16 protein-coding genes and 2 pseudogenes (2 of these 18 only partly in view) are annotated in these 57,671 nt (G+C 48.9%); 1 reads left to right on the top strand and 17 read right to left on the bottom strand.

Features of this window, described 5'->3' with window-relative positions; genetic code table 11:
- The 12 genes from HAP68_RS08355 to HAP68_RS08300 all read right to left on the bottom strand — a co-directional run.
- A protein-coding gene (locus tag HAP68_RS08355) for a non-ribosomal peptide synthetase (protein ID WP_024085323.1) crosses the window boundary here: on the bottom strand, nucleotides 1–5,899 show its start. It extends 10,403 nt beyond the left edge of the window; the window shows 5,899 of its 16,302 coding nt (coding positions 1–5,899); it begins with the start codon at nucleotides 5,897–5,899; the stop codon falls past the left edge of the window.
- Nucleotides 5,889–16,433, bottom strand: coding sequence for a type I polyketide synthase (locus HAP68_RS08350; protein ID WP_024085322.1), 10,545 nt, complete (start codon nucleotides 16,431–16,433; stop codon nucleotides 5,889–5,891). Before HAP68_RS08350 ends, HAP68_RS08355 begins: the two co-directional genes overlap by 11 nt.
- A 17-nt stretch (nucleotides 16,434–16,450) precedes the next feature.
- Nucleotides 16,451–29,875, bottom strand: coding sequence for a type I polyketide synthase (locus HAP68_RS08345; RefSeq protein WP_024085321.1), 13,425 nt, complete (start codon nucleotides 29,873–29,875; stop codon nucleotides 16,451–16,453).
- Between the two features lies 1 nt (nucleotide 29,876).
- The gene (locus tag HAP68_RS08340) at nucleotides 29,877–44,831 is read right to left on the bottom strand and encodes a non-ribosomal peptide synthetase (RefSeq protein ID WP_024085320.1); all 14,955 of its coding nucleotides are present in this window, start codon (nucleotides 44,829–44,831) and stop codon (nucleotides 29,877–29,879) included.
- Nucleotides 44,832–44,870: 39 nt separating this feature from the next.
- Nucleotides 44,871–45,620, bottom strand: a complete 750-nt coding sequence (locus tag HAP68_RS08335; protein ID WP_003154094.1) for a polyketide synthase — start codon at nucleotides 45,618–45,620, stop codon at nucleotides 44,871–44,873.
- A 9-nt stretch (nucleotides 45,621–45,629) separates the two neighbouring features.
- Nucleotides 45,630–46,403, bottom strand: coding sequence for an enoyl-CoA hydratase/isomerase (locus tag HAP68_RS08330; protein ID WP_024085319.1), 774 nt, complete (start codon nucleotides 46,401–46,403; stop codon nucleotides 45,630–45,632).
- Nucleotides 46,400–47,662, bottom strand: a complete 1,263-nt coding sequence (locus HAP68_RS08325) for a hydroxymethylglutaryl-CoA synthase family protein (RefSeq protein WP_003154098.1) — start codon at nucleotides 47,660–47,662, stop codon at nucleotides 46,400–46,402. The genes HAP68_RS08330 and HAP68_RS08325 overlap by 4 nt, the downstream gene beginning before the upstream one ends.
- Before the next feature lie 51 nt (nucleotides 47,663–47,713).
- Complete coding sequence (locus HAP68_RS08320) at nucleotides 47,714–47,962, bottom strand: acyl carrier protein (protein ID WP_003154099.1); 249 nt, start codon at nucleotides 47,960–47,962, stop codon at nucleotides 47,714–47,716.
- A 65-nt stretch (nucleotides 47,963–48,027) separates the two neighbouring features.
- Nucleotides 48,028–50,268: an ACP S-malonyltransferase gene (fabD, locus tag HAP68_RS08315; RefSeq protein WP_024085318.1), complete on the bottom strand. Its 2,241-nt coding sequence runs from the start codon at nucleotides 50,266–50,268 to the stop codon at nucleotides 48,028–48,030.
- A gap of 1 nt (nucleotide 50,269) precedes the next feature.
- Nucleotides 50,270–51,244: an acyltransferase domain-containing protein gene (locus HAP68_RS08310; protein WP_003154101.1), complete on the bottom strand. Its 975-nt coding sequence runs from the start codon at nucleotides 51,242–51,244 to the stop codon at nucleotides 50,270–50,272.
- Between the two features lie 136 nt (nucleotides 51,245–51,380).
- Nucleotides 51,381–52,250: an ACP S-malonyltransferase gene (fabD, locus tag HAP68_RS08305; protein WP_024085317.1), complete on the bottom strand. Its 870-nt coding sequence runs from the start codon at nucleotides 52,248–52,250 to the stop codon at nucleotides 51,381–51,383.
- Between the two features lie 314 nt (nucleotides 52,251–52,564).
- Nucleotides 52,565–53,242, bottom strand: coding sequence for an MBL fold metallo-hydrolase (locus tag HAP68_RS08300; protein ID WP_024085316.1), 678 nt, complete (start codon nucleotides 53,240–53,242; stop codon nucleotides 52,565–52,567).
- A gap of 633 nt (nucleotides 53,243–53,875) precedes the next feature.
- On the opposite strand from HAP68_RS08300, the gene HAP68_RS08295 reads away from it, so the two are divergent.
- On the top strand, nucleotides 53,876–54,085 hold the full coding sequence (locus HAP68_RS08295; protein ID WP_024085315.1) for a hypothetical protein: 210 nt from the start codon (nucleotides 53,876–53,878) through the stop codon (nucleotides 54,083–54,085).
- A gap of 286 nt (nucleotides 54,086–54,371) precedes the next feature.
- Here the strand turns inward: HAP68_RS08295 and HAP68_RS19705 are convergent.
- The 5 genes and pseudogenes from HAP68_RS19705 to mutL all read right to left on the bottom strand — a co-directional run.
- Nucleotides 54,372–54,557, bottom strand: a pseudogene (locus HAP68_RS19705) (hypothetical protein); the annotation flags it as partial.
- A gap of 127 nt (nucleotides 54,558–54,684) precedes the next feature.
- Nucleotides 54,685–55,018 (bottom strand): annotated as a pseudogene (locus HAP68_RS08290) (HNH endonuclease); the annotation flags it as partial.
- Between the two features lie 151 nt (nucleotides 55,019–55,169).
- The gene (locus tag HAP68_RS08285) at nucleotides 55,170–55,592 is read right to left on the bottom strand and encodes a hypothetical protein (protein WP_041482363.1); all 423 of its coding nucleotides are present in this window, start codon (nucleotides 55,590–55,592) and stop codon (nucleotides 55,170–55,172) included.
- Between the two features lie 191 nt (nucleotides 55,593–55,783).
- Nucleotides 55,784–56,428 carry a BA5345 family protein gene (locus HAP68_RS08280; RefSeq protein ID WP_024085313.1) on the bottom strand — a complete coding sequence of 215 codons (645 nt, stop codon included), beginning with the start codon at nucleotides 56,426–56,428 and terminating at the stop codon, nucleotides 55,784–55,786.
- A gap of 566 nt (nucleotides 56,429–56,994) precedes the next feature.
- A protein-coding gene (gene mutL / locus HAP68_RS08275) for a DNA mismatch repair endonuclease MutL (RefSeq protein WP_003154106.1) crosses the window boundary here: on the bottom strand, nucleotides 56,995–57,671 show its final stretch. Its footprint extends 1,201 nt past the window's final position; only the last 677 of its 1,878 coding nucleotides appear in the window; its start codon lies off the right edge, out of view — the gene reads right to left on this strand; its stop codon occupies nucleotides 56,995–56,997.

The raw sequence follows: 57,671 nt of genomic DNA, 5'->3' as shown, positions 1-57,671 counted from the left end.
CTTTTTGGATAGGATCGCCGGCTTTATTGTTCGCACTGAATGTGACGTGCACCCACATATCATCAGCGCACGGATTCAGAACGTCCAGCTCCTCTAAAGCAAACGGCAATGCGGCTTTGAATGGTTCCCCGCTTTCTGCCAGCAGCGCTCTCGTCACGTTTTGCAAATATTCGGCGGCCTGAAGCGCACCGTCCATCATACTCGGATGAAGGATATAATCAGCTTTCGTATGGGAGACGGATTCAGGAAGCTTCAATTTAGCAAGCAGCCGGTCTTCGCCTTTGTATACAAGCTGGACACCTTTGTAGCCAGGCCCGTAATCAGCTCCGATCATTCCTTTGTAAAACGCTTGAGATTCGATTGTTCCCTGCGTGCACCGGCGCTTCAGCTGCTCAATATCCGCCGCTTCCTCCGGTTCCTTCCGGATGATTTCAGCGATGCCCTGATTATAAAGAGGAGCTTCTTCACCGATAGAATCGTTACCGCCGTACATTCTGTATTGAATCTGTCCGTCCTCTTCTTCATAAAGTCCGATATGGACACGGACAGCGTCCTGATCGACTATCACCGGGCGGACCCATACGATATTCTTTAAGCGCAGGCCGAGAGAATCCTCTGTTGCCCCGCCGATGCTTTTCTCCGCTGCGGCCCGTGCCATCTCAAGGGTGACGGCAGCCGGCACGATCGCCATTCCTTTAATGATATGCTCGGCAATAAAATACTCTTTTCCCGTAAATTCCGAACTGAACCGCTGCTCCTGCAAGACGGATGTATTCTGATGTACCAGCGGATGCAAAAACTTCGCATCTGTTTGCTTCACAGTTTCTTCCGGCCAGAAGCGCTCCTCTGCGAACGGGTAGGTCGGCGCACTGATTCTTCGCGGCGCGGAATCCTGATACAATAAGCCCCAATCAACACGCGCTCCTTCAATCCAGAGCGCCGCAAGTGCTTTCAGCTTTTCATCACGTGTCTGACATGCCGCAAGCTCTTCCATCTCCTGAGCCGACACTTCTCTGCTTCTCACTTTTTCGCCCCGTAAGATGTTTTGGTCATTGCCGTTGATGAAATCCTGCAGCTGACGCTTCAGATCGTGACGATCATGACTGATAAAAACGGCTCTCTCTTCCATCGCTTCACGTCCGGTCTGATACGTAAATGCCAGATCATGCAAGGAAACATCGTTTTCGGCTTCATCCAGAAAGCCGGATAAACAAGTTGCATAGGCAGTAAGACGCTGCTTATTTCTCGCTGACAGCGGAACGATATAAGGCGGCTGTCCGTCATTTGATCCGCTGATCGTTTTGTTTTCATACTGTTCAAAAATGGCGTGTGCGTTTGTTCCTCCGAGTCCGAATGAACTTAACGCTGCCCGGTGCGGCGTCTCTCTCTCCGGAAGCAGTTTTCTCTTATCCGCCACATAAAACGGCGAACCGCTGAATTTGATATTCGGGTTCGGTGACGTGTAATTAATGGTAGGCGCCAGCTCCCGATGATATAAACTCATGGCGACTTTGATGCACCCGGCCAGACCTGCTGCTGTATCCAAATGTCCGATATTCGTTTTTACGGAGCCGATTCCGCAATACTGCTCCCGGTCCGTGTAACGTTTATACACTTGCTGCAGCGCGGACATTTCAATCGGATCACCCAATGTCGTTCCTGTGCCGTGCGCTTCGATATAGGAAATCGTCTCCGGGTGAATATTCGTGCTGTCTAAAACATGCTGGATGACGTCAGTCTGACCTTTTACACTCGGTGCGTAAAAACCGACTTTATCCGCTCCGTCATTGTTCAGACCGATGCCTCTGAGCATGGCGTATATGTGATCTCCGTCCTGAACGGCTTGCGACGCCTTTTTCAGAAGAATGACGGCAGCTCCTTCTCCGCCCGCCATACCGTCGGCTGAAGCGTCAAATGCCTTGACATGCCCGTCGCTTGAAAAATTCAATCCGTTTTGGTGCACATAGCCGATGCTTGTCGCTGCATGCAGCGTTGCTCCGCCGACGAGCGCGTATTCCGATTCTCCGCTCGTGATGCTTTTATAGGCTGAATAAAGACCGACTAATGATGATGAGCAATTGGAATGAACGAAATAGCTTGGCCCTTTTAATCCGAGCTTATGGGAAACCATCGTCGGAATCGTGCCGCTCTGCGCTAACACCCATGACACATAGCCGTCGGGAGATTCATGGCCTTCTGTCGTTTTTTCCGGTAAAAGCGACCGATACGAATTATTGCTTGCCGACATATATACGCTTGTCTTCGGAATCTCTTTGGATACATATCCCGCGTCCTCGACGGCTTTCCAAGAATGTAGCAGCAGAAGCCGAAGCTGAGGATCCATAAATTCTGCGTCTTTCGGAGAAATGTGAAAGAACTCAGGGTCAAAGAGATCTTTTCCTTCTATCGTCGATAATGCCGGCACATAGTCGGGATTTTCGATCAAATCTTCAGGTACGCCGGCTTCCCGAAGTTCTTCTTCCGAGTAGAACCGGACGCTTTCCTTTCCTTCTCTTAACTGCTTCCAAAACTCATGATGATTTTTCGCGCCGGGGAACTGGCAGGAAATCCCCACTATCGCCACACTGTCGTCAAAGTAAGACGGCACCCCGTTTTGCGGTGTTTGTTCTCTTTCTCTCTCATCTTGACCGGATGCCTCTGATTCAGCCGCCTGTTTAGTTTCAACAATAAATCGGCTGATCGCCTGAATGGTAGAGTGTTCGAATAAATCCGTGACGGTAAAATCGCATTCCAGCTCCTGTTTAATGCGTTCTGCCGCCGCAACAGCCAAAAGCGAGTCGCCTCCCACATCGAAAAAGCCGTCTTCGGTTTTGATGCCCGCCGTATTCAGCAGGTCTTCCCATATTGCGGTCACTTTCGCTTCCGCTTCTGATAACGGCAGTCTGCCCGTCTTTTCAGACCGGTGAACAATTACCTTGCGCTGTTTTAGGTCTTTGCGGTTCACTTTTCCGCTCGGTGTTAACGGCAGCGCATCCAGACGGATAAAATGGGCAGGCGCCATATAATCCGGCAGACTCGATAAAAGATGGTTGCGGAGCGCTTTTTCATCTGCCGTATGACCGGAGCGGGCCGTATAATAAGCAATCAGCTTTTTATGTCCGTTCTTTTCCTGAACAACAACCGCCTGATCAAGAATGTCCGGATGTTCGTTCAATTTCGTTTCAATCGCTCCCAATTCGATGCGGAAGCCGCGAATTTTCACCTGACTGTCAATCCGGCCGGCATATTCTATATTTCCGTCAGGCAGCCATCTGGCCAAATCACCTGTCTTGTAAAGCTTTTCTCCTTCACTAAACGGATTATCAATAAATGATGCCGCCGTCAGCTCAGGCTGATTGTAATAGCCTCTGGCCAGACCGGCGCCGGCCACGCAAAGCTCGCCGGCCACACCGTCAGGGACGGGGCTGAGCTTTTCATCGACGATATAAAGCCGTGTATTTTGAATCGGTTTCCCGATCGGCGTATTCCTGCTTGTGATTTCCTTTTGGCTGCAGCTGTAGTAAGCGGCATAAATAGATGTTTCCGTCGGGCCGTATATATTTTCAATTCTGGCATGTTTGAAGATGGAAACGGCCTTTTTGACTAAATCTTTCGGAAATGCCTCACCGGCCACCATCACATATTTCACAGGGCCGTCTTCTGTAAATGCCGTATGCCGCTTTACCGTTTCCAGAAATACATTAAACACGGCAGGAGCAAAATTCAGATGCGTGACCTGGTGGGTTTGGATGTATTCCATGCAAAGCTGCGGGTTTTTTTCTGCACCAGGCGGCAAAATGACAAGCCGTCCGTTTCCGATAAACCAGCCGAATAATTCAGAAATCGAAACGTCAAATACGTAATTCGTTTTTAACAAATAGGCATCCTCTTGTGCGACCGGATACTCAGCTTCCAAAAACTGCAGCGTATTCATGATGGCCCTGTGCTCAACCATGACGCCTTTCGGTTTTCCCGTGCTTCCGGACGTATATAGAATATAAGCGAGATGATGCGGTTTTGAACGCGGCGTCAGTTTTGCCCCGCTGACAGAACGTCCGCTGTTTTCAATTTCCACCGTGCTCACACCGCCGACGGCCAACTGTTCAATCATGCCGCGCGTATTTGCTTGCGTTAATACGATTGAAACGCCGCTGTCAGTCAACACGTGCGCCATCCGTTCGTTTGGAAAAGCCGGGTCCAGCGGCACATACGCGCCTCCCGCTTTTAAAATGGCGAGGATGCCGATGACCATCTCAAAAGAACGCTCCGTACAAATGCCGACCGGGCATTCCGGTGTGACGCCCTTTTCTTGCAGGTACACGGCGAGCGCCGTGCTTCGTTCATCTAATTCACGATATGTAAGACTGCTTTCACCGAATGTGACGGCTTCTCTGTCAGGGTGGCGTCCGGCTTTTTCCGCAAACACTTCATGAATGCAGCGCTCATTCGGCTGATGGGATGAACGGCTTGCTTCACGTTTTTGATTGAGCAGGCCGGAACAGGCTTCAAAAGTGATCTCCGGATCAGAAAGCACCTTTTTTGCCAGTTTCATATAATGCTCCGCCATCCGTTCGATGAAAGAAGGGCTGTAGACATCCGGGTTGTACAGAAATTGCAGGACGGTTCCCGTTTCTTTTTTATAGACTTCAAGCGCAAGCTCAAATTCGCCTTCCTGATGAATGTCTTCTATCATTTCAATGCCGAGTGATTGATATAGTTCCGCCAGCTTTTCCGCTCCTTCTGTCCGGAAGAAGTTTTGATAGAAAAACGCGGTTTGAAAAACAGGCGAAACCGCAGGCGAGCGTTCCGTCTTCAATTCTTTGACAAGCGCGGGAAACGGATACGCGGCATGGTCCAGCCCTTCTGCCAGTGTCAGCTGCAGCTCCTTCAAAAACGCCGTAAAGGATTTGGCGCCCGTCGCCCTGCTTCTGACCGCGATCATATTAATAAAGTATCCGATGACAGACTCAAATTGAGCCTCAGAGCGCCCCATCGTCGGCATGCCGACGATGACATCTTCCTGATTCGTATATTGATAGAGCAGTCCTTTGAAAATAGCGAGATACACAACGGATTCATTGACATTATGTTTTTGGGCGCACACTTTAATCTGCCGGTTCAGTTCATCAGGAAGCAAGCGCTGATACGCCTGCCCTTTGCAAGTTTGAACCGATGATCTCGGATAATCCGACGGAAGCTCAAGCACCGGCAGCGGTCCTTCCAGCTGCTTTTTCCAATAAGAGAGATGCGTTTTTCCCGCTTCGCTTTCCAGCAGCTCTTTTTCCCATTTCACAAAGTCATGATAATCTGCGGCCTGCTGAACCATGACAGGTTCTTTGCCTTCACTTGCTTTTACATAAGCGTCCAGCAGCGCCGACATAAACGTCATAAGAGAGACGCCGTCAAAAATGATATGGTGAATGGTGATTAACACAATCGGCTCCCGCTTCGCCCGCCGGAATACATGAACACGCAGGAGCGGCCCGGTTTCAAGCGCGAACGGTTCTTTTGCTTTTTCTTTAATAAACGAAAGAGCGTCACGCCCGCTTAATTCAGAAAGATCCATTTCTTCAATCGGAAAATGCCGATCCGTATCTTCTATCTGATACGGAAGGCCGTTTTCCTCTTTTATCACACTGGTCAAAATAGGGTGCTGGCGCTGCACGGACAAAAGGGCGTTTTTGAATGTCTCGATATCCAGCTTTTGAAAACGAAAGCATAACGGAATGTTATATGCGCTCATCTCCGGAAACATTTTCTGAAGCATCCACAAACCTTTCTGGCCTTCAGAAAGCGGACGTTTTGCAGTTGTCCGCTTGAAAGCCTGAAGCTTTTGTTCTACTTCAGCGATGGTGAGCGTTCCTGATCTGTAGGCATCGAGAAGTTCTTTATGATTCATAGGTCTTACTCCCTTCTATGATGTCTTGCACTCTTTTAAAATCTAATGTCCCCTCAGAGACCTGTTTCATCATGGCGATGATCTCCTGATCCGTGTACTCCTTGTTATCCGGAGCGGCGGCTTTTGTTTCAGTTTCTTCCGTTCGGTAAAACGTTTCGATCGTTTCTTTGTGTTCTGTCAGGTAATAGCTGATGACGTCTCCGAGCGTGGCATAGCTGTAAAATAACGCCGGAGTGACTTCAATGCCGTAATGACTCGACAAAAGAGCGGCAAATTTGGCTAAATAGATGGAATCAAATCCGAATTCCGCCCAGTTTTTATGCAGGACGAGTTTATCTTTAGATATTTTCAGCAGACTGTGTATCAGCTCTTTCAAATCCGCTTCGAGCCGTTTTTCCGTGCTTTCTTCCGGGATGCGGCGGCTCACGGTTTCCAAAAGCGCATCCGGTTTTGATGAATCGTCCCGCCGTATGCCTAAAAATCGTTCGGCGCGGCTTCTTTTGCCGGCAATGACAAGGCACTGGGTGTTGTCTTGAGAAATGATGCGCTCAAACAGCTCAATGCCTTCATTAGTTTCTAACAGGCGCTGGCCGCTTGATTGCAGGTACATGCCCGTCGTCTCTTCACCGCCGACGGCCATTCCGCCGTTTTTCCAGACCGGCCAGTTTATGACAAAAGCGTTTCCGCTTTCGGATTGTTCGTTTTTATAGCGGGCATACGCCATTTGGAACCTGTTCGCGACCGCGTAATCACAGCAGCCGAAATCTCCTAAAACAGCCGATGTGGATGAAAAGTAGCAGATGAAATCAGGCGTTTCGTTTTTCAGCCACTCGTCAAGAAGCAGGCTCCCGTTTATTTTCGGTTCAAGCGTACTGCGGAAATTCCCGATTTCATTTTCAAAGACGGATGTTCTGCTTTCGATGCCCGCCGCATGAATGACGCCGTGAATAGCTCCGAATCGTTCTTTCGCGCGCTTGATGCAGTCGCCCATTCCGATCGGATCACAAACATCGGCTTCGGCGTAAAGAACACCCGCGCCGAGATTTTCCAGGTCTTTCATTTTTTCTTTCTTTTCTTCATTGATCGGCGACCGCCCCGTGAGAATGACATTTGCCTGGTAGTTCCGGGCGAGATGGCGGGCAAATAAGTAGCCGAGCCCTCCTAATCCGCCTGTAATGAGATATGTTCCGCCGGTTCTGATCCTGCCGTTTTCTTTCGTTAGTCCGGTTGGTTCGGTGTGATAGACATATCGTTTTCTCTCTTCCAAGAAAACGGTATGGTCTGTTTCAGCTTTCAGCTCGTCCCAAATGGTTCTCATCCAGTCCGTTATGGCCGCGCCGGCTTTTCTGAAGTGGCCGGTAACACTTGTTTTCGGAAGAACAATGCCGAGCGAACGCTCAAAGCCGATCCATGATTCCAAGTAGCACCTTTCCAGACCGGATGCATATTCCCCCGCCAATAACAGCCTTTCCGGCTGCAGACCGGTCTCAGCCATTGCTTTGAGAATATGGACAATACATGAATAATCTTCGATGCAGGTTTTATCTTCAAGCGCCCATAAATACAAAATGGCAGAAGCTTCACCGTACTCTTTTTGAATATCCGCAAAAGCGTTCACATATGATTGCGGATCTTCCCGCACCACTTGGCAGCAGCCGGCGGACAAGGTCTCATACCGGTCTCCCTGAGCGATAAAAATAACGTCAATGTCACTGTCATACGATTTGATCACAGAGACGGCTTCCTGCTGCTTCTTCTGATCAGTTAAGAAAGAAATCACCGTTTTGACTTGCTTTTCTCCGGCAGCCGGCAGAGCCTGTTCTTTAAGAACTTCTCTAAAAGCCATTACTTCAAACTGTTCTGCCGGATCACTTTCATCAGCCGGCGCCTTAACGGGCGCGGCCTTGCTTTGTACAGGCTGCTGATGCCAGAAGCGTTCTTTCGCAAACGGATAAGCAGGCAGGCTGATGCGGGCCGGAGGACGTTCTCCGTATAATTTCGCCCAATTGATGTCCAATCCTTTTACCCAAAGCTCAAGCAGCTTAGAATATTTTCTTTTGCTGAGCCAAGCGTCTATGATGGTTTCCATGTCATCATCGGCCGCAAATACGGCAAGCATCCGTTTGTTTTCTTCCGTGCCGTCACGGTGCAGTCCGGCGCTGTTTTGTCCGGCGATAAATCCGTTCAGTTTTTCCTCAAGTTCATGAAGTGAATGGACGATAAAGCCGAGACGCTCTTCCATCGGCACCCGGCCAGTCTGGAGAGTAAAGGCTATGCTCATAAGGTCGCTGCCGCTGTATCTTTTTTCACGGATAGCGTCTCTGAGCTGTTTTGCTTTTTCAGTGAGCCGTTCGCTGTTTTTCGCGGACAGGACGATGATGGCGGGCTGATCTGCCGGCGTCTCATCAGGCACTTTGTCTGGCGTATATTCTTCTATAATGAGGTGGGCGTTTGCTCCTCCCGCGCCGAAGCTGCTTAACCCCGCCCTTCTCGGAAGCTCTTTGCCGCCGATGACGGGACGTTTCCACTCACCGAGCTCCTGCTGAACGGCAAACGGCGTATACGCGAAATCAATATTTGGGTTCAGCTGTTCCGCGTGCAGGGACGGCGCAATTTGGCGGTCTTTGAGCTGGAATAATATTTTTGTCAGACCCGCAATGCCCGCTGCGCTTTCGCAATGGCCGATATTTGATTTTGCTGAGCCGATGGCGCAAAACTGTTTGTCTGTTGTATCCTCATCAAATGCTTTCGTTAATCCGGCGATTTCAATCGGATCCCCTAATGCGGTCCCCGTGCCGTGGGCTTCAATATAACTGACGGTGCGCGCCGGGACGTTTGCCCTTTCGAAAGCTTCTTTTATTAAGGCGGCCTGCGCATTCGGATTCGGAACGGTGTATCCGTTCGTTTTGCCTCCGCTGTTAATGGCGCTTCCTTTAATCACACCGTAAATGTGATCGTTGTCGGCAATCGCTTGCTCCAACGGCTTTAATACGACCGCGCCCACCCCTTCTCCGTCTACAAAACCGTCCGCGCGGTCTCCGAACGATTTGCACGTGTCGCTTGCGGAAAGCATGTTCATGACTGACAGATTCATATAATGGATCGGGTCGGTCACTATGTTTACGCCCCCGGCAATCGCGCATTCGCTTGAACCGCTGTATATGCTCTCAAGCGCCAGATGAATGGCCGTCAAAGAAGAGGAGCAGGCTGTATCAACGGCAATGCTCGGCCCTTGGAAATCAAAAAGGTAAGATACCCTGTTGGCAATGGACCAGTAGCCGTAGCCTGTCGGGTAGTTTTTGTTCATCGCACCGGCAAAAACACCGATTTTTCTGCTTTGGCACAGGTTGTCAGGCGTATAGCCGGCATCCTCGATACTCGCATACGCCGTTTCTAAAAATAATCGCTCCTGCGGGTCCATTCGCTCCGCTTCCAAAGGAGAAATCTGAAAGAACAGCGGATCAAACTTGTCCATATCCTCAATGAAGCCGCCCCATTTCGTATAAATAGAGCCTTCTTTACCTTTCTCTTCATCATAGTAATCCTGCCAGTTCCAGCGTTCCCGCGGAATTTCTTCTATGCAGTTTTTTCCTTTTTTAATATTGGCCCAAAGCTGAGCCGCTGTTTTTGCCTGCGGGTAGCGTCCTGAAACACCGATGATGGCCACGTCGCGAACCGAACTTTGCCGGACGGTCTCTCTGGCTGCCCGCTTTTCCCTCCGCCGCCAGTCAGTGCGAAGCGGCTTGGCCGGCTGTACAGCCTGCGGTTCTGGTGATGCCTTCCGTTCTTCCTGAACAGGCGTTTGTCCCGTCAGTTTGATCATCGCGTCTTTTTTCGTTTTGATTAAGTGAGCGACGAGCGCTTCGATCGTCTGATATTCAAAAAATAAAGTGCTGCTGACTTGGTCCAATACATTTCGTAACGCGTTTGTCAGCTGTACGACGACGATAGAATCAATTCCGTATTTTTCAAGCGGCGCTTTCGGATCAATTTGAGCCGGCGGAATTTTTAACGTTTCTCCGATTAACGTTTTCAAGTACTCGGTGCTTTTTTCTGTTAAAGACGTGTCGCCTTTTTGCACCGTTGTTTGCGGCGCTTTAAATTCCGGCGCTTGTGCTGCTTTTGGCGGAGCGGTCCGTTTTCCGGCCCCTGCTTTAAGCGTTTTTTGGCGGACAACGCCGTTGCTTTTTGCCGCTATAATCTGATGGCTTAATTCATGTGCCGCTTCTGCCGGGAAGAAGACAGAATGCCAGCCTTCACTTTCTAACACGCGCTTCCAGCTTTCCGGATACAAGCCCGGGCACCCCGGAATACGAAGGGCAGAATCTTCATGCAGCCACCAGCCTTCAAGCAGTCCGAAAGTAATATGCGGGAACAGGCTGTTTCCCGCCATTTCATTTAAGAGCAGCAAACCGTTGTCTTTTAAGACGGCTTTAGCGTTTCTCAGCGTCTGGCGGATGTCTTTCGTCGCGTGGAGCACATTGGCGGCAACGACGATGTCGTATGCGCCCGGCTCTATGTCCTGGCCGGCAAGCGGCGCTTCTGCGTTAAAAAGCTTATACGTCAGATAAGGATTCCGTTTGCCGTATTCCGTCTCCGCATGCACGAGAAAAGCTTTCGATACATCGGTGTAACAGTATTCTTTTATATGGTTTTGATACGGCCTAAGCTTTTCAAATATGCCTGCGCTTGTGCCGCCTGTGCCCGCTCCGATTTCCAGTATGCGGATCTCGGCTTTTGAATGTTTGCTGATGTTTTCTTTCACATAAGCCGTTAATGTATCTGACAGGGCGCTGTTAAAGTAATCCGCGACTTGATTGTGCTTATAAATTCCTTCAACAAGTTCCATTGAAGAGTGCGGGAACATGATGTCAGTCGCCGGCACGTCTTCGCGCAGAATGTCCGGCAGTGCTTTAAGCATCGTCTCGGCTAAAACAGTCATCGCTTTTGTATCGGCGTTATTGAGCCATTCCTCTTTTTCCTGCTCCCATTTTTGCCATAGCGAGGCGGTTGTGTCTTCGGCACGGGCCGACAGTTTATATGAATCCGCATTCCCTTCCAGATAACCATGTTCCAGAAGGAAAGCGATCGTTTGATTGAGCCATTTTTTAAAATATTCGTGTTCGGGCTCATACGCTTTAAGGCTTTGCGGCGTCAGCAAGTCTGCTTCTTTAAGCTGGGCGATCAAAAGCCGATACAGAAAATCATCGAGCTTTTGATGTTCAGCCTCTTTTACAAGACGTGCGCCGGGCGGAGCGGCCTTCAGCTGTTGTGAAGAGACAAGCGGCTGAGACGGATAAACGGAAATTTTTTCTGTTTCACTCATCCCTTCGACTGCGACCGGTTTTGTCGTATGAATGAAAGCTGCTTGATCAACCGGCAGCGTCATAAGGGTTTCAAGCGCCTCCATCGCAGCGTCCGGTTCGATCAATCCCAATCCGATCTGATCCATCAGCTGAATAAAATCGCCGTCTTCAGCCGCTTCGCTGTTGCCCCAATAGCCCCAATTCATGACTTTGACCGGACAATTCCACGTCTGATCAAGTTCTTTCGCAAATGCGTCACTGAAAGCGCATCCTGCGGCATAGTGGCTTTGTTTCACGTTATGGATAAATGCCACAAGCGAGGAGAAGAAGAGCGCAAAGTCAAGCGGCTCCCGTCCAAATACCTCCGCCATGGACACACTGACATCGGCTTTTGCCCGCAGCACCGATTTGAACTCTTCTGTCTTCATATTATTTAAGCTTTGCTCAGACAGATCCATTGCCGAGTGGATGATTCCGTTCATTTTTGTGTGACGCTCTTTTATGAACTGATAAGCCCGTTCTAAGGAAGCACTGTCAGCGGCATCGGCGGAAACATATTCAGGCGCCGGGCCGAATGCGCTGAGCCGGTCGAGTTTCGCCTGTATGGAATCATTCAGTGTGCTTCTTCCGATCCAAATGATATGTGCTTTGTAGCGGCGGATCATGTATTCACTCCATGCCTCGCCAAGATATCCGGCGCCTCCGATCACGGCATAAACCCCGCCTGTTTGGTACAGCGTGCCGTTTTTCGGCATATTGTCAAGCGGTATCAGCTGCCGCTCAAACAGCTGCTGATTGCGGTACGCCCAAATTTGACCGTTTTTTCCGGCAGAAAGACTGAGCGCCTCTTTGACCGGCCAGCTGCCGTCCGTTTCCGTGTCAATCATGCGGATATTCCAATGCGGATATTCTTTCGCCATTGTTCCGGCAAGTCCGCTGACTGCGGCCTGTGACGGGTCGGCGCTGTCTTGATCGGAAAACGGCTGGGCATTTGCTGTGACGATGCACCAGTCCAAATGTTTTTCTCCGTACCCCAAGGCAAGTAATGCTTTCATCAGCTTGAACACATGAAGAACGTTTCTTTCCTGTTCCTTGAGGCTGCAAGCACTCTCAGCCTGCGGAGCAAGCCAAATGATTTGCTCCAGTTCTTTTTGTCCTTCAAGCATGTGCGTAAGAGATGTGATATCATCCGTACCTCTGATCGGATAATAGGAAGCGTTCGGCAGATGTTCTTTTATGCGCGTATGCGTTCTGTCAGTTTCACCGAAAACCGCAGTCTGCTTTTCCGCTGTTTTTGCTTTCTTCGTTTTTTCAAGTGCAACGGGCTCCCATGCCGGAATCAGCATCGTATGGCCGACAGGCGCTTCCGGGGTTTCTCCGCCCGCTGTTTGGCCTGTGTCAAGCGCCCGGACGGACGCGCCTTTCATCCGGACATAAACCGTACCGGCATCATCGCACATATCAATGTCAAATTTTCTTACGTTGTCATCTGCTTTGCTGCCTTCTGTGTACCGGATATATGACCAGATATGTTCAGGACACGGCCCGAACACTTCCACTTCCTGTATCGCAAACGGCAGAGAAAGCTCGTGGCTGTCTGCATCGTCATGTATTGAGCGGACAAGCAGACCGACGGAGGCGTGAAAAGCGGCGTCCATCATACTCGGGTGAAGCGTATACTGTTCTTTATTGTCATGTACGGCAGCCGGGAGTGAAATACGGGCCAATAATCGGTCTTCTCCGATCAGCAATTGCTGTACGCCTCTGTATGCCTCTCCGTAATCCAGACCGATCTTCTCAAAAGCACCGTAACATTCTTCCGCAGTCACGGTCCCTGAATTGCAGAAAGCTTTGACAGACTCGATATCAATCTGGGCGCTTCCCGGTTCGGTAATGACCGCTTCACCCTGGCTGTGAATAACCGGATCTTCGCCGTTTTCTGCCTCACTGTATATTTCATAGGTAATCTCACCATTATCTTCTGGGTAAAGGGCAATATGTATTTCCTTCGGTTTGTCTTCAATCATGACCGGCCGGACCCAAACAACCTGCCTGAGTGTGACGCTATGGCCTTTTTCCGTCACGGCAGCAGCCTTTTTGACCGCCTCTCTGGCCATTTCCAAATAGGCGACACCCGGCAATATTTTTTGCCCGTTGACGACATGGTCAGATAGGAAAAATTCATCTCCAGTAAAAAGAGACGTGAAGCGCTGCTGCGAAAAATCTGACGTGTTTTCTTGTAAAAGCGGATGCAGCACTGTGCCTGACGGGCTTTTCTCCTGTTTTTTCTGCTGCGGAATCCAATAGCGTTCTTTTGCAAACGGATACGTCGGAACGCTTGTTTTACGCGGTTTACCCAAAGCGTACAGCTTATTCCAATCTATTATTTTCCCTTCTGCCCATAACTCGGCAAGCCGTATCGGATCGTCCGTCTCAGGAGCGGTTTCGCTCAGTTCCGGCAGCTCGGCTTGTCCGCGCCAAAGACCGGGGATGTTTTCGTTTCCTTTTACGAAATCATTCAGCTTTTCTTTCAAGTCGCGGATGTCATTTACAAGGAAGACAGCTCTCTCTTCCATTGCTTCACGTCCTGTCTGAAGTGTATAAGCCAGTTCAGACAGCACCGTCTTTTCTGAAAGCGATCGGGCTAGTTTTTCCGCATAGGCCAGAAGCCTGTCTTTATTTCTTGCTGACAGCGGGATGAGTTTTGCTGCATTGTTCTCAGGTGCAGGCGCTTTTTGTTCAGGCTGAATGTATTCTTCTAAAATGATATGGGCGTTCGAACCTGATGCACCGAAGGAACTGAGTCCGGCCCGGCGCGGATAATGTGTGACTTTTCCGTTTTCTTCGGCTGCCGGCTGCTTCCACGGAGCAGTCTGCTGCTGTACGTAAAAAGGAGATCCCTCAAATTTCAGGTAAGGATTTAATTCCGCAGAATGCAGTGATTTGACAAGCGTTTTGTGATGAAGCTGCAGCGCCGCTTTTGTTAACCCGCTGATCCCCGCCGCTGATTCTGCGTGACCGATATTTGATTTGACCGAACCGATGGAACAAAATTGCTGATCCTGCGTCCCTTGGCTGAACGCTTTTGACAGACCTTCAATTTCAATCGGGTCTCCTAACGAAGTACCCGTGCCATGGGCTTCCACATAACTGACGGTCCGCGGGCTGATACCTGCTTTTTTCAGACAGGCCTTAATGACTTCTGCCTGTGCAGCAGGACTCGGGACGGTAATTCCGCTTACTTTCCCGACGTGGTTAACGGCGCTTCCTTTAATGACCGCGTAAATGCGGTCGCCGTCTTGTTCGGCTTTTTCCAGCGGCTTGAGCAAGACCGCACCGACTCCTTCTCCGGAAACGTAGCCGTCCCCGCCCTCGCCGAATGTGCGGCAGCGGCCGTCACTTGAGTGCATCCCTACGCTTCCGTAGCTGAGATATTTCGCCGGGTGCAGCGACAAGTTCACCCCTCCCGCAAGCGCGGCTTCACATTCGCCGCGGCGGATGCTTTCAATGGCCAGATGAACGGCGGTCAATGATGAGGAACAAACGGTATCCACCGCGATGCTCGGCCCGTGGAAGTCACAATAATAGGACACTCTGTTGGCGATCTGCGCATAATTCAGTGAAACCGGAAAAGGATCAGCTTCAGATAATTGTTCTGCGCCGATTAAGGAATAATCTTTATGCATCACCCCTGCAAATACGCCGATCGGATGCTGTTTCTCCCCTTTATTCCCCAGCGTTTCAGGCGTATACCCCGCATCTTCAATCGTTTCCCAGCATGTTTCTAAAAACAGGCGCTCCTGCGGATCCATCGTTTCCGCCTCACGCGGTGAGATTCTGAAAAACTGCGGATCGAAACAGTCGGCATCGTCAATGAAACCGCCCCATTTTGATACTGTTTTTCCAGACGGGGACGTTACGTTTTGATATGTTTTCCAATCCCATCGGGACTTCGGAACTTCAGTGATGCAATCCGTGCCTGCCTTAAGGTTTTCCCAAAACTCCGCCACACTTTTCGCTTTCGGATAGCGGCCGGCCATTCCGATAATCGCGATGTCTCCGGTGTTTTTATGATGTTCTGGCGCGTCCGGTGCTTCAGCTTCAGACCGTGATGATTCGGCTGCACGTTCCTCCGCATATTCAAATGAACCAGTCTTTTTCAGATAGGCTGCGAGTTCTTTTATATTTGTATATTCAAAGAGAAGAGTGGGCGCGAGGTCCGCACCCGTCTTTTTACTGATATCCTGTACAATCTCAAGCAAAGAAGATGAATCCAGTCCAAGCTCGTAGTAGCCTGCAAGAACGTCCAGCGTCTCCCAAGGCTGCCCAAGCTTATCAGCCAAAAGCTTCTTTAAAAACAGAATGATGTCTTTTTCATCTGCGCTTTCCGGCTCAGCTGCAGCCTGTTGATTCTGTTCGGCTGTATTCGCGTCTTCTTCGAGCCGAACCGCTTTTCCCGTAATGTTTTTAAGCTCCGCCACCTTTTGTCCGGATCGGCTGAAGTACTCGATCGTCATCGTTGTGAGTTCTTTTTCCTGACGGACGCCGGAAGCGGCGATACGCGCCGTGCACTCTGATTGAAGCCTGTCAGCGGCCGTGAACGATTCATAATATAAAGGCAGGTGAAGCCGGTTTGTTTCTGAAAGCAAACCGCTCCCCCCGATTCCGCTCGCATCCAAAAGGGCCGGATGGAATAAAAAGAAATCTTTTCCTTCTTCGCAAGAAAGCTCAGCCAGCATGCCGCCTTCTGTTTCGTACAATCGTCCGTTCGATTTCATCATGCCGGAATGAACCAAGTCATGATTCAGGCAGCGGTTATACATGTCATCAAGATTCAGAGACCTGGCTGACTGCTTCACATCGCTGAAATCAATGATTTCGTCAAATGTGACAGCGTCTCTTTTCACCATTTCAGCCGTCGCATATTGTATATTGTCTGACAGCTCGTCACCTTGCTGTTTCTGCCCTGAAAGGGAGATGAGCCACTTTCCATCTCCGCTATCAGAACATTGAATGGTCAGAATGATTGCAGCCGTTTCACTGACGGTTAAAGGCTGATAAATCGTAACGTGCTTCAATTCAAGCTCATTGTATACATAACCGTGTTCCTGAAAAACCTGATAAATCAAATCGATATAAGCAAGACCGGGCAATACCGCTTCACCAAAGACCATATGGCCCTTCATGATGGGATGATCCAGTGAGATATTGATTTTTTCCGATATCATTCCTTCCCACTCCTCTCTTATTTAAATGCTTTCCAAAACATTTTTTTCGCAGGAAGCTCTTGTTTCTCCGCTCGTACGACAGGTTCTTTTACCAGAGCCTTACGTCTTAATGACGGTACCGGCAGCGGCTTTCTTTTCAATCGGGTATCTTTTTCTTCCCAAGCTTCCAGAATGACGTGGGCGTTCGTTCCGCCGTCGGCAAAGCAGTTGATGGCTGCTGACGGTCTGGCTGCATCCCATTCGCCGGCTGTTTTATGAAAGTGAAAATCTGTCTTTGTTATATCAAAATGCGGCATCGGTTCGTCTCCTGAGAGAAACGGAACCGTTTGTTTATGCTTCAGCATTAATACGACTTTAATGAAGCTTGCAATGCCTTCTGCGCAAAGCGGATGCCCGATGTTCGGCTTGATTGACCCGATGCCGAGCGGAACATGCTGACCTGAGCGGTATACGGATTGAATCGCCTTCAGCTCAAGCAAATCAGTCACCGCGGAACCCGATCCGTTTGCTTCGATATAAGTGATGTCTTCCGGCTTTTTGCCGCTTTTGAGAAGCGCGCTTTGCATAACGTCTTTTTGCGCCTGCATATTCGGGGCTGACGGGCCTGCCGTTCTGCCGTCATTGTTCATGGCGGCAGCCTTAATGACCGCGTGTATCGTATCGCCGTCTTTTTGCGCCTGGCTTACTGTTTTTAACAGCACCATGCCGACGCCTTCACCGAGGACCACTCCGCCTGAACGCTTGTCAAATACGTGAAATGCCCGTTTCTCGTTTAACAGCCCGCGCTCTTGGAACATCCGGTGCGCCGCATCCGTGTTCAGCAGGCTGACGCCGCCAACTACCGCCGCTTTGATATCGCCGCTTCTCAGTGCCTGAACGGCCATGTTCATTCCTGTCAAAGCTGATGAACAAGCCGTATCAAGCAAGATACTCGGCCCGCGCAGATCAAAAAATTGCGAAACGTTTGCCGCTAAATAATTCTGCCCGCCCGCAACAATCGGGTTGCGGGTATTCGCAAGACTTTCAGGATCAGGCTGATGCTGGCTGCGGCCTCCGATATACACACCGGCTTCTATGCCCTTGATTTCTTCACGGGTATAGCCGGCATGGCACCAAAGTTTCAAGCTCTCTTCCAGCACCGCCAACGCCTGAGGGTCCATCGCTTTCACGTCGTTTTCCGGAATGAAAAAGAATTCGTAATCAAAGTGATCCATATTGTCAATCAATCCCGCAACATATTGATTTGCATATCCGAAACGTTCCGCCGGGACGGAGCCGATTGCGGACCTGCCGCTTCTCAGCAAGTCCCAATATTGTTCTAACGATTCCGCTCCCGGAAAACGGCAGCTCATTCCGACGACGGCAATGTCTTCAGTTACGGCAGCACGCTTTTGCTCAGTGTGAACCGTTTGTACGGCAGCCGGAACCAACATTTCCGTATCAGGTTCCTCCCTTTCTGCAAGCAGCGGCTGCCCATTGGATACAAGCCATTCGGCAAACGCGTCAATCGTCGGATGTTCATATAAAACAGACGGATCTAAGTCCTCTTTGAGCGCTTGATTCATTTGCTGTAAAAGCTGCGCTAAAATGATCGAATCAACCCCGTAATCCTGAAACGGTTCGTCTGTTTCCAGTTCATCCGGAGCGATTTTCAGCTCATCGGAAAACAATTTCACAAGCCACGCCTTCGTATCAAGAAGCAGTTCTCTGTCTGATTGTTTGTCCGCGGCTTTGCCGTTTATTACGGCTTCAGACTCTTTTTGTTTTTTCTCTTGACAGAGCAGCCTGTCGGGATGCCATTCGCTCCGATCAACGATAGCCGGCAGAACGGACGGGCGGATGTTTTCAGATAAAATGCGGTCCAGCAAGTCAAGTCCTTCCGCGTTGGACAGTCCCAGCAGCCCGGTCTGCTTCAGGTTTTCTGTGCGGACTTCACCCAATCCGGTTTCCTTCCAGTTCGGCCATTGAATGCTGACTAACGGATATTGATGCTGATGAGCCGCCGCGAAATAATCCATGTACGCATTTGCCATCGCATAATCCGACTGTCCCGCCGCGAGCGCCGGAACGACTGCAGATACTGAAGAAAATAAGACAAAAAATTGCAAAGGATCATTTGTGAAAAGGCTGCTTAATGTTTGAAGCCCGGCGACTTTCGGTTCAAGCACTTCTTGTATGTCGTCGGCAGTCTTTCTGATAAACGCCGGATTTACTGAATTAACCGATCCCGCACAGTGAATGACGCCGCCGATCGGTCCCATCGTGCGCCGGATCGTTTCAATTTCCGCTGCCGCCGTATCATGATCAGACAATTTCAGACTGATCACCGCCACTTGCACTCCTTTTGCTTCAAGCTCTTCAATCGCCCGTATCTTCTCTCTCAGCCTCGTATTAACGGCTGACCGTTTATGACGGGGAGGAATCGGCTCCCTGCCTGTCAGCACTACTTTTTTCACGCCGTGTTTTTCTGTGAAATGGCGGGCGCACAAGAGACCCAGTCCCCTCGTCCCTCCGGTAATGAAAAGCACATGGTCTTCAGGAAACGGTGCTGGCTTATGTTCTGCTCGCTTCCCGCTTGGAATCTCGCTGAACAAAGCACGGTATCTCTTTCCGTTTCGGCGGCAGACTTCCGGTTCTGTGCTGTCCGCCGAAAATTCATCTGCAATCTGTTTGGCAAGCGTCTGCTGATCCGTATCTGTATCGGCATCCATGTGTCTGGACGTCACGTTTTGATACTCATTTTGAAGCATTCTGTACAGGCCGCTTTTTGCCGCTCCTGCAAGATGAATCGTTTTCTGCTGAAATGGCTCCAAGCCTTTTGTTACATATAGCAGCGTCAGCGGCCGCGCTTGCCGGCGGCTTGTATCAATCAGAGTCTGGAGCCGGCTGATCCCTTCCAGTGAAGGGTCTTCGTCTCCGCATCCCGTCAGATCGATTACGCCATCTATGTGATTCCAATCGCTAGCTGCAGTGTCAGCGTCAGCGGCCGGGAGAATGAACGAGTCAGCGAAATGCTTCGCAGTCTCTTCGGCAAGTTCCGCTGTTCTTGCATCAGCCAGAATCATGACCGTCCTGCCGCTTTTCTCACCGGCCGAATCGATCTCACACGGAACCCATTGCTTTTCTAAAAGCACAGCCTTGCGCCGGTCTTCTGTTTCCTGCGATACGGCTTTCGGCTCAGGCAGCCAGTACGGCTCCTTCGCAAATGGGTAAGCCGGCAGACTGATTCTGCGGGGTTTTTCGCCTTGATAGAGTCTGTCCCAGTCCGTCTGAAGCCCTTTGGCCCACAATTCCGCTATTTTGGCGTATTTTTTCTTATCGAACCACGACCTGACAAGCTGCTTCAGATCATCGTCCGTTTCAAATGCTTTGATTTCTTTTTTTGCCGTTTTGATGTGGGCTTCATATATCCCTTCACCCGTATTTCCGTTTACAAAATCGGTTAAACGGCTGATCAGTTCTTCTCTCGAACCGGCTGTAACCGCAAGACGGTAATCCATCGCATCACGCCCGGTCTGAAGCGTGTATGCCATATCCGAAAGATTGATATTCTGATTGGCTTTTGCAAATTCGATCACAGACTCAGCATAGGTTTTTACCTGCGGCGCTTTTTTCGCCGACAGCACAAAAATGTTTGTCTCATCAGACTTGCGGCTTCCCCGGTCTTTCGGCTGATACTCTTCGATAACGAGATGAGCGTTTGTGCCGCTGTAGCCGAATGAGCTGACGCAGGCCCGCCGCGGTGCTCCGCCTGTTTCCCAAGGTTTAAGTTCGGTATTGACAAATAAAGGCGAGTCATCGAAATCAAAATGTTCATTCGGCGTGCTGAAATGAAGGGTCGGCACAAGCTGCTGGTGCTTCATCGACAGCAGAACCTTCTGTACGCTTGCTACACCTGCCGCCGCCGACGTATGCCCGATATTCGATTTAACCGAACCGATGGCGCAAAATTGTTTGCGGTCCGTTTTTTCCTTGAATACAGAAGATAAGGCTTCTAATTCAATCGGATCCCCCTGCTTTGTGCCGGTGCCGTGCATTTCCGCATAGGTGATGCTCTCAGGGTGGATGTTGTGCGCTTCATACACTTGACGCTCTAAATCCATTTGGCTTTTCGCGCTTGGTGCGGTAATGCCGTTGGTTTTTCCGTCTTGGTTAATTCCAGATCCGATAATGACTCCGTAAATATGGTCTTGATCGGCTTCCGCATCTTTCAGCCTCTTCAAAACGAGCGCCCCCGCGCCTTCGCCAGGCACAAATCCGTTCGCACTGTTATCAAATGCTTTACATTGGCCGTCAGGAGACAGCATTCCGGCTTCACACATGCTGATGTATGATTCAGGCGTTAAATACAAGGTGACGCCGCCGACAAGGGCCATGTCAATTTCATGATTCAACAGCGCCTGACGCGCCAAATGAGTCCCGACGAGAGATGAAGAGCATGCCGTATCGATCGGAATGGCCGGCCCTTTCAAATTGAGATAATAAGGAAGGCGGGCCGCCGCGATGCTGAAACTGTTGCCCGTCGCGCTTCCTCCTGTCTGATGTTTGTTTAACATCATTCCGTATTCATTGTTCATAATCCCCAAATAAACGCCGCAATTTTTTCCGTTTAATTCTTTTGAGCTGTAACCCGCATCTTCAAAGGCTTTAAAACCTTCCTGTAAAAATATCCGGTGCTGCGGGTCCATAAGTTCCGCTTCAGACGGAGAAATATTAAAGAACAGCGGATCAAACTCTTCAATGCCGTCAAGCATACCGATTGATCTGCAGTATACTTTGCCCTTCTTGTTTAAGGCCGGATCATAGTATTTGTTTACATCCCAGCGGGAAAGCGGGATGTCGCGAATGGCGTTTTTCGCACGGGCTAAGTTGTCCCAATATGTCTTTAGGTCCGGCGCATCCGGGTACTTGCCCGACATGCCGACGATGGCTATCGCGTCCGCTATCTCGTCTTTAGGCTCCCGTTTGGCCTGCACCGGTTCAGGTTCCTTTTGAACCGTTAATCTCTCCGGCTCGGCAGGTGTTTTCTCCTGCGGGGCGGCTTGCTGCGTAAGCGGCTTTGGACGTACGGGAACCGCCTGTTTTTTTCTGCCGCGGACGGACGGCTGCGTACGCAGAAAATCGGCAAATTGACGGATTGTCGGATAATCATACACTTTCGTTACGTTACAGTCCGTGCCGTACCGTTTATTGACGGCCTTTATCCATTCAAGAGCGGTAATCGAATCCATACCGAGGTCAATAAAGGCCTCATCAATATCCACTTCATGCCGCTCCATGTACAATACATCAGCCAGTGCTTTTGATAACTCGTCATGCACCGCTTCAATCGGTTCTTCCGGTTCGGCGGAAGCTGCCGTTTCAGACATCGCCTCCAGAATATCCGCTTCTGCTTGTATCACATGCTGCTTATGAGCGTTTAAAGGCTGCAGCAGTATGTTTGACGGTTTTTTTACGGCCTCTGTTTTCTGCGGTTCGGCTGCTTCCTCAAGGATCGGTTCTGTCCCGAGCTCTTTTTGCAAGAAGGCCGCAAACTGGCGGATTGTCGGATAATCATATACTTTCGTCACCGTAAGGGACGTGCCGTACGCTTTATTAACGGCCTTTATCCATTCAAGACCTGTGATTGAATCCATGCCGATATCAATAAATGTGTCATCTGCGTCGATATCGTCGGCATCCATATATAACACGTCCGCCAACCTTTCCGTTAATTCGGCACTTACTTTTTCAGCGGATACCGCCGGACGGGAAGCAGACTGTACGGTTCTTTTCGGTTTCGCGCCGCTCAAAGGCTGCAATGAAATGTTTGACGGTTTTTCTTTGGCAGTCTCCTCGTGAAGAGTTGGTACTTCAATGACCGGTTCCGGGACGGCCGCCGGTGCGATCGGCGCAGACTGTGTTTCGGCCGGTCTTTTGACAGCTGCATCAGCTGATGTGTCGATCCAATAACGGTCTTTTGCAAACGGGTAGGCCGGGAGACTGATTTTTTGCGGTCTGCCCATTTGATACAGTTTATCCCAATTCAGCGGAAGGCCCTTCACCCAAAGCTCTAATACCTTTGCGGCTTTGCCTTTTTCAAGCCATGCCTCAATGGTTTTTTCCATGTCCTCATCAGCCGCAAACAGCGCCATCGTGTCTTTATTCTGTTTGACTTGTCCGCGGTAGAGCCGGTCAATTGACTCCTTGCCGCCCGTAAATTCGTCAAGCTTTTCTTCAAGCTCGCGCAAATTGCTGACAATCATTCCGAGACGCTCTTCCATCGGTTCACGTCCGATTTGAAGCGTATATGCGATCCGGCTCAGATCCGCTTCCCGGTAACGCCCGCTCCGCAGCGCATCAAGAAGACGTTCCGCCCGTTTTTGAAGCCTTTGTTCATTTTTCGCGGAAAGGACGATCATCGACGGATGAGGTGCGGCAAAAGCCGTCTCCTTATCCTCATCAGCGGTATATTCTTCGATGACGATATGAGCGTTGACGCCCCCGGCTCCGAATGAGGAAAGCCCCGCGGTTCTCGGCAGTTCTTTATTTATTCCGTTTTCATTTATGACCGGTCTTTTCCACTCTTCAAGCGTCTGCTGCACTTTAAACGGCGTAGCGAGAAAATCAATATTCGGGTTAAGCGTCCGGGAATGCAGTGACGGTGCGAGTTTCTTATGTTTCATTTGCAGGAGCACCTTCGTCAGACCCGCGATGCCCGCCGCGCTTTCACAGTGCCCGATATTGGATTTTGCTGAGCCGATGGCACAAAACTGTTTATCTTGTGTTTGTTCTGAAAAGGCTTTTGTCAGACCCGTGATTTCAATCGGATCACCGAGTGAAGTCCCGGTGCCGTGGGCTTCGATGTAGCTGACCGCCCTCGGATCGGTTCCCGCGTCTTTTAACGCCTGTTTGATCACCGCGGCTTGGGCGTTCGGATTCGGTACGGAATACCCGTTTGTTTTTCCATCATGGTTTACGGCCGTTCCTTTGATCAGGCCGTAAATATGATCACCGTCCGCTTTCGCTTTAGAAAGCGGCTTAAGGAGTACCGCTCCCACTCCTTCACCGGGCACATAACCGTCCCCGCCTTCACCGAAACTTTCACATCTGCCTTTGCTTGATAAAAATCTGTTCTGGCCGAGCATCAAATATTTATTCGGATGAACGGATACATTGACGCCCCCGGCAAATGCTGTCTCGCATTCGCCGTTCCGCAAGCTTTGGCATGCCAGATGAATGGCTGTTAAAGAAGAAGAGCACATCGTATCCAGCGCCATGCTCGGACCGTTAAAACCGAATACATAGGAAGCCCTGTTCGCAATAGATGACGGATTTCCGGTCAGCGCAAGCGATTTTCCGCGCGCCTGTTCTTCGGCTCCGTAAAGCTGATATTCCTCATACATGACGCCTACGTAAACACCGACATTGGCGCCAAGCAAATCACCCGATTTTTCCGTGAGCTTTTTGCGCGTGTAACCGGCATCTTCCATCGTTTCGTAGACACATTGCAGGAATAACCGCTCCTGCGGGTCCATCAATTTTGCATCCCGGGGCGAAATAGAGAAGAATTGCGGATCAAATTTGTCCACGTCTTTCAAAAATCCTCCCCATTTTCCGTACGTCTTGCCTTCTTTATCTTTATCAGCGTCGTAATAAAGACTGTGATCCCAGCGATCGTTTGGAATTTCAGTTATGCAGTCAGTGCCTTCACTCAAGTTCTTCCAAAATTCCTGAAGATTTTCGGCCTGCGGATATCGTCCTGATATACCGATAATCGCGATATCTTCACGCTCCGTCACTGGATTTTTCCGCGTGTCTGTGCGGACTTGCGCAAAGCCTTTTTTGCCTTCATTCCGTATGGAAACGGGCTTTATTTCGGCTTTTTCAGACAGCACCGGTTTGGCTGCAGGGGTTTCTTCTGTTTTCAGCCCGGTCACTTCCAGCAGCGTGTCCCGGTGTGCTTTCATAAAATACTGCGCCAGCGATTCGATATTCTGATATTCGAAAAACAATGTTTTTGACAATGAACCGAAGCTCTTTTCCAGCCGGCCCGTCAAATGCATAATCATAATCGAATCAATTCCGTAATCTTCCATAGGCGCCTTGGCGTCAATTTTGCCGACAGGAAGTTTGGTTACTTCCGAAAGCACATGTTTCAAGAAATGCTCCGTTTTTTCTGCAAGCATGTTCTCTCCGCCTGCCGTAAGACCTGCCGGTTCTTCCGTTTCGCTGCCCTTATCCGGCTGATCATCCGCTGATTTTTTCAGAAACGCCCGGATTTTTGCGGCGTAGCCTTCCGTCACCATGATTTGGGATGTGTTTGCCGCCCACCCGCGGTACAAAGCATGGATGCCGTTTTCTGTTTTCATAGGGACCATGCCGCTTTCTTTTGTCAGCATCGCTTCCGTTTCAGCGTCAACCGTCATGCCGCCGTCTTTCCAAAGCGGCCAGCAGATTGAAAGGGTGTGTCCATAGCGTTCATTTCGGGCTTTTTTACGGTTTCTTTTTTCACTGAAGGCGTTCATAAACGCATTGGCCATCGCATAATCAGCCTGTCCCGCGCTTCCGGCGCTTCCGGCTCCGGAAGAGAAAAGAATCAGAAAATCAAGCTCAATGTCCTTTGCCGCTTCATCAAGATGAACCAGTCCGGAGACTTTCGGCGCCAGTACATCACGGATTTCATCTTTGTGCTTTTTCAGAATATAATTGTCTTTTATCATTCCCGCGCTGTGTATGATACCGTTTAATCCGCCGTACTGCCGGCAGATGTCCGCTGTGAGCGATTGAACTTCTTGTTTTTCCGTCATGTCCGTTTGTTTGTACACGGCTTGCGCGCCGAGATCGGACAGTTCTTGCAGCTGGTCTTTTTTACGGTTATCCAACAGAGAACGCCCCGTTAAAATAAGCACGGCGTCTTTTGCATGCCGGGCGATTTCTTTGGCGAATAAAAATCCGAGTCCGCCCGCACCGCCTGTGATCAGATAAACACCTTTATCCTTCCACGGCTTTTCGGCGCCGAACTGTTCAAGCCCTGTTTCCTGCCATTGTGCCGTATAGCGCTTGCCGTTTTCATAGCGAATATGTTTGTCATCAGGATGAGCGCTGCATTCTTTTACATATCGGGACAGCGTGTCTGCCTTGACGTCCGGCTCCAATTCAATCAGCTGGCCGGTCAGGTTCGGGTTTTCAAGCGCCGCTGTTTTCAAAAGCCCCGTTAAGCCGCAAAGGAGCTGCGTATCCGCTTCTTGAGGCACGACAATCTGAATGAGCTCGCGCCCGCCGGAATTTGAAGCGAGAATTTTCTTCACTTCTTCGAACGCCTGAAGCGCACAAGCTTCAAACCGTTCGTCTTCACTCTTATGCTGATCACGGAGCACGTGACAGCTGAAGTCTGTCTGTATGCTGTTCATTTGATCCGTAAACCGGTCTGATATCATCACGTGACGGGCTTTGAAATGAGTCGGCGCTTTTTCATGTACAGCGGCATTCTCTTCCCATACGTGTTCAAAAAATAGTGTATCTGTTTTATCCGTTTCAATTTCCCGTGCGGAATAACCAGTCATTTTCACACATACATTGCCTTGTTCGTCACATACATCAATATCCAGCTTCTGCACGGCATCTTCTGGCTTGCTTTCGCCGCTGTACGCAATGGAAACCCACATATCGCTTTTACAGCTTTTCAACACATCAATCTGTTCGAGAGCAAACGGCAGCATCGGCCTTATGTCATTCCCGTCTCTGTCAAGCATTAACCCGATTGTCGCGTGGAAAGCCGCATCCAAAAGGCTCGGATGGAGGACAAACTGATCTTTTGTATGAGAAATAGATGACGGGAGTGAGAGCTTCGCGAGCACTTTGCTGTCTTTTGCATAGATTTCCGTGACCGCTTTGTGAGCATCCCCGTATTCAATCCCCATCTGTTTGTATGCCTGATAGCAAGCGTCAGGTGTGATCAGACGGCGAGACTCTCTTAATTTGTCAATCTCGATTTTGGCCGGTTCGCCCCCTCGGACAAACGCCGCGCTTCCTTGCGCATAGAGAACGGGCTCTTGTTCCGAGGAAGCCGATTCACTGTAAACCGTGAAGCCCATCTCCCCATTTTCTTCATCATAAAGACGGAGATACAGTTCTGCGGATTCATCCGCCGCTGTAAACGGACGTATCCATACGACGTTTTTCAGACGGACTGTTCCTTCTTCCTTCGTTTCTGCCGCGTGTTCAACGGCCGCCCGGACCATTTCCAGATAAGCCGCGCCCGGTAACGTCCGCTCGTTTTTGACGACGTGATCTTTCAGGAAAAATTCTCCGCCGCTAAAAGAGGACCGGAAACGAACACCTGACATGTTTGATACATTTTCATGAAGGAGCGGATGCAGCATGCCTGCCCTTTTTTGCGGCAGCGATTCTCTTTTCTCCGCCTTCGGCACCCAATACCGGATTTTTTCAAACGGATATGTCGGCAGGCTGATCCGATTCGGTTTGTTTTCACCGTACAAGAGATTCCAATCCATCGTTCCTCCGCCGGTCCACTTTTCGGCAATCATCTCCAGACTCCCGGAAGAAAGCCATTTATGTATCAAGTCCGGAGCAAGCTCTGCCTGATTGCTTTTATCGGCTCGGTTCCGCCAGCATCCTCTGACCGTTTTACCCGCCAGAAAGCCTTCCAGCCGCTCTTTGAGCTGTGTCATATTCTGAGCGGTGAACGCAACCCGCTCCTCCATCTGTTCACGGCCGATCTGAAGTGTATACGCCGCATCCTCAAGCGGCAGGCCGGGATAAATAAATGAAGACAGCTTCGCAACATACTCTTTTAGCCGTTCTTCATTCCGGGCGGAAACCGGGAAAATGAAAGTCTGTTCTTCTGCCGGTTCATACGCTGTTCTCCGTGATTCTTCAGGGATAAATTCCTCCAGAATGAGATGCACGTTTGAACCTGTCGCCCCGAAAGAACTGATGCCCGCACGCCGGGGATATACGGTCTCGTTTCCGTTTTCCGTCACTGATGGCTGCTGCCATGCTTCGGTATGATGCTGGACGTAAAACGGTGATTGTTCAAAATCTAAATACGGATTCAGCTCCTCGGAATGAAGAGACGGCACCAAAGTTTTATGGTGAAGCTGCAGGGCAACCTTGCTTAAGCCGCTGATGCCCGCCGCCGATTCCGCATGGCCGATATTGGACTTCACTGATCCGATCGAACAGAACTGTTTGTCCTGTGTGTACTGGCGGAACGCCTTGACAAGGCCTTGAACCTCAATCGGATCGCCGAGAGAAGTTCCCGTCCCGTGCGCCTCAATATAACTGACCGTGCGCGGATCGATGCCCGCTTTGTCCAGGCATTCTTCAATCAAATCGGCCTGCGCGACAGGACTCGGCACGGAAATTCCGCTCACTGTCCCCACGTGGTTGACGGCACTGCCCTTTATCACCGCATAAATCCGGTCTCCGTCTTTTACCGCCTCTCGCAGCGGTTTTAATAAAACGGCACCGATTCCTTCAGCCGGTACATAGCCGTCTCCGTCTTTCCCGAATGTATGACAAACCCCGTCTGTTGAAAACATGTCCCATAAACCGTATGTCAGATATTTATTCGGATGCAGCGACAAGTTGACCCCTCCGGCAACCGCCGATTCACATTCCCCGCGCCGAATGCTTTCCGCAGCAAGGTGAACCGCAGTCAGCGAGGATGAACAGACCGTATCGACCGCCATGCTCGGCCCGTGAAAATTGCAAAAATATGAAACTCTGTTTGCGATTTGCGCATAATTAAGAGAAAGCGGGAATACATGATCTTCAGAAGAAGCTTCAGCCCCGACCAACGTATAATCCTTATGCATCACCCCTGCGAAGACACCGACGCGCTGCCTCTTATTCCGTCCGCGCGCCTCTGCGAGCGACTTCGGCGTATATCCGGCATCCTCAATCGTTTCCCAGCATGTTTGTAAAAACAGCCGTTCCTGAGGGTCCATTGTTTCAGCTTCCCGCGGCGTAATCCGGAAAAATTGGGGATCAAAGCAATCCGGATCATCAATAAATCCGCCCCATTTTGAAATGCTCTTTCCGGAAGGCGACTTTACATTTTCAAACCGGCGCCAGTCCCAGCGAGACTCCGGAATTTCGGTGACACAGTTTTTTCCTTCTTTCAGGTTTTCCCAGAATTCATGAATATTTTCGGCCTGCGGATAGCGGCCGGCCATGCCGATAATCGCGATATCTTCATCTTGCGGAACACTGCTTTTCCGTCTTCTTTCTGTTTGCTTCTCAACCTGCTTCTCTATTTTTGCAGGAGACGCGCTGAAATGGCTTCCGTACTGCTCTGTCAGGAAAGCCGCCAGCTCTGATGCCGTCGTATATTCAAACAGCAAAGTCGGAGAAAGGGTTTCGCCGATTTTTTCACTGATCGTTTCGACGACGTCAAGCAGTCCGGACGATGTCAGCCCCATTTCATAGTAGCCGACTTGAGAATCAATCTGTTCAAGCGGCTTGCCGATTTTTTCAGCCATCAGATTCATGACATACCGTTCTGCTTCCTCATGCGGGTGTCCGCCTTCAAGCGATGCCGCAACTTCCGGTAAACCGACTTTTTCAGGAGGCTTCTCAGCAGTCTTTCGGTCTGTATTGATCAGCTCGGCATCCCGCACGAGCTTGCTTGTGAAATCTTTCAGCTCGGCTACTTTTCGGCCGGATGTGTTAAAAAACTCCAGTGTAATGTAAATGAGCTCTTTTTCCTGCCGAAGCGACGAACGTTTGATTCTCGTGATGCAGCCGGCCTGCAAAGGTTCGGAAGCTGTAAAAGATTCGTAGAAAAGAGGCAGAAACAGCCTCTTTTCCCCATTTAACAGCGAGGAGATCAATAGGTTTGCGCCGACGCCGCTTCCGTCAAGAAGAGTCGGATGGAACAAAAACCCTTCGGCCTGTCCCATCGCGTCTTTTCCGAGCGATACATCAAAGGTGACGCCGTCCCGCTCCTCAAACACTTCTCCTTCCGCTTTCATATATCCGCTGTGAACCAATTCCTGGCTTCTGCATTGGGCATACAGCTCATTTAAATCGATGGTGCGTTCCGCCTCGCGTTTGACAGAGTCAAGATCAAGCGTGTCACTGAAAACTGCGGGTGCCGTCTCGTGCATTTCCGCTTTGACGTAAATACGTTCTTCCGGCTGGACTCGTCCGCCGCTGACCTCAGCCCCTTTTGCGGTAAGTTTCCAGCGCCCTTCTTTTACCTTTGTACATTCAACCGTAAGCTTGACGGCGCTGTCTTCTTTCGCGATAAGCGGCTGATATATGGATAAATGGCGCAGCTGAAGCCCGTCGTATGAATAGCCGCGCTCTTTAAAAATCTGATAAAACATATCAATATAAGCCAATCCCGGAAGGACTTTTTGTCCGTAAACGTCATGATGTAAAATAAACGGATTTTTCAGCGATAAAGTGATTTGCTTATTGAAGTTCTTCACGTTAAACCTCCACTTCATAGGTATCCCAGATGTTTGCCGCAGCTTTTTCGTTCGTTTCTTCTTTGCTGTCCGGCGAAATCAGCCGCTTATTTAATGCAGGCGGTGTTAAAGGGTGGCGCTTGATTCGGCGCCCTTCGTCTCCCTGCCACGCTTCCACAATGACGTGGGCATTTGTTCCGCCGTCGGCAAAGCAGTTAATTCCTGCCGCCGGCATTGGTGACGGCCAGTCTGCCAGAGTGCGGCTGAACTGAATATTGGCCTTTTCTCTATCAAAATGTGTGTTTTCATGCTCACCTGATAAAAACGGGATAAAGCTCTTTTCTTTCAGCATGAGAACAACCTTTATGAAACTTGCAATTCCTTCCGCGCAAAGCGGGTGCCCGATGTTCGGTTTCACAGATCCGATTCCGAGCGGGCCGGCGTCTTTTGAACGGTAGACGGATTGAATGGCCTTCAGTTCTAACAGATCCGTCACGACCGTGCCTGAACCGTTCGCTTCAATATGAGTAATGTCTTCCGGCTGTTTTCCGCTTTTTTCAAGAGCCGTCTTCATGACGGATTTTTGCGCTTCCAGACTCGGCGTAGCCGGGCCTGCCGTTCTTCCGTCATTATTGACGGATGCCGCCTTCACTACGGCATAAATAGAATCTCCGTCTGCAATGGCCTGAGACACGGTTTTTAAAAGAACCATTCCGACACCCTCGCCCAGCACGACTCCATCGGCGCGTTCGTCAAATACATGGAACGACTGCGCTTTACTTAATATGCCGCGCTGTTCAAATAATTTATGGGTTTCTTCTGATTCAAACAGGCTCACGCCGCCGACGACGGCCGCTTTTATTTCTCCTGTTACAAGAGCCTGCACGGCCATATTCATTCCGACTAAAGCAGAAGAACAAGCCGTATCGAGTACAACACTCGGGCCGCGCATATCAAAATATTGAGAGAGATTGGCGGCCAAATAATTCTGGCCCAGCGCGACGATCGGGTTTTTCGCATCCAGCAGTTTCTCTTCACCCGGTCTGTGACGGCTGCGTCCGCCGAGGTACACACCTATTGCTTCTCCCTTTATCTCATCCGGCGTATAGCCCGCGTGATACCACAGGTTAAGACATTCTTCCAGAGCGGCCAAAGCTTGAGGGTCCATTGCCTTTACATCTTCTTCAGCCAGTAAAAAGAAGTCCGGATCAAATTGATGAATTCCATCAAGCATTCCCGCGTAATAAGGCGTCTTCAACCCCCATCGCTCAGCCGGAACAGGACCGATAGCCGAACGGCCTTCAGCCAAAAGCGACCAGTACGCCTCTAAGGAAGCCGCCCCCGGAAACCGGCAGGACATGCCGACGACCGCGATATCTTCCCGGTGAATCTGTTTTTCGGCCGCCTCTTCTTGCACCTTAACGGCTTGTGTTACAATTACCGGCTCAGCCGGCTTCTTCATAACAGGCTCAGCCGCCGCCAAATCAAACCGTTCTGACAAAACTTCTGTATATCCTTCGAGAAGCCATTTTGCGAAAGATTGAATCGTCGGATATTCATACAGAATGGACGGGTCAAGCGATGCCGAGAGATTCCGATTGATCCGCTGCAGAAGCTGAGCAAGGATAATGGAGTCCACTCCGTAATCTTGGAATAATACGTCTGTCTCAAGCTGATCCTGGTCAATCCGCAGCTCTTCAGAAAATAATTCTTTCAGCCATTCTTCTGTTTTCCTTGTTAATTGAGCGTTGTCTGCGGCGGTATCAGCGGTTTTTTCCGCCGATTTTACCATAGCCGGGCTCATTGGCTGATCCTGCCTGCTCCGCCGCAGGAATCGCTCCGGTTTCCACAGCTTAGGATTCAGAACGGCCGGCAGCACCGGGCCCCTTGCTGATTCAAGAAGTATGCCGTCAAGGAGCTGTAACCCTTCTGCATTCGTGATGCTGTATAGCCCGCTCTCTTTATAAGCTTTGTTTGTTACTTCGCCCATTCCGGTTTCTTTCCAGTTCGGCCACTGAATGCTTACGATCGGCAGCTGCTCTTTGTATGAGTCTGCAAAATAGTCCATATACGCATTGGCCATGGCATAGTCGGCCTGTCCTGCCGAAAGCGCCGGTATCGCAGCTGACACAGAAGAGAACAAGACGAAAAACTTCAGCGGCTCTTCGCTGAGCACACTGTATAACGCCTGAAGCCCGTCTACTTTCGGCTCGAGCACGCGCTGTATGTCTTCATCGGTTTTTCTGATGAATGCGAGCGTCTCTTTATCGGTCACACCCGCGCAGTGAATCACGCCGCCGATAGGTCCGAGCGTCTGTTTGATCTGACTCAATTCCTGTCTCAGCCCGGCTTCATCAGCTAACGGGACTGACAATACCTTCACTTGTACACCTTTGGACTCCAAGTCGAGAACAGCTTCAATTTTCGCTTTTACAGAAGCCGTCACCCCATTCAGTCCGCCCGTCCACTCACTTCGCGGCGGAAGGGTCTCACGGCCTGTAAGCACCAGTTTTTTCACTCCGTAATGTTCGGCAAAATGGCGTGCGCATAAAAGGCCGATCCCTCTCGTCCCTCCGGTGATCAGAAGCACATGGTTATCCGGAAAATCAATTCTGTCGCCTTGCATATTCATATTTTCTGAGCCGCTCAATACGGCGCGGTAGCGCAAGCCGTCCCTCCGGCAAACTTCCGCGTCATCAGTACGGGCATGAAACTCATCGGCAATCTGCTTCGCCAGTTTGTCATCCGAAAGCGCTCCTTCAAGGTCGAGATGCCTTGAAGACAGATGACTGTACTCGCATGCCAGCATTCTGTACAGCCCGGCCCGTTTTGCTCCCGTTATTTGATTGGCCTTTTTCCCCATTGACTCAAGGTCTTTCGTGACACAAAGCAGTGTTATCCCTTCTTTATGCCCATGCTCAATCAATTGCTGAAGCCATTTGATACCGGTCATATCTCCAGAAGCTTCTTCTTTCGCTGCACCGAGAAGGTCGATGACTCCGCCAAACGCCTGCCAGTCATATTCACCGGTAAGGTCTGATGTTGTGATAATACGGTGATTCGGCATATGCGCTGCGATCTCTTCTGCGAGATTGATCGTGTCCCCGCCTGTCAAAATCGCAACGGAACGTGGGCACGGTTCACGCAGTTCGAGCGGGCTCGGTTCCCATTGTTTTGTCAGAATACGTTTCATCCGTTCCTCTGTATGGACCTTATTTTTGTCAGGATTCTCAGGCACCCAATACGTGTCTTTTGCGAACGGATAAGACGGAAGACTGAGTAAACGCGGCGTGCCCTTTTCATACAGCCGGTTCCAATTCAACACGCCGCCTTTCACCCATACCTCTGCCAGCTTGGCGAATTTTCCTTTTTTAATCCAGGCGTCAATGACGATGTCCATATCTTCATCTGCCGTGAACAAGGCAAACGTATCTTTATTGCGGTGAGACTGGCCGGTATACAGCCCGGCGATGTTTTTCTCATTTTTCGTAAATGCTTCCAGCTTTGTTTCCAATTCCGCCATCGTCGCTGCAAGAATGGCCAGGCGCTCTTCCATTTCGTCCCTTCCGGTTTGCAGCGTATAAGCGACGCCCGCCAAGTCTTGATCTGTATACGGCGTTTGACGGATCGCTTTTTGCAGCTGCTGCGCCTGTTCAAACAGTTTTTCTTTTGATTTGGCGGACAAAAGGATGATTGCCGGATTTTCCGGGCTGTGCTCAGGCTGCGCGGCTGCTTTCGGGACATACTCTTCAATGACGATATGGGCGTTGACCCCGCCGATGCCAAATGAGCTGACCCCGGCCCGGCGCGGAATCGCATTTCCGTTTCTATCTTTCGCTGCCGTCCATTCCTGATTTTCCCGCACGATGTAGAAAGGACTGTCATCGAGCTGAATGTACGGATTGATCGTCTCGCAATGCAGGCTTTTCACCAGCGTTTTGTGCTTCATTTGCAAAAGCACTTTCATGACGCCTGATACTCCCGCGGCAAGCTCTAAATGGCCGATATTGCTCTTGACCGAACCGATGCCGCAGCGGTGATCGGAGACTTCAGGCTCTTGATTTGTTTTCGCCAGCTCGTGAAACGCCGCTTTCAAACCGTTTATTTCAATCGGGTCGCCCAATTCCGTTCCTGTACCGTGCGCTTCAATATACGTGACGGTGCTCGGGTCCACTCCCGCTTTCCGATATGCTTTCACCAATAAATCAGCCTGCAGTTTCGGATTCGGCGAGGTTAACGTATTCGCCCGGCCGCCGTGGTTTTCAGCCGTACCGCGGATCACGCCGTAAATCGGATTGCCGTCACGTTCTGCATCTGTCAGTTTCTTCAGCATCAGAATTCCCGCGCCTTCTCCTCTGACATACCCGTTGGCATCTTTGGAGAAGGTTTTGCATTTTCCGTCTTTGCTGAGCATGCCTGCTTTGCTGTAGCTGATATGCGCTTCTTCCGTCAGAATCGTGTTGATTCCCCCGGCGATCGCCATGTCGCATTCTCCGTTTTCTATAGCGGATACCGCCCGGTGAATCGCAACAAGCGAGCTTGAACATGCCGTTTCAACCGGCTCGCTCGGCCCGTGAAGATTTAACAAATAGCTTAAACGGTTCGGACCGATGGAAGGAATCATGCTGCCTGTCGCCGCATGTCCTTCCGGCGCAAGACCTGCCCTTGTGAACAAATCTTTATAACCGGTATTTCCGGTGCCGATAAAGACACCCGTATTTGTGCCGGAAAGGCTTTCCGGCTTACAGCCCGCATCTTCTATCGCCCGCCATGCATAAGTCAATAACAGCCGCTGCTGCGGATCTAAATATTGGGCTTCCCGCGGTGAAATCCCAAAGAACAGCGGATCAAATTCAGCTATTCCGTCGATAAAGCCGCCCCACTTGATATTCGTTTTGTTCCTTTCAAGGTTCGGGTCGCCATCAAACGCTTGCCAATCCCAGCGTTCTTTCGGAATGGTTGTGATAGAATCTTTTCCTTCTTTCAGATTGCGCCAAAATTCCTCTATATCCTTCGCGCCCGGGAATCGGCCGCTGATTCCGACAATGGCAACCGGGTCCAAGCGGCGCGGCTCTTGTGCCGCTGCCCTAGCGTTCATTACCGTTGCGAAGCGCTTTTTCCGCTGCATTTTCGGTTTTTGGGCTTTTGGCTGCTCTTTTTTCGGAGACTCCTTCTTCTTTTCGCCGAAACGGCCCGGATGTTCTTTTGCCAAATATCCGGCGAGATTACTGATCGTTCCGTACTCAAAGAAAATCGTCGGCGCCAGCTCCAGCTGATACGCTTCATTTAATTGATTCGTAAAGACGGTAAAGGATACGGAATCAAAACCGTATTCACTCAGTTCCGTATCTGTATCAATGTCCTCACGGTCAACTTTTAAAATGCTGCTTACCATGGCTGTCAAAGCGGTGTGAAGCGCTTGAAGAGATTCTTCTGCATCGTGTTTTTCTTCCGGCTGAAAAGGAAGACCTCTTTCTGTTTCATCCGACAAATACTCTGCTAAACTGCGGATCGTCCCGTGCTCGAAGAAGATCGTCGGTGCCAGCTCCAGCTGATACGCTTCATTTAATTGATTCGTAAAGACGGTAAAGGATACGGAATCAAAACCGTATTCACTCAGTTCCGTATCAATATCAATCTCGTCTTGGCCGACTTTTAAAATTGAACTGACCAATCTGATAAGCGCACCGTGCCATTTGTCTCCCGAAACGGCGGATACAGGCTCTATTTTCTCCACCTGCGGCTTTTCAGTTTCAGAAACGGACAGGAACGACTGTTTTAATTTTGCTGCGTGTCCTTCAGCTGCTAAAAGCTGCGGCCTTTCCTGAGCCATTCCTTCATAAAATGCAGCCAGGCCTGACGCCTTTTGAAGCGGAACCATGCCGAAAGCTTTTTTCATCATTCTTTCCGTCTCGTCTCCCGCCTGCATACCGCCATCTTTCCACAGCGTCCAGTTAAAGGCGATCGTTTTTCCGTGCCGCAGGCCATTCTCCGTAAGGGATTGCCTGTAAGCGGCGTATGCATCCATAAACGCGTTGCCGGCGGCATAATCAGCCTGCCCGACATTGCCGAGAACGCCGGAAACACTGGAGAACAATACGAAAAAGTCAAGATTGCAGTCTTTGCTGGCTTCATCTAAATAAGCGGTGCCGATCACTTTCGGATCAAGCACTTCCCTGAACTCTTCCTTCGTTTTTTGCAGCAGGAAACGGTCTTGTATCACGCCCGCTGCGTGAATAATTCCGTTAAGCTCCCCGAATTCCGCCGTAATCTCTTTTATCAGCGCTTCATTTTCCCGCCGGTCTGCCGCATTCAGCTTTTTGTAGACGACATTTGCGCCTGAGTCCTGAAGCATAGCAAGTTCACGCTGTTTGGCTTCTGCCAGATTTGAGCGGCCGGTCAGAATGATTTTCGGGTGTTTTACGCGACCAGCGATTTCTTTTGCGAACATCAACCCCAGGCTTCCTGCGCCTCCGGTAATCAGATATACGCCTTCGTCCTTCCAGACGGCGCCGCCACCTGCAGGATGCATTTCTTCCCAAGCCTTCACATACCGTTTTTCTCCTGTATAACGGATATGTTTATCATGCGGCCGATGGCTGTCGTTTTTCAGTTTTTGAGCGGCAGCCGGCATTTCGCCGATTGATTCCATCTCGATGAGCTGACAGTCAAGTTTTCCGTATTCCAGCTCGGCTGTTTTTAACAAACCTGTTAACCCCGCAAACAATTGCTGGCTGCCGTCTGCTGAAATAACAGTCTGAATCAGAATGCGGCCCTGCCTTTTTTCGCTGATGATCCGCCGGATGTGTTCGGCGATTGTCTGCGCGTAGCCTTGGAAGCGTTCAGCGGCTGTTTCTCCCTCACCTTCTGCAATCAGCAGCTCGGCGTCTTTCAGGCCGGATGCCGCTTCATCTTTTATACGGCAGGCATCTTCACAAAGTATGATCAAATGCTCATCAGCATGGACAGAAGCTTTCTCGGATGCGGCGGCTTCTTTCCAAACCGGTGCAAACAAGACCTTTTCCGAGCCTGATGGCCGCTGAGCCGATTCTGCATCGCCTTCAAGCACTCTCGTAGAGAATCCTCTCACCTTCACGCAAAGCGCTCCTGTTTCGTCGAACAGGTCAATGTCGGCTTTCTGCACGGAATCACCGGTTTGATATCCTTCGCTGAAGCGTGCATGCGCCCGCATAGTCGGTGTGCATGGTTTGATGACTTCAAGGTATTCCAGCGCAAACGGCAGAATCAGCTTTTGTCCGGAAAACTCCTGCATAATGCAGATCGTCGCCGTCTGAATAGCCGAATCAATGATGCTCGGATGAAGCGTAAATTGTCCGTTCGTATGAGAAACAGAATCCGGAAGCTGTATATCCGAAAGCACTTCTTTCTCGCCGATAAAGGCGGACTTAATGCCTTGGAAGGCTTTTCCGTGGAACATCCCCCTGCTCCGGCCTTCCCGATAAAAGGCCGCCGGATCAAGAATGTCCGCTGTGCATCTGTTTTGTATGGCAGAAAGGTCGGCCTCAGGCTCTCGTTCAGCCTTTATGATTTCAGCCCGTCCTTGGCTGTGCAGCACTTCTTCATCGTCAGCGTTTACGCTGTAAATGTCATATGAGATGATGCCGTCCTCTTCAGGAAACAGCGCGATATGGACTTGGCGCTCTTGTTCGTGAACGACGATCGGTTTCATCCAGACGGTATGATGGAGCGTTATTCTGTCTTGGTCTTTTAATAAGCCGCCAAGCGCCCGTTTTACCGCTTCATAAGACATTTCCAAATATGCCGCTCCCGGCAGCACCGCTTTTTCCCTGACCACATGATCCTTCAGGAAAAATTCTGAGCCTGTAAACCGTGAGCTGAACCGCTGAACGGCCAAATCTGACGTATTTTGCTGCACAAGCGGGTGTAAAACTGAGACTCCGGTGTGTGCGGCAGATGTTTTCTTTTCTGCTTTTTTCGGCCAGTACGGCTCCTTTGCAAACGGGTAGACCGGCACGCTGATCCGTTTCGGATGCTTGTCTTTGTAAAGCTTGTGCCAATTAATGGCGACACCTTTACTCCACATTTCACAGAGCTTCGTTCCTTTTCCTTTCGCAAGCCATTTCTCAATGAGTTCAGCGCTGTCATCATCATCAGAAAGCCAGGCAATATCTTTTGCCTGCTGTTTTTCTCCTCTAAAGCAGCCTGTTACAGCCGGCTTATCATTGATAAAATCGGCAAGCTGCCGCTTGAGCTCCGCAGTGCCGCTTGTGATAAAGGCCGCGCGCTCTTCCATCGCTTCCCTTCCGACTTGGAACGTGTAGGCAAGATCAGCGAGGCCGGCGTCCGTTTTTCTTTCCAGAAAAGCCAGCAGCTGTTTTGCGTACTCCTTCAGACGATCTTTTTTTCTGGCAGACAACGGAATGATGAACGGACCGGCAGCGTCTGCTGCTTCGGATGCATCCGGATATTGTTCAAAAATCGCGTGTGTGTTTGTTCCGCCAAGACCGAAAGAGCTTAAAGCCATGCGGTGCGCTCTGTTCTCACGGGTTAACTCTTTCTTTTCTCCCGCTACGTAAAACGGAGAGTCTTCTAAATGAAGATTCGGGTTCGGCTCTTTGTAATTGATGCTCGGCGCGATTTCCTGATGATATAAGCTCATGACAACCTTGATGCAGCCCGCCATTCCGGCCGCTGTATCCAAATGCCCGAGATTTGTTTTGACTGAACCGATGCCGCAGTATTGTTTTTTATCTGTATATCGGCCGTACACCGATTGAAGTGCGGACAGTTCGATCGGGTCGCCGAGTTTTGTTCCTGTGCCGTGAGCTTCGACGTACGCGATCGTTTCAGGATGGATGCCGGTCTGATCAATGACCTTCTGAATGACCTCAGCCTGTCCTTTGACGCTCGGCGCATAAAATCCGACCTTATCCGCTCCGTCGTTATTGACGCCGATTCCGCGCAGCAGCGCATAAATATGGTCGCCGTCCTTAACGGCATCCGACGCTTTTTTCAAGAGCACGGCGCCGGCTCCTTCACCGCCGATCATTCCATCAGCAGCCGCGTCAAACGCTTTAATATGCCCGTCGCTTGAAAAATTCAGCCCCGGCTGATGAACATATCCGGCACTTGATTCCGTATGAAGGGTCGCACCGCCGACAAGGGCATACTTGGCTTCGCCGGACTGCAGGCTTTGAAAAGCCGAATGCAGGCCGATTAACGAAGATGAGCAGTTGGCATGGACAAAATAGCTCGGCCCTTTCAACCCGAGTTTATGAGAAATCATCGTCGGAATCGTGCCGCTTTGGGCAAGCACCCATGATACGTAGCCATCCGGCGTTTCCAGCTGTGCTGTCGTCTCCTCCGGCAGCAGGCTGCGGTAAGAGTTCGTGCTTGCAGACATATACACGCTTGTTTCCGGAATTTCTTTTGAGATATATCCCGCATCCTCGATTGCCTTCCATGAATGGAGCAAAAGCATTCTCAGCTGAGGGTCCATATATTCCGCATCTTTCGGTGAAAAGCCGAAGAAACCGGGATCAAACATTTCTTTCCCCTCTAAAACTGATTTAGCCGGAACGAAGCCGGGATGATCAGCCAGTTCTTCAGAAACACCGGATCGGCGGAGCTCCTCTTTTGAAAAGAAGGTGATGCTTTCTTTGCCTTCTTTGATGTTATTCCAAAATTCATAATGATCTTTTGCTCCCGGAAACTCACAGGATATACCGATAACCGCGACACTGTCCTCATAATAATCGGGAATTTCTCCCGCTGGGTGTTCCCGGTCTTCTGTATTCACTTTCTTTTGCGGCACAGGAGCCAAAACGGTTTCTTTCAGTTTTTGTTCTGTGATGTACCGGCTGATGTCTTTTACCGTCGCGTATTCAAACAGCTCCGTTACACTGAATTCACAATCCAGTTCCTGCGTCATCCGGTCAGTGACAGTCACGGCAAGAAGCGAATCTCCCCCCGCATCAAAAAAGCGGTCATCAAGCTCTATATCTTTGCTTTTCAATACATCCTGCCAAATCGCCAGCACCGCCTGCTGGATATGAGATGATGAAAATGTTTGTGTGTCCGGCTGCTTTTCCGTCAGATCGCGCGCAGCAAGAAGCTTGCGGTCAACTTTTCCGTTCGGTGTGAGCGGCAGCTCTTCAAGACGGATAAACGAAGCTGGCGTCATATAGGCCGGCAGCGCTTGTTTCAAATGATTGCGCAATTCCTTTGCAGACGGAAGCGGCTCTCCGTTTTTCAGGATATAAAATGCGCAAAGTTTTTCATTTCCGGAGTGATTGTTCACAACCACTACGCTTTCCTGTACGGCCGGATAGGCATTCAGCCGGCTCTCAATATCTCCGGGTTCAATCCGGTAGCCGCGGATTTTGACTTGGGTGTCCATCCGTCCCATGTATTCAATGCGGCCGCCGGGAAGAAAACGCGCCATATCGCCTGTTTTATAAAGCTTTGATCCCAATTCGAGCCGGTGGCTGACGAAAACGTTATCTGTCAGCTCAGGCTTGTTGAAATACCCTCTTGCCAATCCGTCTCCCGCAATACAAAGTTCTCCCGGCATCCCTTCTAAAACAGGGTTGAGAGCGGAATCCATAATATACACACGGGTATTGGCGATCGGGCGCCCGATCGTAAGCGCGCTCTCATTTTCCGTTATACGCTGCACCGCGGACCAGATTGTCGTCTCTGTCGGCCCGAACATATTCCAAGCCTCACTTTTCGTATCGAGAAACTGCTGCTTCAATTGTTCGCTAAGCGCCTCTCCGCCGCAAAGGATTTTCACTTTTTCTTCATTTGACCATCCGGAATGAAAGAGCATTTTCCACGTAAACGGCGTCGCCTGCATGATCGTCGGTTTGTACTCTTGAATCAGCTCTTTCAGCTTCCGTGCGTCTTTTGTGAATTCTGTCTTACAGATGTTGCACTCTGCTCCTTTGATTAAAGGGAGGTAAAGCTCCAGTGCCGCGATATCAAAGCAATATGTCGTGACGGCAAGCAGTTTGTCTTCGGACGTAAGCCCCGGTTCATTCGCCATCGAGATTAAGAAATTGGTCAGCGCCCGGTGCGGAATCATCACGCCCTTCGGTTTGCCCGTGCTGCCCGACGTGTAAATGACGTACGCCAGATCGTCAGGTGTCACTAACCGCTTCAGCGACGTTCTTTCCGCGGCTGTACTTTCAATACGAGACCAATCGCGGTCAATGGCAGTTGTCTGCACGCCTCCCCAGTTCAAGGAGTGCTCTAAATCAGCTGTCGTCAGACACATTGAAATCCTGCTGTCGGCGACCATATATTCCAATCTGTCAGCGGGATAAGAAGGATCAAGCGGCACATACGCTCCCCCGGCTTTTAAAATGCCGAGAAGGCCGACAGCCATATGCAATGAACGGTCTGTATAAATGCCGATGAGATCATCAGGGCCTGCACCGTGCGCCTGCAAATAGAGCGCCAGCTTCGTGCTTTTTTCATCAAGCTCACGGTATGTCAGCTTTTGCTGTTCATACACGACCGCACAAGCGTCCGGCGTTTCTGCCGCCTGACGTTCGAATAATTCATGGAAGCAGGCATCCGGATATTCACGGCTTGTCTCATTCCAAGTCTTAAGAATCATGTGCTCCTCTCTTTTTGTCATGAGAGAAACGTTCTCAAGCGGCATATCCGCATTCGCCGTCAAAGCTTCAGCGGCCTGTACAAATTGGCTGAAAAGTCTGGCCGCCCCTGCTTCGTCGAATAATTCGGTGCTGTATTTAATCGTAAGATCCATACCTGATGCTTCTTCCCACATTTCAAATACAAGATCATATTCCCCCTCCTGATGAATGTCTTTTACAAACTCACAGGAGAATTCCTTGTATTCATCCAGCATCGATTGATAGCTTGAATGCTGCAGAAAGTTCTGATAGAAAAAGGCATTGCTGAAAACAGGCGAACCGTTCTGCAGGGGTTTCGCATGCACATCACGCACCATTTTCGGAAACGGATAAAAGGAGTGATCCAGTCCGTCCAGAACGGCATCCTGCACCTTTTGAACAAAGTCAGCAAATGTTTCTTTTCGTCCGGCTCTGCTCCGTATAGGAAGCATGTTGAGGAAATGGCCGACCACTCCGTCAAAGCGTTCTTCAGGTCTGACCATTGCAGGCATGCCTGTCACAATATCTTCCTTATCCGTATATTTGCTTAAAAGCACCATATAGCAGCTCAGCATAACGGTAGACAAATGAATCGAACGGGATGCGGCAAACGCCGTTAGATTATTCAGCAGCCGTTCGGGAAAACGGCGTGTCAGCGTATCTTCTGTAAACTCCGGAACGCTGCTGTCCGTGCGCATCGGCGGAAGCTGAAGGTCAGGCAGATCGCCCCCGAGCTGTTTCATCCAGTAAGCGCGGGCAGCTTTGCTTTCTTCACTCGCTAAATACCGCTTTTCCCAAGCCGCGAAATCGGAATGAATGCCGGGAGCGGCGGCCGTAAACCCTTCTTTTCCCTCCAGCAGCGCCTGATAGTGATCCAGCAGACTGTGAATAAATGTAATGGATGAAAAACCGTCAAACACGATGTGGTGAATGACCGTCAAAAGATAATGTTCCGAGGCGGATTTTGAAAGCAGCTGCACGCGCAGCAAAGGCCCGCCTTCTTTGACAAACGGCTCTTTCACTTTTTTCCGTATCAGAGCGGGTATTTGTGATTCATTGACGTCAGAAATATCTTCTTCCGAGAATACAAAAGGATCTGCCGCTTCTATGAAATAAAACCCGCCGTCTGTTTCATTCACGGCGCTTTTGAGCATCGGATGCTGCTTTAATACGAGCTGAAACGCCTGTTTCAGTTTCTCTTTGTCGATTCCGGTTGTGAATCGGAAACAGAGCGGGACATGGTATGCAGTCGTTTCAGGCGACATTTTCTGCAATGTCCACAGCCCTTTTTGGACTTCTGAAAGCGCCGGCGCCGTTTGCCGTCTCTGCCGTTCTGCCGGCGGTTCGGCTTTTTGGGAATGATGCTCCGCTGACATGTTTGCCGCTTTTTCAGCAGTATAAGCCGCTAAAGCGCCAATCGTCGGGTTTTTGTGCAGCTCTCTTGCCGTCAGCCGGATGTGATACGTTTTTTCAATTGATCTGGCGAGTTTCATCATCTTGATGGAATTAACGCCAAGGCTTTGAAACGGTGTATTTGGATCAACAAGCTCATCCGCGATGGAAAGTTCCTCTTTCAGAAAACGGATAAAATCCCGTTCAATTTCTTTCTCTGCAGAAGCCGGGGCTGAATTGCCGCCTTCTTGTCTGTTATTATGTAATGAATCAAATTGCCCTTGTTCGAATGAATGTTTCAGCTGAGTGCGCTGGATTTTCCCGATTGCCGTCTTAGGAATGTCTTCTTTTGCGACCGGAAGCAGATAATCAGGGGTAACGCCGATTCTCTGTGTCACGTGCTGGTGAATGTGATGAAGAAGCTTCGTCATGCGGTTCTCATCCAATGGAACAGACGTCACAAAGAAAATCGCCAGCTCATCTGTCGTGCTTTGATTCGGCCGGACGGCGCATGCCGCTGTATATGACGTTTCAATTTCCGGCAATTCCTCAACGGCTGATTCAATGGCGTGGCTGTAATAATTCACACCGTTGATAATGATGGCATCTTTCGTGCGCCCCGTTATCGTCAGGCGGCCTTCACGCAGAAATCCGAGATCTCCCGTTTCAAACCAGCCGTCTTCTGTAAAGACACTCTCGTTTAAGTCCGGGCGCTCATAATATCCGCTCGTTACAGTCAGACCGGACACTTGAAAGCGGCCGATTTCTCCTTCTTCCACCACTTGATTGCGGTCATCCGTAATTCTCATATTAAACCCCGGGATCGGCAGACCGATCTCGACGAAACGATCGTCGTCACTCGTGTTTTCCAGTGTAAACTCATCTGAGAAAATAACGCCCGAAGACGTTTCGGACATTCCCCATGCGGGACGGATGGCATTAGCCGGCAGACCGTGCGGCTCTAAAAGCTCCATAATTCTGCGTCCGACTTTCGCCACCGCGGCCTCCCCGCCGTTCAGCATATAACGCATGGAAGATAAGTCCCATTTCCGCGTTTGAATCTCTTCTGCGAAATCGGCAAGCAGCCCAAAGGCAAAATTGGGGGCCCACGTGACCGAAGCGCGGTAATGATCAATCAGGTCGAGCCATTTTAAAGGATCCATCAAAATGGATTCGCTCGGTATGTTGATTTCCTCACATCCGAGATAAACATCACGAAGATGAAGCATTCCGATGCCGCCGACATGGTCAAAAGGCATCCAGTTAAACGTGACATCCTCACTTGTATAGCCCTGCATCTGAATATTTCCTTTGACCATGCAGACGATGTTTTCATGGCTGAGCATCACGGCTTTCGGCGTGCCCGTGCTTCCCGAGGTCAAAAGCAGCATCGCCAAATCTTCCGGACGGGGATGATGACAGTCCGTATCCATTTCATGCGCACTGAGATCTTCTGCCGCCAAAGCGCAAAACCCGGAAAGCTCCTGCTCCTCCGCCCATTCAGTCATCTCCGGCAGCACTTCACGGCTTGTGATGACATACGGCTGATTCAAAAGCGTCCAGGCGTCTTTCAGTTTTTGCGTCCCGCTGTTCATTTCTGTATAAGCCGGAGCGGCCGCAAGCGGAACCGGGATCGCTCCTAAAAAAACACAGCCCCAAAACGCAGGAATCAGCTGGGAATTGTCACTGAGCTGTAATATGACTTCATCCTGAGCCTTCACTCCTGATTGGCGGAGCCCTTTCACAATCGAAAGAGCGATCTTTTTCAGGCCGCTGTAAGTCTGGTACACTTTGGTGCCGTCAGGCTGTATATATGTGATGCCCTTTTGATCTCCCGCTGCCGCGGCGGTTTTGTGCAGGACTTCAGGAATCGTCATCGGCTGATCCGCTGAAAGCCGCAATGGTTTTCCGTAGCTGACAGATGGCTTGAGTAACCCGCTTGCCTTCATATCACTTTTCATAGAGCTGCCTCCATTTCATCTGTATGTAAGATGTATGTCTTATACTCCGTACATCGTCGTGATTCGTTTTTTCACTTCATCATCATGAAACGTCTCATCGTGCATGATTAACTCCTTCTCAATGACAGCCGGAAGCTGCTCGCGAAACGGCGTCACCAAGTGCCTTTTCAATGTAATTAAAGAGTTTCTCGGTTTTTCCGCAAGCTCACGGGCCAATTCCTGCGCATAGTCTAATACTTCCTGCCGCGGAAGCACCGGAAAAGGCACTCCTCTTTTCTCCAGGTCACCGCCGCGGTAGTGGCCGCCGTTTAACAGCATTTCATGGCCGAGGCTTGCCCCAAGCTTCTCCGGAACGATAAAGGTAGCCCCCATTCCGGGAGTGAAACCGTATTTCATAAAGTTTGCGGTATACACGCTTTCTTTGCTTAAAATGACAAAATCACTGAAAAGCCCCATGACAAACCCGCCTCCGATTCCGTGGCCCTGCATGGCTGAAATAACGGGGATATCACATTCCAGCGCCAAAGAATACATGCGGTCTTCCGTAAACTTCGTGATGCCCTGCTGAATCCTGAGCAGACCTTCCTGTGTGCCTCCGGAAGCAAAGTAATGGCCGTATCCTGTTAAAATCACAGCTTTATAGACTGACGATTTTTTTATACGGGTGAATGCTTCCATCAATCCATCCGTCAGTTCTTTGGAGAAGGCGTTTTTATGGGCTTTATCCTGCATTGTCACTTGGATAATATCCGGTTCAATTTCGAGCAGTTCAACTGCGGCGTTCGGCATGATATCCTCCTAACTGTTCTCCGTTTCCCAAGGAAGCCGCCCCGTTTCTGCATAACGGAAAATGGCTGATTGGTTATCCGGATCTGAAAACATCGCTTGATTTTCGGCTAAAGCAATGGATTTCGAACGATGAACAAGGTCGTTTAAGGAATCCATGTATTTTTTATAGCGGATGACTGCTTTTTTCGACAGCGGGCGAAGACGCAGCAAATGCTTTCTCAGCTCTGTTGCTGAGTCCGGAACGCATACGTCACAAAGTCCCCATTCAAGCGCCTGATGCGCCGGCACGGGCTTTGTCATAATCGTCATATAATGCGCCTTTTGAAATCCGATTCTTTGAATTAAAAACGGCAGAACGCAGGCTGGATAAAGTCCGAATAACAGTTCAGATAAACTGAACGAAGCACTCTCCTCTGCAATGACGATATCGCACGCGGCGGCAAAACCGACACCTCCAGCATTTACTTTTCCGCGGACGCGGGCGATTGTGATGTACGGCCCGGATTTTAATGCCAGCCACAAACGGTAAAGCGGCTCCTGCGATTCCGCATGCTGCATTCCCTGCCTCATTTTCCGGTACATCTCATCAAAATCCGCCCCGAAACAAAATACCTCCGGCTGCCCTTCAAGCACTACGGAGGTCACGGAGTCCTCACATTCAGAAAGAACGTGCAGGCATTCCTCCACTAAACGCTCATTAATCGTATTGTTGGCTTCAGGCCGATCAAAGGTGATGAAGCAGACATTTTGCTGAAAACGGACGTTGATCGTCTCATAGGTCACGGCATCCACCTGTATTTCCGATGAAATTCCGTGATTTCTTCCAAATATAAACGAGGGCTCCCGGCATGATGGTCTAAAATGTTCGGAATCATATTCATATCCAATTTGACATTCCGGGTTCCGAACTTCACCAGACCGCTGCCTTTAAACAGTTCTTCATACTCTTCCATGGACAGCCTGTATCTGTTGTTCAGATGCTCTTCTATTTTGAAAGAATGCTGCCGCGTTTGTCCTTCAGGCGTCACAACGCCGCTGTAAAATTCCGAACAGCATCCGGAGCCGTACGAGAAACAGCCGATCCGCTTAGAAGTGTCGAATGCCCCTTGGTCAATCGTGCTTGCAAGAGCCAGTAAAGAGGCTGCCCCCATAATGTTTCCGACTCTTTGGCAGTAGCGGAGCCCCGGCTCTACCCTGGTTTGAAAATCCTGTTCGATCTCAGCGTTTTTCGCTTTTGCAAGCTTGCGCATCATCGTCCGGTGAGCTCCTTTGACCATGCCGCCAAACGGTGTATGGAAGGCAAGATAGTGAAACGTCTCTTTATAGTCAGCGCCCGGCACACGGTTTTTGTACTCGCGAAATGTCTGTTCACAGCAATCGAGATAAGACATCAATGACAAGTCGGCGTCACCGGCTTCACTGTCCGGGATCGGACGGCATGTATCCATCACCTCATAGCCGTAATAGCCGTTGGCGCCCGCATCCGCCTGAAATACGATTGGGTTTTCACCGATCAATAAGGCGACGGCACCCGCTCCGGCGCTCGGTTCGGCGTAAGACCAATCCTCGCTTAACGCATCGCCGCCTTCGGCAATTAAAAACCGGGAAATATCCGTCGCGACGACAAGCGCCTTCGCTCCGGGGGATGTCTGCGACAAAATAAAATTAAGCGCCATCTGCAAACCCGCCGTTCCTGAATAACAGGCCTGCTTCAGTTCAAATAAACGGCAGTTCCGGTTGAGGCCTAAATAATCATGAATATATGTACTGAGTGATTTTCCGAAGTCGATGCCGGACTCCGAGCAGGTAATCAGCAGCTCGATTCTGTCTTTTTCAGCCTCTGTCAATCGGTCAATAATCGGCTTTGCCGCGTTAACGCCGAATGTGACGGGGTCTTCGTACGGAAGCGCCACCGCTTTTTCTTTCATCAGTAAATTCTCAAATCTGGCAGGGTCTAAGTTTCTATACTCCGCCAGCTGCATGACATCAAGGTATGCCGTCCCGCCAAACACATTTATCGCTTCTATTCCGGCAGCCGCCATGAACTTCGCCTCCAATATGAATTTTGAGTTTCCGATTTTTTCACCGTTTTATCAGACAGCCTGTACCTTTTCATAAAGCTTTGCCGCCAATTCGCCGATGTTTGACACTCCCGTCAGCTCAACACGCGGGATCTGCAGTGATAATTCTTCAAGCATCATCGTGATAATTTCGGCGCGGTCCACTGAGTCCGCCCCCAGATCAACTAACCGGTCTTCCTTTGAAAGCTGTTCGCCTTCTAAATCAGGCAAAACCTCGTAGATTGTGTTCTGCAGCAATTCAAAGATTCTTTCTTCACTCATTGTCAGTTCCTCCCTGTTTCATCTTTTATGAATATTCCATGTTTTCAATCTATCATTTCGTCTTGTCAACACGTTTGCAGAAATGAGCCTAACTTCTGATTCAAAAGTGAGGCCGTCTCTTCCATAAGACGAAGGCCGATACCATCGGCATGGCGGTTTTTCCAGGACTCCAGCTCCGTACCTTTCACCCATTGATTAAAGGCGCCTAATGCCGGGCCGCAATGAATCTGGAAGTCTACCTTGGCATCCGGGTCTCCTTTAATCGCCGAAGCAGAGCTTTGCCTGAAATACCATTTGAATATGAGCGCCATTTTCTGTTTCGGATTCCGTTCGGCTTTTGAAATGTCTTCATTCGAATAATGAGCCTTCACTTTGTCATAAATACTGCTTACACTTGCCTTAAAATACTTCTCTTCTATTTGTCTGAGTGTCTTTTCATCAATTTCTTCAATTGAGCGGTGACGCTGATACAGTTCATGCAGCTTAGAGGCCCGGGTCGGAAAGAACAGCCCTTTCTTTAATACCTGCACCTTGCTGCCTGATTCAAACATATCGCCGGCCGGCGCGTAGGCCGTGTCCTGTACATTCATCTGCTGCAGGAGATCCTTTACAAGGCCGCTCGTCGCTGCTTCAACGGTGCATTGGTTAATGGATCCGGTCACAATAAAATCAGCGCCGAGCATAAATGCGGCCATAGCAGCCTCAGGCGTTCCGATTCCCCCTGCGGCTCCGATGCGGACGGTTTTGCCGTATCGGTATTTTTTCATCATGTCATCTCGTAAACGGATGATCGCCGGCATGAGACTGTAAGCAACTCCGCCGTCAGTGTGGCCGCCTGAATCAGCCTCTACGCAGATGTCATGCGCAACGGGTATTTCTCTCATCAGACTTGCTTCTTCAGCGGTAATTTTGTTTTCGGCTGCAAGTTTCTGCAGAATGTGATCAGGGGCCGGGCTGAGAAATGCTTCCGCTACTTCCGGACGGGACAGCTTGGCGATAATCCGCTGACGCGCTATTATTTGTCCGCCGGCACCGCGTTTTAACCCCTTAGCGCGAAACCTTACTAAAGCAGGAGTAACCGTTAAAAATGCTGATGCTTCCAAGTTCTGAACCCCATGCTTCAGTAAAAGATCAATCATTTTTTCTTCTGAATCTGTATGTTTCATGTTATGTACAACATTAATACCGAAGGAACCGCCGTCACGAAGCTCATGCTGAATTGACAAAATGGCGTCCTCAACGTGCGCGATGTTCAAACCGCCCGTTCCGAAAAAGCCCATCATTCCTTTTTCGGCCAGTTTGACGACCATTTCCTTCGAAGAAATTCCGCGGTACATGCCGCCGGCCAAGTAGGCGTATTTCAATTGATAATCGCGCTTAAACTCTTCATTTCCTAAAGACTCCGCCGTAATTGAGCTTTTTCCAGCTTCAGCCGGGACTTTGATTTCATCTGTTATCGGCTCCGCTTCAGCCGTAATTCTTTGAATCAGCCCCGTCAGCACTTTTCCGGGACCGATTTCCTCAAAGCTCATGTTCTTTCTTCCCATTAAAAAACGGATGCTGTCTGTCCAGTTCACCGATCCCGTTATTTGTCCGGTGAGTGTCTTTTTCAGCTCGGTCTGCTCATAAGGTCTTGCCGTCACATTTGAAATGACCGGAATGGACAGCGGCTTAAAATGGAAAGTTTCAATAAACCGTGAAAATTCCTCCTTCGCTTCCAGCATGTATCTGGAATGAAAGGCGCCGCTGACATTTAAGCGGTGAACCATTTTTACGCCGTTTACGGCTTCAAAAACGGATGCGGCTTTTTCAATATCTTCTTTATATCCGGAAATGACAATTTGCTGCAAAGTGTTCATGTTGGCGATATCAATCGTATGCAAGTGATACTCTCTTAAAACGTCCGTCACCTGCTCATGAGTCAGGCCGATCACCGCTGCCATGCCGCCTCCTTTTGCGCGGCTCATCAGGTCGCCCCTTTTTTTGACCAGCTGTAGGCCTTCTTCAAAATCAAAGGCGCCCGAGGCGTATAACGCGTTATATTCGCCTAAACTGTGTCCGGCGGTAAAATCCGGTTTCAAGCCGGTTTCTTCTGTTTTTTTCAAATAACTGAGGGCATTGACGACATAGAGCGCCGGCTGAGTGAATTGAGTCTGATTGAGACGTTCCCCGTCCCGGCACAGCTCCTGAATGGAATATCCGAGAATGTGATCGGCCTTTGCGGTTAATTCAGGATAGCAGCCGAACAGGTCCTCTCCCATCCCTATTTTTTGCGAGCCTTGGCCTGGAAAAACAAAGCTGATCATCTTACAGTCTCCTTCCGGGCGGTGATAAAATGCTGTCTTCTATTTGCTGCAAATGGGTTTGTTCTTTATGAAACGGCGTCATAATAGCACGGATGCGTTCAGCCGATCCTGCGGGAAGAATCTGTTTGGCAAATGCGGCCAACGTTCCGGAAGGCCCGGCATCGATATACAATCCTTTTTGGCGGCTGTCTGCGAATTGAAGCGCTTCGCGGAATCGAATCGGCTTTCTTACAATATCCCAGAAAAAGTCCGCTTGTATATCGGTCTCAGCCTCTCCGGTCGCACTGGAGATGTACGGTATAAACGGAGTCCGGATTGATTTCTGAGCTAAAAAGCGCTTGTACGGCTGTTCCGCCTGATCAACCAGCGCTGAGTGAAACCCGTAAGATACCGGCAATAGCTGATGAGGAATCTGCTTTTCTCTCAGATCGTCCATGATCTTTTTGATATGTTCCCGCTCTCCCGAGATGACAAAGTGAGAATGATAGTTTACAGATGCCAATTCACTATGTTCGCCGAGCAGCGGATCATCTTGATATAAAGCCGGATCACCCAGTATCGCAAGCATGCTGCCGTTACGGCAAGTTTCCGTAATGATTCGGGCCTGTTCCAGCACGCAATCTAAAGCATCCTCAGCGCTCAGCACACCCGACACAGCGGCCGCTGCATACTCTCCAAGGCTTGCTCCGATCACATAATCGGGACGTATGCCTCTTTGCTCCAAAGCATATGCAAGTGCGTACTCAGCCATAAAAATGGCAGGATGGCTGAAAAGAAGGCGGTCAAATGGATCAGACAGACGATTGCCTGTATGATAAACCTCTTTCAGGACAGAGTAACCGAAACGGCTGACTGCAAAATCGTCCAAGTCAAGCATTTTCTGCCGAAAAGCGGCGTTATGTGCAAACAGCTCTTTCCCCATTTGATAGTATTGGGAACCCTGTCCAGAAAACATGAAAACAATTGGCTGGTTCATTTGTTCTCCTTTTTGCTCTTTATTTTTTTAAAATATTGATTTGTAAGTTTTTCTTGATGTTGTGTGCAGGTGAAGTGGTCGTGATGTTGTATGGCTGGCACTATTATGTGAGATAAGAATTTTGACTTGCGTTCCGCTACATGGCGGGTGAAGCTTCAGTTTCTTTTTTGATGCGGTGAATAAGTCCTGTCAGCACATGGCCCGGGCCGACTTCTTCAAATTCCATCCGCCCTTTGTCCAGCAGATAGCGCATGCTGTCGTTCCATCGCACTGAATGGTCGATCTGATCGGCCAGAACGGAGTGGATTCCGTCTTGCTCATAAGGTCTGGCATGCACATTAGAAATGACAGGAATTGATATAGCAGAAAAATGAAATGACTGTAAAAATTTTTCGAACTCTTGTTTTGCTTCGCTCATATATCTCGAGTGAAAAGCGCCGCTGACGTTTAACGGATGAAACATCGTAACGTCCTTTATTCCTTCGAATACGCTTTTGGCTCTTTCAATGTCTTCTTTGCGTCCGGATATGACAACTTGGTGAGGAGAATTCATATTGGCAATATCAATCGTATGTAATCCGTGCGTTTGAAGGGCGTCCGACACTTGAGCTGCGGTTAACCCCATAACGGCGGCCATTTTTCCGTCAGTGGCCATACTCATTAATTCGCCTCTTTTACGGACAAGCTGCAGGCCGGTAATAAAATCAAAAGCACCTGCTGCAAACAGCGCATTATATTCTCCCAAACTGTGGCCGGCCAAATAATCCGGCTTTATGTCATTTTCTTGGATTTTTTTCAAATAGCTTAACGCGTTTACAACATATAAAGCAGGCTGGGTGAACTGCGTCTTGTGAAGGTTGGAATACGGATTCTCAAGACAAAGCCGTTTCATGGAATATCCGAGTGTTTCATCAGCCTGCTCCGTTAAGTCTTTAAATTCATCAAACAATGAGCTTCCCATCCCCTGCTTTTGAGAACCTTGTCCGGGGAATATGTATGTGATCATTTTCTCAGCCATCCTTTCTCGGATTCAGTTAAGAAGCATGTTCAAGTTGATAGTAACTTCACAAAAATACCATGTCAAGTTAATTTATCCTATGCGGAATCCTGAATAATGCCTATTTTTCCCTGACGGAAGGCGGACTCAGGGCTTTTGGAATAGATATAAGCAGAATGTCCCATTCAGCCTGCCCGGCGCTTTTATCCGCAAACTACCGTTACTCAGCCATTCATCACCAAAAAGCGAGCAATGACTATCATTTCAATTCAGAAGTTCCGTGGCCTAAAAGAAAAACTAGTTAGATAGAACCAAATTATACGCTACTTAAAGTGAAACAGCCCTTTTTGATTTTTTCTGTTGCGGAAATTCACGAAATGTTCTTTTTTTTCAATCTGAAAGTAAATATTGTTTTTCAAAAGACTCTCCATTTTTTGACCCGGCTTCTCCCCGAAGGAGTGCCCCGGATACACACGCACATGCGGCGGAATAGAGGCTTTGATCCTCTGTATACTGTGAAACATATCTTCAGCTGAGCTGCCCCTGTCCTCACATATACCGCACCCTTCTGTAAACACGGTGTCACCGGTAAAAAGGTGATCAGATAGCAAATAGCACATTCCACCGGCCGTATGTCCCGGGGTCAATATACTTCTGATGATAAACCCTCCGGCTGCAAAGGTTTGTCCGTCTTCAAGCGCTATTAAGTTTCTGCACCGGAATTGATAGAAATCGATTTCCGCCGACGACATGTATATATCAGAATGATAGATTTGCTGAAGCGGCTCCGCCAAGTTTACATGGTCATAATGCGAATGTGTTAATAAAATAGCTGATAAATCAACATCCAATTCATGCAGTTTATCGGTTATTTTATCGATTTCCCAGGACGGGTCCACCGCTATCGCAAATTTTTTTGAGCGGTCTGCGATAATATAACAATAGTTGGACCACATCTGGTGATAAGTTTTGATTTGATGCACTTCATATGTATGATCCATTGTCACCATTCCCATTTAAAAGATCCGGGCAGACTGCTGCCGCCGCCCAGCCGACTGTAACCACTTTACCAGATGGCACCACGTTTTTCCATGGATTTTCCGGTAAAGTTTAAAAAACTTTCTGCTCCCGCCAAAAGCACCAGTCAGGGCCTTTCTTACAAATTGCTATGCTGATATATAAGGAAATCAGAATATTAATTCAGATGAATTCTTTAGGGAATTTTATTCAGAAAATGAAGGATGGTATATTTCAATCCTTTTCTTCAAGCTAAACTAAACCCCTACGGCAGCTTCCTCAAAATATATCAGAATACATTAGCTCCTTACACCGAATTTCAATGTTATGTTTATGAGTTGGCATTAACACACAATTCGAATTAGAAAGATACGACGTAATTCACACACAAGATGTTGTTTCTTCACTTTCTTTTGCCAGAATACAGTCCAAAACTTAGAACGCCGGAGCATTCTCCCCTGAGTAATCTTTTATGCTAGAGATAAAGCAGCTTCTGGACCAAATGGCACATACGCCGCTTGATGGATTACTTAAACTCTTATGTTTTCCTTTTAAATGGGACTATTGTTGGTGATTATCAAATTTAACCTGTGTTAAGCTTTAGACGGGAGGTAATTATGGAAAATAAAAGCAACGCTAAACTGAGCCCCAAAGCTATAAGAATTCTAACTTACATCATTCCTATGTTTTTAATAGGGCTTATCCTTGTTCTTAAAAATATTAACACCCCAGCAGCAGAAATTTCATTTTATATCGTTGCTGTCGGTGTGGTTCTCTTAGTGGTTTTCAGTTTGATCAAAAATAGAAAAAACCGCAGGCAGAACTAAATGTAAGGGGGGCTAATTACTAGTCCCCTTTGACTCTTTTAGATTGTCAGCTCACCAAATTCCATTTTGATTTAAATTCTTCCCCCATCTCCCTGTGAATTTGTAAAAGCAGGTACTCATGATAATCATGTAGCCCTTCAAGAGATTTTTCACGAGTAACATTCAGATTTTCAGGAATGGGTTTCTTCATTATTTCACTATTAATTGACGATATAGACGATCACACCAAACACGGCATTCTGAGCTGTCAAACCAAATGCTGTCCATAAACAATGTTTATATCGCATAAAGCAGCAACTCGTTTGAATTCCTTTTTTTTCGACTTTATCCAACCACGTTGGCGGTTTTATATTATCGGATCGCATTTTATCTTTTTCTCGTGCTCAGCCCGGGCTGCCAACTCTTCCGTATTCTTTTTATTTGGCTTGTTTTTTCGCCAATCGTGATACGATGAAATCAACAACAAAACCAGTTGTACCAAGCCTTATCGGCAATGCCGAGGAGCCTTTCTGCTGTTTTCGGAACTTTGAAAAGCTTTGTTTGTTTACAGAAGGAGGATCGCCTTTCTCCGTTCGTTTCCCTTCCAGAGATTTGTTAGGGCCCTTACTGCCGTGAGTCTTGTTATGACAGGCATTACACAAGCTTTCAAGGTTCTTTATGGCTAATCGTTTTGACCAATCTTGCTTTACTTCCACAATATGATGCACCATGCCAGCCGGAGTGAAGCAATGATCTTTCAAACAATGCTGACATAGATGATTGTCTCGTATCAAAGCAAGTTGTCTAGTTCGTTTCCATTCTGTTGATTTATAAAAACTTGTGATTGTTTTGTTTCTTGAATGTTTGTTGTGTCTTGTGTTCTTCACAGTACCTATCCCAGGTAAGGGCACGGCAACTACGGGCGGCGCATATTTTCAAAGGCTTAAGGGGCATCAATCTTATCCTCTGTTTCTTCTTTTATAGTTTTTCCAATAACAAAATAATCGATTGGCGGATATAGTTAATAATTTCACCTTTATTACAATGTTATTTAATAACAACATACATTTTGTAAAATGCACAATGTTTTAATATCTATTCATCTTTATCTATTTCTCTTAGTTATTAAATAAAAGGATAGTATTCTAGGATTAGGTGTAGGGTTGTGAATAGTGATTATCCATTGATCACTACGGTTGTGTATAATATCATTGAAACTTTCCATTGCATAAGCAGGCAAATAGTCTGAAATAGACCACCCTGCGCTTATAGCTTTGCTACCTGACCCATCTAAACGTATTGCAAGATACGCATTTCCAGGAACTTGCGTTCTTTCTCGCCATAGCCAAAGGTCAAAACCATCTCCAAGATCTTCATGACGTGTGTGATCAGATGTATATAATGTTCCTCCATCTACAACTTGCCTTTGTTCTCGGTTCTGCTTATGCTGTATGAGTGGTTGATAAACCGGATACCCATAATTAGGAACATAATTTGCTCCTGTACTATAATTTTGATTTAAATCCATCAGAATCACTCCTCAATTAATTCGTTTTATTTTATGACAAGAATCTAGACAGGTGCTTAGTCAATTTGTAAATATTACCATAATATCCTTTTTTACATCTGTTTATTCTACGCTTAGAAAGTGTCAGTCTCCAATTGTTTCACCTAACGAATGCAGTTTACAGAGAATATAAAAAAGCACCCCACAGGATGCTAAATCTTATTTTTTAACATTTTGTCTAAAAAACTTCCTTGAAAATAATTCAAGTTTGCAGAGTAGTATCTGAAACTTGATACAGAAATAAACAATATTACAAGTTGTATAATTAACATAGCTATTACCATCGGCGGGTAAGAAAAAGAGCCATACTTATATAGAGTTGCTATCACTGTAAACAAAACAGCTAAAAAATGACTTACAAATACAGTACCCAAGGCATGAATTGTTGATAGCAAGTACCTATACCTTCCAACGATATAGTTTCTTTTATCTTCTTCTTTAATCTTTAATAAATTTTCATGCCATAAAACCTCAAAATAAAAATAATCTTTCTTATTGTTATCTTCCCAATTGTCAGGCTTGGGAAAATTCTCAACCTGCTTAATTGCATTATCAAAAATCCGGTTTTTATTAAATATCCAATTTGCTACAAAGTAGAGATGATGAATTATATAACCTACTACCACGCCAAATATACTCAGAGAAATAAAAACACCTATTAATTTTTCCAGCCCAGAAAACTTTAAATGAGCTGATATATAGTCGGTTTCAGTGAGTACAAAATAGGCTCCTATCCAAAAAATCAACATCCATCCGGGTATACCCCACCTTATTAAATACTTTGTTTCAAAACTCATGAAATCTCCTCCCACCCTATTATCGGTAAAAGGAAGGAACAATGGAACCATTCGCAAATTTTGTCGAACGATTTACAGGGCAGTTTACAGGGAACATAAAAAAAGCGCCCCCGCTCATCAGCAGTGCGCTACCTTGATTTATTACCTATTACTATAATACCCTATCTAAAACAAAATGGTGTGCTGTTATCGTGCCAAGTTTCTGCCAAAATCGTTTTAGTACATTCCTTTTTGCTCTGCAGCAGTCCCTCCCGCCGTTTGATATAGAAAATGCATTCCTCCGGGTCCCTTATCGGGTGAACAAAATTCATTCCGACACGCCCCGTCCTTATAGACTTCCGCGCGAAGGGCAAAGGCCAGCCGGTAAAACGCTTTTGCTTTCGTTTAGATATCAAATTTGTAAGTGAGCGACTCGGTCATACCGATGTGAAAATGACGGCTAATGTCTATATCCATATCACACAGAATCACAATCAAAAAGCATTAACCAATTTGATGAATACCTAAACAGCTAAAATCCATGGGCAAAATGTGGGCACGAGGGGTACATCCCACACGAAACCCTTCTACATCACACGCTTAAACATCTTCTCCATCTCATACGTACTGTGGTGGATAATGATTGGCCGGCCGTGCGGGCATGTGAACGGGTCTGTCGTTCGGCGCAGGTCGTCCAAGAGCGCTTTGATTTCGTCATTTCTCAAATGGCGGTTCGCTTTGATTGAGCCTTTGCAGCTCATCATAATGGCCGCTTCCTCCCTGAGTTTTTTAATATCGATCTGTTTGGCGTCAAGCACCTGCTGAATGATTTCTTCAATCAGTTCAGCTTCTTCCCCTTTTGGAAACCAGGCCGGATGGCAGCGGACGATGTAGCTGTTCGTGCCGAATGCTTCTAAAAATACTCCGACGCTTTCAAGCTCATGCTGATGCTGATCAATGATCAGCGCTTCATTTGCCGCATAATGAAAGGTGAGCGGCACGATCATATCCTGCACTTCAGGCTCGACCTGCCCGACTTTCTCCCGGAAATATTCGTATTTAATCCGTTCTTGCGCCGCATGCTGGTCAATGATATACAAGCCGTTTTCGTTTTGGGCTAAAATATACGTCCCGTGCATTTGGCCGATCGGATACATCACCGGAACTCTTTCTTCCCGTATTTCTTCAGAGTCAGCCTCCTCTTCAGGCTCCGGAATATCGGAAACAGGCGCTTCCGTTACCGGCATGCCGAGCTCCGGCGGCA

Origin of the sequence: Bacillus sp. Bvel1 (genome assembly GCF_014872755.1) — a bacterium.
In the GTDB taxonomy this organism is placed as follows: domain Bacteria; phylum Bacillota; class Bacilli; order Bacillales; family Bacillaceae; genus Bacillus; species Bacillus velezensis.
Note: the sequence above shows the minus strand (reverse complement) of the source record. Positions and strands in the feature narration are given on the sequence as shown.

Bases quoted from the DNA above. Each gene is read 5' to 3' on its own strand.
- HAP68_RS08320 (WP_003154099.1), bottom strand. From the start codon at position 47,962: ATGAGTGAAGAAAGAATCTTTGAATTGCTGCAGAACACAATCTACGAG.
- HAP68_RS08295 (WP_024085315.1), top strand. From the start codon at position 53,876: ATGGAAAATAAAAGCAACGCTAAACTGAGCCCCAAAGCTATAAGAATT.
- HAP68_RS08335 (WP_003154094.1), bottom strand. From the start codon at position 45,620: ATGCCGAACGCCGCAGTTGAACTGCTCGAAATTGAACCGGATATTATC.
- HAP68_RS08280 (WP_024085313.1), bottom strand. From the start codon at position 56,428: ATGAGTTTTGAAACAAAGTATTTAATAAGGTGGGGTATACCCGGATGG.
- HAP68_RS08350 (WP_024085322.1), bottom strand. From the start codon at position 16,433: ATGATATCGGAAAAAATCAATATCTCACTGGATCATCCCATCATGAAG.
- HAP68_RS08300 (WP_024085316.1), bottom strand. From the start codon at position 53,242: ATGGATCATACATATGAAGTGCATCAAATCAAAACTTATCACCAGATG.
- fabD (WP_024085317.1), bottom strand. From the start codon at position 52,250: ATGATCACATACATATTCCCCGGACAAGGTTCTCAAAAGCAGGGGATG.
- HAP68_RS08285 (WP_041482363.1), bottom strand. From the start codon at position 55,592: ATGGATTTAAATCAAAATTATAGTACAGGAGCAAATTATGTTCCTAAT.
- fabD (WP_024085318.1), bottom strand. From the start codon at position 50,268: ATGATCAGCTTTGTTTTTCCAGGCCAAGGCTCGCAAAAAATAGGGATG.
- HAP68_RS08310 (WP_003154101.1), bottom strand. From the start codon at position 51,244: ATGAACCAGCCAATTGTTTTCATGTTTTCTGGACAGGGTTCCCAATAC.
- HAP68_RS08325 (WP_003154098.1), bottom strand. From the start codon at position 47,662: ATGGCGGCTGCCGGAATAGAAGCGATAAATGTGTTTGGCGGGACGGCA.
- HAP68_RS08340 (WP_024085320.1), bottom strand. From the start codon at position 44,831: ATGAAAAGTGATATGAAGGCAAGCGGGTTACTCAAGCCATCTGTCAGC.